Genomic DNA, 55,765 nt, shown 5'->3' on the forward strand with positions numbered 1-55,765 from the left:
GCGTACTAGGGCGGGGCGGGGCCGGGCCGGGGCCTTCGGTGGGCCCGTACCGGATGGGCACCGGGGCCGCCCGGTTTTTCGCGGAGTGTGGCGGTTCCGGGCCGGGAGTAAAGGGCGCTCCGCTGCGCTGCGCGTCGGCTGCGCCGATTCCGCTGCGCTCCACCCTTGACTCCCGTCCCTGCACCGCACGCAGACCTTGACCCGGACGGCCAGGGGTGGGGGCGACGGGGCCGCTGGGATGGGTCATCCCCTCTCGCTGCCGGGTGCGGACCGGTCCAACGTGGGCGGCCGCCACGGTAGCGGCCACGCCCACCGCGCGGCCTCGCCGCTCGGGTCATCACCTTTCGCGGCCGGGTGCGGACCGGCCCAACGTGAGTCGTCCCCACGGTTCGGGGTGGGTCATCGGCTTTCGCTGCCTGGTGCGGACCGGTCCAACGTGGATGGCCGCCACGGTTCGCGGCCATGCCCACCGCGCGGCATCGCCGCTAGGGTCATCACCTTTCGCGGCCGGGTGCGGACCGGCCCAACGTGAGTCGTCCCCACGGTTCGGGGTGGGTCATCGGCTCTCGTTGCCGGGTGCGGTCCGGTCCATCGTGGGTCGCCCCCACCGCAGGCGCGCGGCGGTCCCGCTGCTCGCACCATCTCCTTTCGCTGCCGGGTGCGGATCGGTCCAAGGTGAGTCGGTCTCACGGTTGGGGGCCGGGTGGGGCACCGGGGACGGCTGGGTGTGTGTGCGGCGATCGCCACGGTCGAAGTGCCACCGGACCCGCCCCCCTCCGGCACCTACTTCCGGAAAGTTGCGAACCGTTCCCTCGCGCGCCCCCTCTCACCTCCCGCGCGCCGCCATCCACGTCACGGATCTCGCGCATCTGACACAGCAAACCGGCACAGCAGGGGCGCATTGCGGCTGGCCGGGGGGCGTGCGGCGAATGCGTTCGCAACTTTCCGGAAGTAGGTGCCGGAGGGGGTGGCCCGAGCCGGCCGTCTCCTTCCCGCCCACCACCCCATCTCGCGCGTTCGACGGGGCAAGCCCGCATGCGAGGGGGCGCGTGGGGCTTGGCAGGGGGCGCGCGGTGAATGCGTTCGCAACTTTCCCAAAGTAGGTGCCGGGAGGGGGCGGCCCCGGCCGAGGGCAGCAACAGCACATCGACCATCGCTCCCGCCCACGTTGGACCGGTCCGCACTCGGCAGCGAGAGCGGGTGACCCACCCCGAACCGTGAGGACGACTCACGTTGGGACGGGCCGCACCCGGCAGCGATAGCCGATGACCCGAGCGGCGAGGCCGCGCGTCTGCGGTGGGGGCGACTCACGTTGGACCGGTCCGCACCCGGCAGCGAGAGGGGATGACCCATCCCAGCGGCCCCGTCGCCCCCACCCCTGGCCGTCCGGGTCAAGGTCTGCGTGCGGTGCAGGGGCGGGAGTCAAGGGTGGAGCGCAGCGGAATCGGCGCAGCCGACGCGCAGCGCAGCGGAGCGCCCTTTACTCCCGGCCCGGAACCGCCACACTCCGCTAAAAACCGGGCGGCCCCGGTGCCCATCCGGTACGGGCCCACCGAAGGTACCGTGCGGACCACCGACTTCAGGGGCCCGCGACGTCGGAACGGTCGTTGCAGAGCGCCCAGATCACGAAGACGCCGATCGCGATCGAGATCAGCGCCCAGACCGGCGTGTACGGCAGCCACAGGAACTGCGCCACGATGGCCAGCGCGGCGAGGGCGACGCCGGTCGCCTTGGCCCAGCTCGCACCCTTCAGGATCCCCCAGCCGACCACGGCCACGAGGATGCCGAGCACCAGATGGATCCAGCCCCACGTGGTCAGGTTGAACTTGTAGACGTAGTCCCCGATGCGTTCGTAGACGTCGTCCTTCGCGATGCCTGCGATGCCCTCGAAGATCCCGAGAATGCCGTTCACCATCATCAGGACACCGGCGAACATCGTCCCGCCGGACGCCCACGGGGACTCGACGGCGGCGTGCTTGTGGTGGGGCTCGTGCGACGTACTCATGGTCCACCCCTTCTTCTGTCGGGGACGGGGCTCACAGCGTGTGACGCGCACCGGGGGGCAGCGAGTGGGGCGGGGCCGAACGGGTGACGTGACCAGTTCTGTGATTCAGGTCACCTGTGTGCGTACGGATGACTACGCTGAGCTACATGGTCAAACTTCGCGACCTCGACCCCAGTGCGTCCCCCTTGGACTACTACGGCTCGGAACTGCGCCGCCTGCGCGAGGCGGCGGGCCTCAGCCAGTCGCAGCTGGGTTCGTGCGTCTTCGTCACGGCGTCCCTGATCGGCCAGGTCGAGACGACGAGGAGGGTGCCGACGAGGGACTTCTCCGAGCGGGTGGACGCGGCGCTGGGCACGGACGGTCACTTCTCGCGGCTGGTGGGCCTGGTGCTGCGGAGCCAGTTGCCCTCCTGGTTCCAGGCGTACGCGGAGATGGAGGCGCGGGCGAGCTTCATCTCCACGTACCAGGCCCAGGTGGTGTACGGCTTGTTGCAGACGGAGCCGTATGCCAGGGCAGTGCTCGGAACCGAACGTCCGGAGAACCTCGATGAGCTGGTGGCGGCACGACTTGAGCGCCAGCGCGTACTGGCGAGGGCCACCCCGCCTGCGCTGTGGGTGATCCTCGACGAGGCCGCGCTGTACCGGGAGGTGGGCGGCCGGGACATCATGCGGGACCAGCTCAACCACTTGTTGAGCTTCCATGATCACAGATGGGCGCAGATTCAGGTGCTGCCCTTCTCAACGGGCCAACACTGTGCGACACGCGGGTCCTTCAACCTCCTGACTTTCGATGGCGACCCAGACCTGTTCTATGCCGAGAGCTACGACGTCGCGCACATGACCGCCAATTCGCAAAGTGATCAGGGAGCGTTCGTTCGGTTACGCTCGCTTGCAGGCCGCTGCGCTCTCCGTGGAGGACACGGCGGTGCTGATCGCCCGCGTAATGGAGGAGCGCTATGGAGTTCAACCAGAGTCTGGCGAAGGTGCAGTGGCGTAAGTCGTCCTATAGCGGCAGCGGAGGCGGCGACTGCATCGAGTGCGCCCCCCTCAGTGGCGCCACATGGCGTAAGTCGACGTACAGCGGATCCAGCGGCGGCGAATGCATAGAACTCGCCCAAGCCCAGTGCAACGGAACCGTCGCCATCCGCGACAGCAAGAACCCCCAAGGCCCCGCCTTCACCGTCACGGAAGCCGCGTTCACGCGTTTCGTGGCCGCCACCGTCAGCGGAGATCTGCACGAATCCTCTCGGTGATCACCGAGGTCAGCCGCCGGATGCCCGGCGAACGCACCGGGCAGGGCCGGGACTTGGCCGTGGTGGGCGCCAGACAGAAGTGCAGGTAGTCCTTGTCGCGGTGGAGAGCCGTGAGCCCCGCACCCGGCTCCGTGCAGTACGCGGAGTGCTCACGCTCGTACGCCGTGCAAGGGAGCTTCTCCACCCATGTGTACCGGTCCGCGCCCGGCGCCACCGCCTTGCCCGCGTCGGCGACGAGGCCACCCGAGGCGCGGGCCTGCGCCTCGTAGATCGCGTTGACGCGCCGCACGCGGTCGGGCGTGATCGGGTCGGGGCCCTGGAGGACCCACACGACCCGCACGCGCCCACCCCCCGCGCCCCGGATCTGCGAGGCGAGCCGCCGCGCGTCCGCCGCGTACCGGTCGAAGTACTTCTCGCGCTGCTTGTCGTACGTGATGCCGTCCATGCACGGCGTGTAGCCCCACGCGTTGCCCCAGAACTGGAGGACGACGTAGTCGGGCCGCTGCGCCCGCACGAGGGCGGCGGCCTTGTCCTTGTCGGGGACGAGGGAGTCGTCGCCCGTGCCGTCGAGGTAGTCGCAGAGGGTCGTTCCCGAGTAGGGCGCGCTGCGGTACCGCGCACCGAGGCGGTCCTTGAGCTGCGCGCCCAGGACGTCCTGGTTCTCCATGGCGAGGGAGTCGCCGAGGTAGAGAACCTTGGGCGCGGGCTCGTCCGGGGCATCCGAGGCATCCGGCGCGTCCGGGGCGTCCGGCGCGTCCCTGGCGGCCCGCTGCCGCGTGGTGGGAGACGGCGGCGCCGACGGCTCGGAAGGCGCCGCGCGACCCGTCGCGTCGGGGAGGTCGGCCGGTGCCGCGTCCCCGGACCCGGGGTCCCCGCAGGCGCCGAGCAACAGCAGCCCGGCGAGCACCCCCGCGCTCCACAGACCGCGCTTCCGCTTCCGCATGCGGCAACTCCCGCCCCAGACAGCCGAAATGGCCCTCAGGCAAACACATGGGCGACGGGGAGGGAAGCCCTCCGTGCGCCAAGCAGTGCGGTTACCGGCGCTCCGACCGCGCGAAGCGGTGGGCCAGCGCGTGGAAGGACTCCTTCGGCTCCCAGTGCCAGGGGGACTCGGGGTCGTCGGGGCGCTTGCGGAGCGCCTTGGTGAGGCCGTAACTGGCCACGTCGAGATCGTGACGAGGCGAGTCGGGCCGGTGCGGCAGCTCGGGGCTGACGAACTGGTAGACCAGCGCGGCGTGCAGGTTCATGGACTCGAAGACGTCGAAGACGTCGGAGAGATAGGCGGCCTGCGCGCGCTCACTGCGCTTGAGGTCGCCGGTGACCTCCGGAGGATCCGCCGTGTAGTCGATGGATTCGTACCAGCCCATGCCGCCGTCCTGCGGAGCCCCTTCGTACGTGCAGGAGCCGCACTCCGTGATGGCGACGGGCTTGCCCCAACGGGTGTGCGGGGAGAGGTCCTTGACGTAACTGCGCGTGTTGCCGTGGTAGCCGTAGTAATTCACGCTGACGACGTCGAAGAGGGACCAGTCGACGTCGTCGTCGTGGGCGGCACCGTAGGTGAGGGGCCCTCGGAAGACGCGTCGCCCGGTCTTCGCGGCGAGCCCGACGAAGCGTCGCAGCTCCCGGACCATCCGCTGCGGATCGTAATTTCCCTTGAGGATGTTCTGGACCCGCTCCAGCGCGTCGTCACCCGGCACGATCCCGGGCACGAACAGCACGAACTCGCACCCGACGCTGAGGTACACACGAGCCCCTTGGCGCCGCATGCGTTCGGCGTGCCGGCCGATCTCGGCGAGATGGTCGAGGATGTCCCGCTCGGGCACGTCGGCGAGGCGCGGCTGGAGCCAGACGTGCAGCCCGCGCTCGGCGGCCTCGGAGGCGGTGGCGGCGAGGCGCTCGACGCCGGTGCCGTATACGGAGACGGAGTTGGCGTGCAGCTGATGCCGGACGGCGCGCAGATCACGCCGCATGCGTTCCGCACTCCACGCGGTGGCGGGCCCGCCCCCGTCCCCCACCTCGTAACAGACCCCGCGATACCGCAGCCCCCGCCGGGCGTTCGCCCCGTCGACGGCCGCCGCACCCGTACCGGTGGCGGCGGCGGCCTCCCCGGCCCCCGCCGGCGCCCCGCTGGCGACCGCGGCCCCCACCGCCGCACCCCCCACCAGAAACCGCCCCCGACTGATCCCACCGACGTCGTCCCGCACAGCGCCTCCCGTGATCCCGAACCGGCGGCGGCCCCAACCGCCGCCGTCCGGTGATCCCGAGCATGCCGATGAGCGCGGGGCGCGCTCATCGGACTTTGGTCTACGCGTGGTGGCCGAAGGTCTGCGGGGACGGGTCCTACGGATGACCCGTCAGCGGGCCACGAACCGGGTCGGCGGTCAGCGGGCCACGAACTGGGTCAGGATGGCCTGGACCTCGTAGATGTCGACGCCCTTCGTGAACGTCTTCTGCATCGGCGTCGGATTGCCGGAGACCCAGATCTTCAGCTCCGCGTCGAGGTCGAAGTGGCCGGCCGTCTCCACGGCGAAGTGCGTGATGCTGCGGTACGGCACCGAGTGGTACTCGACCTTCTTGCCGGTGATCCCCTGCTTGTCGACCATGATCAGTCGACGGTCCGTGAACAGCATGGTGTCGCGTATCAGCGTGTACGCGGCGTGCACCTGCTCGCCGTGCCCGAGCAGACGCGCGTACTCGTTCTGCGCCTTCATCGGGTCTACGGTGTGCGCGTTTCCGAACAGTGCCATGTCAGGCCCCCCTTGGTGGATCCACAGCGGATCTCCAGCCCCGCAGGCCGGGTGGAATGCGGGATCTTGACACTGTACGGGTGCGAGTGGGGCCGAGTCGAAGGTCTGTGCGACAGGGCGGGGCGGAGTGGGGCGGGAGCCCGCGCTCAGGCGGGCGGGAGGCGCTCCGGGGGCAGCGCGACGCCCCGCGCGAACGCCTCGGCGTAGGCGCTCTCGCCGAGCGCCCACGTTACGGCGCGCCGCGTCCGCGAGGCCCTCCAGGGAGAGGACGGCGGCGGCACTCCCACGCTCCTCCAGACCGCGGCGGGCGGTGCGGTGGACGCGGCCGGCGCGGTGGACGCGGCCCAGGCCATGCTGGTCACCCTGTGGAACGTCGCCATGGCGGGCGGCGGAGTCTTCGGCGGCATCCCGCGGGCACGGCTTCCCGGTACGCAGGTCGGGGAACCCCGTCCGGGAAACGCGCGTCTCCCACGACAGAGACAGGGGGATGCCGATGATGATCGTGCTGCTGAGCATCGTCATGACGGTCGTGGCCGCCGGGCTGGGAGCGGTCATCTGGGCGGCCCGGGGCGGTCCGCGCTGGGTCCACGGCGTGGCGGAGGCGACGCTGGTCACCACGGAAGTGGTCACCGCCGCGAGGAAGAAGAGCGGCCGGGGCGGCATCAGCAGCGGGAGCAACTCCGGCGACGCGGGCGACTCGGGAGACTGAGGCGGGCCATGGCCGACACGACCGAGTCCGACCCCGTTGCCGAGCGCGCCCCCGACGCCGAGCCGGACCCCGTTGCCGAGCGCGCCCCCGACGCCGAGCCGGACCCCGTTGCCGAGCGCGCCCCCGACGCCGAGCCGGACCCCGACGCCGACCCCGCCCCCGATGCCGAGCCGGACCCCGACGTCGAGCCGGACCCCGATGCCGAGCCGGACCCCGATGCCGACCCCGATGCCGATGCCGAGCCCGCCCTCGACGCCGACCCCGAGCCCGACCCCGAGCCCACGACGGCGACCGAAGCCCAGTGGCTCGCGACCCAACGCCCGTCCCGCATCCGCGAGGTGCAGGCCGGGCGGCTCGCGTGGACCCGGGTCGACCTGCTCGACGTCGAGGAGGGCGGCGCCCGCGCGCTGCGGGACGCCCTCGAAGTCTTTGGCGTCCAGGTCACCTACGTACCGGTGGGCCAGCCCCGCCACCTCGTCGCGGCCCTGGGCGGCTCCGGTCGCGCCACCGCCACCGCCACCGTCACCGTCACCGTCACCGGCCCCGCCCCCGTCGCCCCCTACGTGATCATCGCCTGCCACGGCGACGAAGGCCGCATCCTCATCCCCGAACTCGCCCCGGAGATGGCCCGGTTCCAGCCGTTCAACGGCGCGATGGGGCCGGCCGAGGTGCGCGCCCACGTCAGCCTCCCCGGCAGCGTCGTCATCCTCACCGGCTGCGACACCGGCGACCCGGAGCTCGTCGACGCGTTCCTCGACGCGGGCGCGAGCGCCTGCGTAGCCCCCAGGGGAGCCCCCTTCGGCTACGCGAGCCTCTTCGCGCCGCTGTTCCTCTTCTACGAGCTGACCGAGCTCCGTACGTTGGAGGAAGCCGTGGCCCACCTCCGCGCACACGACGACGAGCTCTCCATGTGGCACATCCGCACCCGCTGACCGCCAGCTCCGAGGACGGGCCGACTAGAAGTCGACTAGAAGCCGACGAGACGCCGACTAGAAGTCGACTAGAAGTCGTCCGCGCCGTTGCGCAGCTCGTACGTCCAGTAGCCGGTCAGCGCCTTCGCCGGGTCGACCGCGATGCCGCCGCTGCCCGGGGCCCTGACGGCAGCCATGCCGCCGCCGCCCTGGAGCGTCACCTGGAAGGCCGAGACGGGCTCGTTGTTCTCGTCGACGCCGCCGTCCGACACCCTGACCAGCGCGTACGCGGGGGCGCCCGCCTTCAGGACGACGGGGGACGCGGGCTTGCTCTTGGCGACGGCCGGCACGTCCTGCTTGTGGCTCTCCAGGAACTGGATCTCCGGGAAGCCGGTCATCTTGCAGCTGTGGCCCGACGTGTTCTTCGCGGTCAGGACGATGTGGGTGTAGGGCGGGCCGCCGTGGCGCGCGGCGCTGATGGCGACGTCCTTGGTGGTGCAGACGGGCGCGTCGGCCGCGGCGGCCCGCTTCCCGCCGGGCTTGGCGGCGATGGTGGCGCCCGCGGCCTCGACGTCGTGGGACGCGCCGACGGAGACCGTGGTCTCACCGCCCGCCACCGTCGCCCCCGCGGGCTCCGCGGCCTTCGTGTCGGAGCCGCTCCCGCAGGCGGTGAGGGAGAGGGCGAGCACGGCGGCGCCGGTCGCGGCGAGAACGGTGGAGCGGCCGAGAACGGCGGCGCGGCTGCGGAACGTACGCATGGGAATTCCCCCGGGAGTGATGGTGCAGCGGGGCGCTACGGCTCTCCGGTCTCCGAGCACAGCGTCTCTGAGAACCAGCGCCCCACCTGCTGACTTGCTGACACACACCACTCTGACCGGCACCGCTCACGTTCCACTGCCGTACCGCTCACGTCCCGCTGCCGTGCCCCTGCGGACCCCGGTCGGTGGGATCGGTCAGCGTCGGATCCGCCTCCCCGTCGATCACCTCGCGCGCCACGTCGTTCAGCAGTCGCCGCTGGGACCGCGCGTGCGACCGCAGCGCGTCGAAGGCGTCGTCCATCGTCAGCGACCTGCGCGTCGCGAGCACGCCCTTCGCCTGCTCGATGAGGACGCGGCTGGTCAGGGCCCGCTCCAGCTGGCTGGTGAGCGTCCGGCCCTGCTCGGCCTCCTGCGCGCGGTGCAGCGTGACAGCGGTGAAGTCCGCGAGGGACCGGCCAAGCGCCCGCGCCTCGGGTGAGGGGACGTCCCCTTGGTCGGAGAAGAGGACGAGCGCCCCGAGCGTGCGGGTGGGCACCTGCAGAGGGAGAGCGCTGACGTGGGTGTGGCCCAGCGCCAGGGCGCCCGGGGTGTAGCGGGGCCAGCGGTGCCTCGTCGGGGCACCGGCGAGGGGCAGGGGCGCCATGAGGTGCGCGTCGGTGCCGGGCGGGCAGTGGCCGGGGCCCTCCTGCCAGGAGAGCGCCTCGCGCTCCAGGCGGGTCACATCGGGATCGGAACCGCTCGCCTGCGCCTTCTCCCGCCCGCCCGGCGTGTACACCACGGACGCCGCGCGCACCCGGAGCAGGGTCGGGCTGCGGTACGCCAGAATCGCGAGGGTTTCGGGTACGTCCGGTGAGCCTTCCGTCGCGCTGCCGGCCAGGGCCACGAACACGTCGGCCAGCTGCTGTTGGGGCGTCATGCCGAGCTCCTCATGAAATTTAGAGATACGGGTCTCGGTTCAGGATCCGCCGGGCGATGGCAGCGGTCGTCGTCTCGTCGGCGAATGCCCGGGCCTTGATCAGTGCCAGTGCGTCGGCGATGCCGCAGCCGACCCGCACGGAGAGGACGCCCGCCGCCTGCTGGACGGTCTCCCTGTGGTCGGTGCCTCCGTACAGCTCCGGGTCGGCGTCCGGCCCGAGCAGCACGATGCGGGTGAGGGCGGCCGTGACCTCGGCCAGGTCCGTGGAGCCCAGGAGGCCCGTGCGCGGGTCGAACACCGCGAGGGAACCGAAGCAGCCGCCCTGCGTCTCCAGGGGGACGGCGAGCACCGACGTGAAGCCCATGGAGGTGAGCGCGGGGCCGTACCCGGGCCAGCGCCGCTCGATCTGCCCACCCGCCGAATGGACCGGGCGACGCTCGTACGCCGCGTCGCGGCACGGGCCCTCGCCGAGGACGAACTCCAAGTCCTGGGCCGTCAGGGCGGATTCGTCGGACACCGCGACCGCCAGCTGGTTCTGGGCGGAGTCGACCAGGGTGATCGCGGCGCTGTTCGTGCCCAGCGCGTCCGCCACGCCGGTCATGAAGCGGGGCCGGGTCCCTCTGCCCCGGACCCACGCCGACGTGCGGTCCGCGAAGGCGCCGTGCAGGGCGGCGGAGGAGCGGTGGCAGGCCGCCGTCCGCCGGTGCGTGTCGGCGATCTGCGCGTGCAGCTCGGCGCCGTCGGGATCGGGATCGGACGACGCGAGACGTTCGTGCCGTGCGGCCGCGGCCGCGGCCCGCTCCGCCCGCTCGAGCGCCCGGTCGGCACGCCCTTGTGCGGTCGCGGCCAGACCGAGGGCTTCGTCGTACCCCTGCGGCTCCATATCCGAAGCGTACGCCCGCGGCGTCAGTCGGAGGAGGGAATGCGGCTCTCTTCCATCATGAGGACCACACCGCCGTTGTGCCCGTCGAACGGGGAGCAGAAGATGTCACACGTGATGGGCCTCCCGATCCGGCTCAGGGCGTGCACGGGCATCGGCCCGGTGCGCTGACGGCTCTGGAGACACTGCTGCACCAGGGGCCTCAGCTCTTCCGTCGGCAGCCCGAAGTCCAGGTCGAAGAAGACCTGGTCGACGACTTCGTCGCTGCGCAGACCCCACAGGTCGACGGCGCCCCGGTTCCAGCTCTTGACCCTCAGCTTGCTGTCCAGCACCACCACGCCCGCCGCGATGCTCGTGAGCACGGCCTCCAGGAACGCCCTGGCCTCGTCGAGCTCCTCGGTGCGGATGCGCATCTCGTCATTCATGGTCTCCAGTTCCTCGTTGCCGGACTGGAGTTCCTCGTTCGTGGTCTCCAGCTCCTCGTTCGTGGACTGGAGCTCTTCGTTGGTGGTCTCCAACTCCTCGATGCTGGACTGGAGTTCCTCGTTGGTCGTCTCCAACTCCTCGTTAGTCGACTGGAGTTCCTCGTACGCCGTCTCCAGGTCCTCGCGTACGCGCTTGACCTCGGCCTTCAGCTTTGTGGCCACGGTGACGTCGGTGAAGGAGATCATGGTCGCCACGTGCAGGCCGTTGGGCCCGGAGAGCGGCTGGATGAGGATGTCGAGGTATTGGATCTCCTCGCCGGCCCGCCGCTCCACCCGGTTGACCCGCAGGGTCCGGCGCTCGTGCGTGGCCTGGTCGATGAGGGAGCGCAGCTCGACCGGCCGGTAGGAGATCTCCAGGTCCTGGAAGGGACGGCCCACGTCGTTGGAGCTCAGCCCGAACTGGATCCTCGCCTGACTGTTGATCACCACGACGGCGCCGTCGCCGTCGATCGCGATCCACGGGATCGGCCCGGCGTCGAGGACCAGGTCACGCAGCTGCCGGGTGCGCGCCACGGAGTGCAGTTCGAGGCCCGAACTGCTCCTGATCTTCAGGGGCGCGGGCTGATAGGGCAGACCCGCCTCGCCTGTACGCCGACGGAAGACGCGTTGCCGCATGTCCGCCACCTCGAAACGCTCGGCGTCGTTCAGGAGCATCTCGGCCTTGCCGAGGAAGAGGAACCCGCCCTGGCGCAGGGCGAAGTGGAAACGGTCGACGATCTGCGTCTGCGCCTCGACGTTGAAGTACATCAGCGTGTTCCGGCAGATCAGCAGGTCGAGCCGGGAGATCGGGGCGTCACGGGTGATGTCGTGCCGCCCGAAGATCACCCGGCGGCGCAGATCGGCGCGGAAGCTGAGCTGCGCGCCGTTCGGCTCGAAGTACTTGTCCCGCAGCTCCGGGGAGAGCGGCTCCAGCGACTTCAGCGGATACAGCCCCGACCTGGCCTCGCGCAGCGCCTCCTCGTCCACGTCCGTGGCGTAGATCTTGACGCGGCGCAGACACTCCTCCAGGCCCAGCGCCTCCGCGAACATGATGGCCAGCGAGTACGCCTCCTCGCCGCTGGAGCAGCCGGCGCTCCACACCCGGATCTCCTGGTCGGGCGTAAGGTCCGCGATCAGTTCGGGGACGACCTCGCGCTGCAGGAAGGTCCAGGCTTCCGGGTCCCGGAAGAAAGAGGTGACGTTGATCAGGATCGTGTTGAACAGAGCGCTGAATTCGTCGGCGCTCGTCTCCAGGAGGTCCTGGTAGTCCTGGTACGAGTCGATGCCGACGTCGTACATCCGCTTGTGGATACGGCGTCCCAGGGTGGAACGCTTGTAACCGGTGAAGTCGAACCCGCGCGCCTCCCTGATGAAGAGCAGCAGCTCCTCGAGGGCTTCGTTGGTCTCGCCTTTCGACGAATCCGGCCGTCCCTCCTGACGCCCCTCGGGCCGTCCCTCCTGACGCCCTTCTCCACGGCCCTCCTGCCGACCCTCGGGGCGAGGCTCTTTGCGGGATTCCTTCCGAGGCTCGTGGCGCGGTTCTTTGCGAGATTCGTTCATCACTGCCCCGTGGCGTCGAGAAGTCCGCGGACGACCGCCGCGATCTCCTCAAGAGGTAGCACGAAATCCACCACGCCCGTATTCAAGGCCGCCTGGGGCATACCGGAGAAGTCCGCGGTCCGCGGATCCTCGACGATCACGGTCCCGCCCCGCGAATGCACGGCTTCCACGCCCATCGCCCCGTCCACGCCGGTCCCGGTCAGCACGCATGCGATGGCACGCGGCCCGTAGAACGCGGCGACCGATTCGAAGAGGAGGTCGGCGGAGGGGCGTACGAAGTGGACCAGCTCGGCGTCGGAGAGCGTCAGGTCCCCGTCCGCGCCGATGAGCAGGTGGCGCCCGGGTGGCGCGATGTGGACGGTGCCGGGGACCGGCTTCTCCCCGGCCTCCGCGAGTTTGACCGGGAGATCCGTACGCCGGTTGAGGACGTCGGCGATCACGGTCCGGTGCCTCGGGTCGAGGTGCTGGACCACGAGCACCGGCACGGGCAACTCCGGACCCAGCGCCCCCAGGAGTTCGCTCAGCCCCTGGATGCCGCCCGCGGACGACGCGACGGCGACGACGGCGTACGGACCCGTGAAGGCCCGGCCGACGGCGGGGTGGTCGGCGTCGGGCCGGTGGGCGTCGGTCCGGTGGGCGTTGGGCTGGGAGGCCGTCACGTACCGAGCCTATCGGAGTCCGGCCCGCCGGGAGAGGGATGAAAGTCGCCGATGAATATGACGGGAGGTGCGCGATGACGTGCTGTGCCGTGCTGTGCCGTGCCGCCTGTCCCGTGCCGCCTGTGCCGTGTGCTTGTGCCGTGCGCTTGTGCCCTGCTCTCATGCCGTGCCTTCGGCTACCCGGCGAGGAAGGTGATCCGGCCCGGGGCGGGCGGGTCGAGGGGAGCGTCCGGCGCGGAGTTGTTCTCCAGGTAGTGCACCAGCGCGTCGAGGTCGGTCACCGAGCCACCGTCGCGCTCCGTCCCCTCGGTGAAGGTGGAGAAGCCGTTGCCCCCGTTGGCGAGGAAGTCGTTGACGGTCACCCGGTACTTCCTGTCGGCCCGCACCCGCTCCCCCGTCACCTGCACGGTCTCGGTCAGCAGCCGCGCCGCACCGGAGCGCCCCATGTCGACCGAGTACTTCAGCGCGGAGGACAGCTGCAGGAACCGCGGCTCGTCGGCATTGGCACCGGAGAACTGCTCCTTGAGTACGGCGAGCAGCTGCTCCCCGGTGAGCGTCATGGTCACCAGCGGCGTCCCGAAGGGCTGCGTACGGAACGCGTCGGCGAAGGTCACGGCACCGTCGCCCTTGCGGACGAGATCGGCACGCATGCCTCCCGGGTTGAGGAGGGCCAGCTCGGCACGCTCCCCGCGGGTGGCCTCCACCTGCGCGTCGGCGAGCAGGCTGCCGAGGGGTGTCTCCTTCTCCTTCGACCCCCGGCCCGGCAGGTCGGCGGAGATGTGCCCGACGGTCCGGTCGGCGACCTTCGCGGACCGCGCGCGCCACGTCTCGACGAGCTTGCGCATCGCGGGCTGCTTCGCGCTGTCGGCGGGCACGACGCGGTTCCGGGCGGTCACGGACTTGCGTACGACATCACCGTCCGCACCGAGACGGAACCGCAGATCGGTGAAGGACCGCCCAAAGGAATCGGCCTGCGTCACGGAGCGGGGCGCGCCGGCGGGATCGGTGACCGTGCACTCGTACGAGTCGTGCGAATGCCCGCTGACGATGAGGTCGACGGCGCTCGGCGTCCGCTCGGCGATGCCCTTGATCCGCCCCCGGAGCCGGGACCCGGGCCCGTCGGCGTCGCAGTCACCGCGCCCGGCGACACCGTTGGCGGCCTCGCCTTCGTGCACGAGCAGCACCTGGGCATCGACCCCGGCGCGCCGCAGCTCCTCCGAATACCGCTTCACGACAGGAACCTCGTCATGAAACTCGAGATCACGCACTTGGGAGGCGTTGACGGCCTGAGGGGCGTCTTTGGTGACGACCCCGATAAACCCGATGCGCTGCCCACCGGCCAGCGTCTTGACCGCGTACGGCTTGAGCAACGGCTCACCGTCCCCCGCACGGGTCACATTGGCCGCGAGATACGGAAAGTCGGCCCCGTCGTACTTCCCCCCGGGCGCGCACCCGTCCTCCGGATGACACCCACCCCGAGCCATCCGCTCCAGTTCCCTGGGCCCCTCGTCGAATTCATGATTCCCGACGGAACTGACATCGAGCCCGAGCCGCTCCAGAGCCTGAACGGTCGGCTCGTCGTGGAACAGCGCGGACAACAGGGGACTCCCCCCGATCATGTCCCCGGCCGCCACGGTCAACGACCTCCGCTGCCCGCCCCGAGCCTTGCCGACAAGCCCCGCCAACTGCGCCATCCCCCCGGCCTGCACACTCTCTTTCCCTCCCCGGCGCTGCACCCGCCCGGCGGCCCCTTCGACGGGATCGAGGTTCCCGTGCAGATCATTGAGCGCGATGAGCTGGACGGGGACGCCGGCGCGGGGCGCGGGGGCACCGGTGCGAGGCGCGGAGGCGGCACTCGACGAGCCCGGCACGCAGAGCGCCACACCCGCGGCGACTGCGACACAGGCGAGTGCGGTGCGCTTGAAGGCGGTGTGCCGGGAGGGGCCGGCGACGACGGAGGACGCGGGAACACCCGAAGCGGATTGAGTCACGCTGCGAAGCTACGAACTCCCGATTCGAACACCTGCGGGACACGCCAGGGGTTACGGGTTGTCCCCCGTACGCCCGATGCGAGATCGCTACTCGGGTGGCTGCTCGGGCTCGTGATCGGCCCAGGCCAGCGGGAGGACCGGGCCGAGTGGCCACACCATGTCCCTGTCCCTGTCGGGCCGGTACGCCCGATCCTCCAACGCGCGCTTCTTGTGCCAGTCAACCTGTTCGCGATGCAGGGCCGGGCGGGACAGCCGGCCGATGGAGGGGAAGCAGGCTCCGATGACGGGCACTCCATCAGCACGCGCACGGCTGATCGTCACGCCATGACTCTTGTACGGAGCGACCGACGGGCTCCCGTACGTGCTCCGGGTGATACACGAGCCGCCCCTCGAACCGGCTGCGCACCAGCACACCGAGCCCCGCCGGCACGGGAACGTCGCAGACTCGGCACGGCTCTTCCCACTGATTCGCCCGCATGGCAGAAACATCCGCATGAGGGTCCTCACCGGTGTGACCCAGGCACTGCTACGGGCCTGGCGTGAATCTCCGCAGGGCCGAGGCCACAGCGGTAGGCTCCAGAACCGAAAGCGAGGGCCGACGGAGGTTCAGAGTATGAGCACCCCTGCTACCGACTCACCCGGCGTCCCTCCGATGCCGGAGAGAACGCCCAAGGCGCTCCGCGAAGCCATCGCCCAGCATGCTCCGCAGCTGCTCGCCGACTTCGACGCGCATTGGAAGCGGGCGATCGCCGACACGTACGACCTCGGACCCGTACCGGCGTTCATGGCTCGCTGGTGGGGCGAGTACGCCATAGCCCGCGACCCGCACCTCGACGCGCACCTGACGGATCTCGAAGCGCGCGCCACCGAAGCCACCGACCTCGCCGAGGCGAGGAAGCTCGTGGAAGAGGCGTCCAACATCCGCCACATGGCTGCGCGCGCGGAGCCCGGCCGGTGAGTGATGACGCGTTCATGGGACCGCCGTGGCAGATGGACTGGACCCTCAAGGCCCAGGCCGCACGCGACGCTCTGCCCGAGCACGTCCGGAAGATCGTCGACGCCGCTCGCGCCGAACTGGTGACGGCGAAGGACCCATACTTCCGAGGCGTCGACGCCGACGCCGAGCTGCCCGACATCATGCGAGTCGAACCGGCACGGTCCACCAGCCCGGCGGGCCCGCATGTCCTGTTCTTCGACGACTATCACGGTTGGCTGCGGTACATCTTCATGCGCCGTGTGGACGACCCTCAGATCGTCGTTGAGGAGATCTTCTGGCAGTGAAGGTGGCGTCGGCCGCGTCGAGGACGGCGCCGTGTACGCAGCCATCTGTGCACTTCCATGCCTCTCCGTTCACCCCGGCACGGGCCCGGCGTCGAGGTGCGGAGTCCCGCGCTCGTGCAGCGCGACGAGTTCGGCCAAGTCGTTGGCGACCATGACCTGCGCGAGGCGTCCGGCGACCCTCACCACGTCCGGCCACGCGGACGCGGCGAGGTACTCCTCATCGGTGTCGCCGGGGGCCTCGGCCGTCGCAGCGTCGAGAGCGGAACCGAGTTGCCGCATGAGGTCGACCTCTTCCGGTGACCTCAGGCTGGTGCCGAGAAAGCTCTCCGGGGCGTCGGCGTCGCAGAAGTCGTCGTAGAGCGTGTGGAAGACGTGGTCCAGGTTCTCGAACGTGGACGGGTCCAGCCACACGTCGCGCTGCCACGGAGGATTGGCCAAGGCCAGGACAGCCGGCACGAGATGGACCCGGAAATTCGCCGTGCGCTGTCCCTCATCACCGCTCACGGCCTTGAGGCCAGGGACGCCCCCGCCCGCCCCTCCACACGAAGGCCCCCTCCGTCCGGCCGGCCAGCGAGCCGTCCCGCCAAGAATCCGTGATGTCGGCCCACCTGCCGAGGCGGGCGTTACGCGCTCCGTGCTCGGCTGCCTGGTCGTAGTGGAGCGTGAACCGATAGACCCGTCCGTCCCCGGAGATGACCTGCCCGTCCTCGTGATCGGGCCCTTCCTGCAGGAGGTCGACAACGACCGTCAGGTCCGGATCGAGCCCTTGCTCCTTCAGAAGCTCCCGCAACCGGACCCAGAGGTCGTAGGCGCTGTTCCGCAGAAGGTCCGTGTACTGCACGACGATGCTAGACACCATGGTCCCCATGATCGGTCACCGGTGCGGACCGCCATGACACGGTGGGGTCCGTGAAATCGGCAGACGCTGTACCTTCCGTGCATGGCCGACCTCGCCTCGTTGATTCAGCTGCTCGGCGCCGGCAGCGTCGGTGCCGTCGTGACGCAGTACGTGTCGGCCGGGCCGGAGCGCCGCCGGGCACGCGCCACGGCGCGCGAGGCCATGGCGACACTCGAACAGGCGCACTGGGCCCACGGTGGGGGCAGCGAATGGCCCCAACTCCGCACAGCGGTGCACGCCTTCGAGTCGGCCGCCATGGCTGCGGGGGTGCCGCGCGCGGTCTCGGGCTGGTACGTCAAGACGCGCGTGGCGATCTACCTGGAAAGCCACCGGGAGTGGGAGCGCAACCCGGACCCGGAGTTCGGCGGAGGCGTGTCCACCACGTACATGGACGCGTTCTCCGGCGCCACCGAACTGGTCTACCAGGCCCTGTGGCACCCCCAGCGCTCCCGGATCACGTGGCGCCACCGCCTGAAAAGATCCAAGCACCGCACGAGAGCGACCGTCGCGAACGCCCCCACAATCCTCCGTGACATCGAGGACCGCCCGGCAGCCCTCTGACCCGCGGTGCCGTCGTACGACGCCGACGATGCACACGTAGGCGGTGCATACGGAGGCGATGCACACGGAGGCGATGCTCACGGAGAGCCTGCTGGCACTCAGGTCAGGCAGAGCTGACCTGGACTTAGCCGGGCCGCTCGAGACCCTCAGGCCACGGATACCTCGAAGTCCGCGACGGCCTTCCGCAACGGTTTCGGAAGGATCACGTGCCACTTGCGGATCCGCAGGTCCGTGCCGGTGATACTGCCCCTCCAAAGAAGCTACGCCGAACGCTGATTCACGGGGTCGGGACAGCAGCCCGCCCTGCGAGGGCCGCCCGGCTATTCTCCGTCCGTGGACGACGATCACGGGCAACTCCTCGCGGACAGATACCGATTGACCGATCTGCTCGGTCAAGGCGGGATGGGCGCGGTCTGGCGTGCCTACGACGAGCAGTTGGGGCGGCACGTGGCGGTGAAAGAGCTGCGCCTGCCCGAGCATCTGGGGGCCGAGGAGCGGGCCAATTGGATCGCCCGGCTGGAACGCGAGGCACGGGCGGCCGCGCGGCTGAAGCATCCAGGCATCGTGACCGTCTACGACCGGCTTACCGGCGCGGACGGGCGGCCGTGGATCGTCATGGAGTTGGTGACCGGGGGGTCACTGGACGACCTGCTGCACCGGCAGGGTCCCCTGTCCCCGCAGCACGTTGCCGACATCGGGCGACAGGTGGCCGCCGCGCTGAGCGCCGCGCACCTGAGGGGAATCACCCATCGGGACATCAAGCCCGCCAACATCCTGCTCGAGGACGGGAGGGCCGTCCTGACCGACTTCGGGATCGCTGCCCTGGAGGGTGACGTCACCCTCACGGCCACCGGCATGATCATGGGTACACCCGCATTCATGGCCCCGGAGCAGGTGCGGGGCCTTCCGGCCACCGCCGCGTCCGACCTCTGGTCACTGGGGGCCACTCTCTATACCGCCGTGGAAGGGCACCCGCCCTTCGCGGGGACGGCCCCGAGCGCCGTGCTGGTCGCCGTCGTGACCGAGGACCCTGTCCCTGCCGTGCAGGCCGGGCCCCTCACTCCCATGCTGGAGGGCCTGCTTCGCAAGGAACCGGCCGGGCGTCTGACCATGCAGCAGTTGCAGGCCCAGTTGGAGCGTGCGACCGGGACACCACCGCCGCCCAACGCGTCGCCCGCAGACCAGGCCCATTGGCCCACGGCTCCCGCGCAGCCCCCCGCCATACCGCCCGCGGGTCCGGCGCGTCGACCCACGGCACCTGCCGGAACGCCCGTAGCGGCCCGCCGCCGGATATTCCGTTGGGTCGCGTGGATCAGTGCGGCAGTGCTGGCCTCGGTGGCGGCCGCGATACTGATCCCCGATCAGGAGAATGGGGCCTATCAGGACAATCTCCGGGCAGTTGAAGCCATGGGCCATCCGCCGGACTTCACCGTGAAATCCAAGACCCGTGTCGACGGCGACCGGGCGCGAGTCGTCTATGTGGGGGCACCCGTTACCGGTGCGCCGAGCCTCGGCCAAAGAGGAGTGATCGGGGCATGGCTCCAGACGGTACCGGGGGTCTCGACAGTCGGGATGTCCGGCGTAGACGCCTCGTGCATGACCAAGGAATACGGCTGCATCTTGGCCGTCGACCTCAAGGACGGCTACACCGAGCCATCCATCCTCGACGCCCAGATCCACAAGCAGGACGGAAAGTTGGCCCTTCAGGTCACGGTCGGGCCCTTCGATTAAGTGATCGGGAGACTCGGAGATCCGCGCCCGGATGCCCTCGCCCGCTGAAGTGCGGATGCTGCGGCTGGCCTCCGGTGTGGCCTGTCGGGGGGTGCGGTCAGGTGTCCGTGCGTCGCGTGTCGCCCGGGACCGTTCGGATCCAGGTACGGAATTTCCAGCAGGCCAGCGCGGGGGCCGTCAGCATGGCGAGCATCCATAGGCCCACGCTTGCGGGGGAGATCAGGTAGTACTCCCAGCGGGGCGGGAGCAGGGTGGGGAGCGTGATCAGGAGGATCAGGGTCAGCCACGTGGCCAGTGTGGTCAGTATGGCCTTGGAGATCATGACGAGTGCGCGCATCAGGTGCCCTTCGCTCCGCCGCCTCCCGCCGCCGGGTGCGTCGAGCGGCGCCGGGCAGCAAAGAACCCCCGGGCCGGTGGCCTGGGGGTTCCGGTAAGAGCGGGTGACGAGAATCGAACTCGCACTCTCAGCTTGGGAAGCTGATGTTCTACCACTAAACTACACCCGCGAAAGACGCCGTATGAACCGGTGTCGTAACGTCGCACACTCTACCTCATCCCGGGCCCCCGGCGCTCTCGCCGCGGGGCCCGAGTGCTGCCCGGGAGGGGGATGCGCCGTGCGTTCGCAGGGAGTTGGGGCGTACCGTGGCTCGCGGTCGTGCCGCCTGGATGAGCGTCCCTTTCATACCGTAATGTGGCCTTTCGTCGTCGGCTCGGAGGCGAGCGTGAGACGAGTTGGTACGGGTGGTACGGGTACGTACGAGCTCACCTACGACTGGGGAAGGGACTCGAGGACTTGATGGAGCGCACCGTCGTCCGATGTGCCGAAGGGCACGTGTTCAGCACCGCTTCGTTCCCGATGCAGCAGGCGGACCGGCTCGGTCCTGGCCGGCTCATCCGCTGCCCGCGCTGTGCCCGGCTCCGGCACGCCGTGCCGGTGACCTTGCAGAGGCGGTAGCCGCCACGCGGTAGCGAGCACGCGGTAGCTGGCGAGAGCAGTAACGAGCGAGATACCGGGCGCGCGGAACCCCTGTCCGATTGGGGAGGGCCCGCGCGCTCTGCGTATCCTCGGTGCGTGCTTCTCTCAGACAAGGACATCCGGACCGAGATCGACTCCGGACGGGTGCGGATCGACCCGTACGACGAATCCATGGTGCAGCCCTCGAGCATCGATGTGCGGCTGGACCGCTACTTCCGGGTGTTCGAGAATCACCGCTACCCCCACATCGACCCCTCCGTCGAGCAGGCCGACCTGACGCGGCTCGTGGAGCCCGAGGGTGATGAGCCGTTCATCCTCCACCCCGGGGAGTTCGTGCTCGCCTCCACGTATGAGGTGATCTCCCTGCCCGACGATCTCGCGAGCCGGCTGGAGGGCAAGTCCAGCCTCGGGCGGCTCGGGCTCGTCACGCACTCCACCGCCGGGTTCATCGACCCGGGCTTCAGCGGGCACGTGACCCTTGAGCTCTCGAATCTGGCGACGCTGCCGATCAAGCTCTGGCCCGGCATGAAGATCGGGCAGCTCTGCATGTTCCGGCTCACCTCGCCCGCCGAGGCGCCCTACGGCTCGGAGCGGTACGGGTCGCGCTACCAGGGACAGCGCGGGCCCACCGCCTCCCGTTCCTTCCTCAACTTCCATCGGACCCAGGTGTGACATCCAGCATGAGTGACGTGCGCGAGAACCTTACGTACGACAAGTTCGGCGGCGCTGTGCGCGAGCTCGCGCAGACGATCGCCGACGACGGTTACCAGCCCGACGTGATCATCTCCATCGCTCGCGGTGGCGTCTTCGTCGCGGGCGGCCTCGCGTACGCACTCGACTGCAAGAACATCCACCTCGTGAACGTGGAGTTCTACACGGGGGTCGGGACGACCCTCGAGATGCCCGTCATGCTCGCGCCCGTCCCCAACGTCATCGACTTCACCGACAAGAAGGTGCTGATCGCCGACGACGTCGCCGACACCGGCAAGACGCTGAAGCTCGTCCACGACTTCTGCCTCGACCACGTCGCCGAGGTGCGGTCCGCCGTCATCTATGAGAAGTCGCACTCCCTCGTGAAGTGCGAGTACGTGTGGAAGCGCACCGACGAGTGGATCAACTTCCCGTGGAGCGTCGAGCCGCCCGTCGTGAAGCGTGCGGGGCAGGTTCTCGACGCGTGACGTGAGTACGTACCCACGTACGTGAAAAAGGGCCCGGTGACCTTCGTCGCCGGGCCCTTCCTCGTGCTCGCGCAGTGCTCGCGTACTTCTAGAACGTGCCCAACTTGATGATCGACAGGATCGCCAGCAGCTGGATCGTCGACGCGCCCAGCGCCTTCGGCCACGGCAGGTCGTGGGACTTGCTGACCATCGTCGTGAGCAGCGCGCCCGCCGCGATCCACGTCGCCCAGCCGAGCAGCTGGACGAAGGGCTGGCCGCCACCGAGGAACATCGCCACGATCACGCGGGGCGCGTCCGTCAGCGACATGATCAGCATGGAGAGGCCGACCGTCGGCTGCCACGCGCCGTTGCCGCCGAGCTGGCGGGCGAGGGTGTGCGTGACCACGCCCAGGATGAACGCGCTGATGGTGATCGCGACGCCGGTGGTGAGGACGAACGGGACCGCCGACGACAGCGTCGCGTTGATCGCGTCCTCGCGGGCCTCGTCGAAGCCGAAGATCGCCAGCGTGCCGTAGAGGAACGTGACGATGAGGGCGGGGGCCCACATCGCGTAGTCCCGCATCTGGAAGAAGGTGGGACCCGGGCGCAGTACGACGCCTCGGAGCAGGTCCTTCCAGTGCAGGCGCGGGCCCACGGGGGCGGCGCTCGCCTGGCCCGCGCGGTACGTGTCGCCCTGGGTGTACGGGTCCTCGCCGATGGAGAAGGCCTGCGTGTGCCCGGGGTTGTTCGCCGCGTACGGGTCGTAGCCGCCCTGCGGGACACCGTGGCCCTGGCCGCGGTCGTCGGGGCCGCCGAAGTACTCCGGCTCGCCGTGGTTGCCGGCGCCGCCGCCCGCCTGGGGCCACTGCTGGTTGCCGCCACCGCCACCGCCGTACGGTCGACCGCCGCCACCGTGCGGTGCGCCACCACCGTGCGGTGCGCCGCCCCCGTACTGCGGGGCCGACGGCGCAGGCGGGTAGCCGTACGGCTGCTGCCCTCCCTGCTGCGGGGCCTGCTGTCCGTACGGCTGCTGCCGCGGTTGTTGGTGCGGTTGCGGTTGTTGTTGCGGTCGCGGGGCGCGGTTGTCCCGGCCGCGTCCGATCCTGAATCCAGCCACGAATCGAACGTACCTGGTCTACGGGGGTGGGGTCGTCCCTCCTCGGGAGGAGACGCGCTTTGCGGCCGACCTGTGACAACCCCTAGGGGTGTCCCTTACGCCGGGGCCGGGCCCTGATCCCGCCCTACCGCGCCAACGCCTCCCCGTACGCGTACGGGTGCGAAGAGGCCGGGAGACCCAGCGACTTGGGAGTGACGACCGACGCGCCCGTCGTCCCGGTCCCGGAGGAGAGGTGGGGGAGGTTCCACACGCCGCCCGCCGACGCGTTCTCGCCGGGTGCGGCGGCCGAGAGGTCCGGGCTGCCGTCGCCGTTGTGGTCGGCGAAGCCGAGCGCCGCGCCGAACAGGTCACCCGCCTCGGCGCCGCCCGGGACGCCGGGGGAGTTCTGCTGGTACGAGACCGCGCCGACCGCCCTCCCGTCCTCGGTGAGGATGCCGTTCGCGCCGCCCCTCAGGACGGTGATGGCGCCCGCGCGCGCCGCGCTGCCGATGGCCTCGCCCGGTGCGCCCGCGATCAGGTCGTCCTTGCCGTCGCCGTCGATGTCCGCGGCGGCGAGCGCGTTGCCGAAGTCGTCACCCTTCTCAGCGACACCCGGAACCCCCGGGGTGTCCTGGTTGAGGGTCTGGCCCTCCCACACGAGGCCGGTGCCGTCCCCGTAGTGGATGTGGATGCCGCCGCCCTTGGCGATCTCCTCGGGGCCGCACGGGTCGTCGATGTTCTCGTCGGCGATCTCACGGCAGTTGCCGAGGGCGAGGTCGTCGTGGCCGTCGCCGTTGAAGTCGCCCGCGGCGAGGGCGTTCGCGGCGCTGTTGTCGCTGCTCCAGCTCAGGGCGAACCGCGTCTCTTCCTTCAGGTAGCGGAAGAGCTGGACGTGGGACCGGGTGTAGGGCTGGTTCTGTGTGTAGAAGGCGACGGCCGGCTCGGGGTGGCCGTCGGAGTCGAAGTCGCCGGTCGTCATGACGGGGGCGCGGCCGCCCATGCGGTCGCCCATGAGCGGGTCGGTCCGTGCGGCGAGGGGGTTGTAGTTGACGACGACCTGGTCCTTGCCGCCGATCGCCAGGTCGACGTCCGTGTCGCCGGTGAAGTCGGCGGCGGTCAGCGCGTTTCCGTACGCGTCGCCGGTCTTCGCGCCGCGGGCCGCCGTGTTGGCCAGCGCGAAGCCGTCGCCCGTGCCGTAGAGGACGGTGACGGAACCCGCGTCCGTCTTGCCGTCGATGTCCTCGCCGGGGGCGCCGATGACCAGGTCGGCGTACTTGTCGTCGTCTATGTACGCCGTGGTGACGGCGGCGCCGAAGCGGTCGCCCGTCTCCGGCGTGCCGGGTACCTCGACCGTGGCCTGCGTGATGCGCCGCACGTTACTCGACCCCGGGCCGCCCTCGCCGCCGAAGACGACGCTCACGTATCCCGCCTTCGCCTTGCCGTCGACGGTGCCGCTGGGCACGCCCACGGCGAGGTCCGCGTATCCGTCGCCGTCGAAGTCGCTCTTCAGCGGGGGCGACGGGGCCGCCGGGGGCTGGTCGGCCCCGGTCCCCGCCCCGGTCCCGGCCGCGGTCCCGGCCGCGGTCCCGGCCGCGGTGGCAGAGGTCGTGAAGGGAAGGGTCAGGCCGGTCGCGGCCAGGACGGTCGCCGCGGCCAACGCCAGGGTGTGGGTACGTGCGCGCATGGGGGCTCCGAGGGGAGGAGAGGGGGAGGGGGTAGGGGGAGGGGGTAGGGGAGAGGGGGGTGCGGGCCCGCACTGGGGGTGCGGGCCCGGTGATGAGCGGTCCGGTCGGGAGTGGGGAGCCCCGAAAGGCTCAGTCGGCGAAGTTCAGGCCGAGCCGCGGCGTGCCCGCCCCCGAGATGCCCACGGTCGACGTGTAGACGCCCGTCGAGCCCGCGAGGGAACCGTCGCTCTTGCTGGTCAGCGGGTAGAACGCGCCGTTGCCACCGTTCTCGCCGTACGCGCCGACCGTGACGTCGCCCCGCCCGTCGCCGTTCAGGTCGTCGACGTGGATGTCCGAGCCGAAGTAGTCGTTCTTCTCGTTGGAGTTGGGCACGCCCGGCGTGTTCTGGTCGAGGAAGACCGCGCCGCCCGTGGAGAGGCCCGAGCCGTCCGCCTTGCCGTAGATGACGGTGGCGGAGCCCGCGTCCGTGACACCCGCGAGGTCCTCGCCGGGGGAGCCCACGACCAGGTCGAGGTGACCGTCCCCGTTGATGTCGCCGAGGTCGAGCTCACCGCCGAACGAGTCGCCCTTCTCGCCCGCGCCCGGCACGCCCGAGGTGTCCTGGGTGAAGACCTGCGTGTCGCCGTACGGCCCGTTGGCCGAGCCGTGCACCACGTACACCGAGCCGCCCTTGTTCGCGCCGGCGATCTCGTCGTCCCACTCCAGGCCGATGACGACGTCGCCGTAGCCGTCGCCGTCCGTGTCGCCGACGTCGGTGATGATGCCGCCGGGCAGCCGCTGCTGGTTGGTGGTCTTGAGGCCGTCGGCGGTGCCGGGCACCCACAGGTTGGCGTTGTAGCTGTCGCCGGTGGAGTAGCCGTCGACGATGAGGTCTTCCCTCTTGTCGCCGTTCACGTCACCGGAGTGCAGGTTGAAGGGCCCGGCGCCCTCACCGCTCTGGATGGCGGGCTTGACCGTGTAGTGGCCGCTGCCGGTGCCGCTGGTACGGGAGATCTTGCCGTTCAGCACGTCGATGGTGGCCGCGCCGGACCGGGCGCCGATGGCGAGGTCGGTGCTGCCGTCGCCGTCGAAGTCACCGGCCTCGATGGGCCCGCCGAAGTAGTCGTGGCCGCTGGGACGGGGGTCCTTCACCGTCGTACCGCCGGAGAGCCCGTTCGGGGAGCCCCACAGGATCTGCGCGGTGCCGCCGTCCGTGTCGCTGCCGACGTCCTCACCGGGTGCGGCGACCGCGAGGTCGTCGTAGCCGTCGCGGTCGAAGTCGCCGTACGCGGTGTCGTAGCCGAAGGAGTCGCCCGCCTCGGCGGAGCCGGGGACACCCACGCTGTTCTGGCTGAAGGTCTTGTGGCGCAGGGTGCTTCCGCCGTACGTGACGACGACCTGGCCGGCCCGGTCCTTGCCGCCGACGTTGGCGTAGGGCGCGGAGGAGGCGAGGTCGGCGACGCCGTCGCCGTTGAAGTCGGCCTCGTGCGAGGGCAGCGGCTCGGCCGGTGCGGCGGAGGCGGTCGCTCCCGTGGCGGCGAGCAGTCCGCCGGTCAGCGCGGCCGTGGCGGCCGTCGCGGCGGCGAGCCGCGTACGTCTGGAGCGGCCGGTGGTGGAGGTGCGCTTGTGCTTGGCCATGCGGTTCTCCTGCAGCGTGCGGGGATGCCTGGCGGGCATCCGCAGTCGATGGGGTGCGACGGGCGTGTTCGCCGGGCGTTGGCCCTGGCGTCACGCCGCGGTCGGCTAAGGAGAGACCGTTGGCTGGGTGCAAGGGTTGTACGGAGGTGCTGAGTTGCGGCACCGGTCAGCCGAGGGACGGACCGGGACGAAGGTCCCAGCCCGTCCGGCGTTTGAGGACGAACTCGGCGAAGCCGGTGATTCGACGGTGCCGGAGTCCGGTCGTGCCGGAGGGGCGACGGTGCCGGAGTCCGACGGTGCCGGAGTCCGGCCGTGCCGAAGGGGCGACGGCGCCCACCTACCGCCCGAGAACCATCCCGTACTCCCGCGCACCCGCGAGCCCCAGCTTCCCCGGCGTCACGGACGTGACCGCCGGACGCGGGCCGTCCTTCGGGGACGGGGCGTACCAGACGCCGCCCTTCTGTCCGTCCTCGCCGGGCGCGCCCACCGCGACGTCGGGGCGGGAGTCGCCGTTGTAGTCGCCGGCCGCGACGGACTCACCGAGGTGGTCGTCCGCCTCCGCCGTGCCCGCGACGCCCGCGGTGTTCTGGCTGAAGGCGGGGCCCGTGAAGGGCTTGCCCGCGCCGGCCGAGGCGAGGGTCCAGTACGTGCCCGCGTTCCGGACCGTCCCGACGGCCTCCGCGTCGGCGCCGACGATCAGCTCGTCGCCACCGGCCCCGTCGAGGTTGCCGGCGGCGAGGTGCGCGCCGAAGTTGTCGTCGGCCTCCGCCGTGCCGCCGACCTCGGGCGAGGCCTGGGTGGTGCACGCGGTGCCGCCGTCGCCGGGGGCGCCGTCCTTCTTGCCGTAGACGGTGAGGATCGCGCCGCCGAGCCGGTCCTCGCAGTGGGTCTGCTCGGTCTCGGGGTTGGGCTGTACGTTGCCGATGGCCAGGTCGATCGTGCCGTCGCCGTCGAAGTCGCCGGTGGCGAGCGAGGTGTCCGTGCGGTCGCCCGTGTCCCACGTCTCCTTCCACTCGCCCGTCGCGCGGTTCATGACCGTCGTACCGCTGATCTCCATGCCCCGATAGGAGAGGGCGAGTTCGTCCCCGCCGTCGCCGTCGAAGTCACCGCTCGCCAGGGCGGTGGAGCCGGCGAAGTGCCAGCCGGTGACCCGGGAGACCTTGGAGGGCGAGCCCGCGGTGAACGGTCCCGGCCGTGTCACCACGGAGCTGGACTCGTCGAAGTGGGAGTTGAAGGCGATGTCCTTGTCACCGTCCTTGTCGAAGTCGCCGACGGCGAGTTGCGCTCCGTAGAAGGAACTGTCGTAGTCGCCGTTGGCGGCGGTGAAGCCACCCTTGAAGCCGCCCGCGCCGCCCCAGACGACGGCGACGGTCCCTGCGCTCAGGCCGACGGAGGTGTCCTCCTCGGGCGCGCCGACGACCAGGTCGCTGTAGCCGTCGCCGTTCATGTCGTCCGACGCGACGGCGAACCCGAACGCGTCGCCCGCCTCCGCGGTGCCCGGTACGCCGGCCGTGGACTGGCTGACGGTCGTCGAACCGTGCTTGCCGAGACCCGACGCGCCGCCCCAGACGACGTTGACGTAGCCGGCCTTGGCCTTGCCGTCCACGGTCGCGCTGGGCACGCCGACCGCGAGGTCCACGTAGCCGTCGCCGTTGTAGTCGCCGCGGATCTTCGAGGGAGCGGAGGGGGCGGAGGGAGCGGAGGCGGCGGCGGGGGTGGCGGCGGCGTTGCCCGCGGTCAGACCGGTGACGCCGAGGGCGGTGGCGGCGCAGAGGGCGGCCGCCGTGAGGAGGTGGTTACGGGCGTACGTGGGCATGGAGGGATCTCCAACGTGTGTAGGTGTTAAGGGAGTTGGTCTGGAGGCGAGGTGGGGGGGCAGGCGGGTCAGCGCAGTGCGCGCCCGAACCCCGCCCCCGTGCCGTCGACCCCGAAGTCCGAGCCGTTGAACGAGGCCGCGTAGGACGAGGTCAGGCCCGTCGACGTGCCGCGCAGGAGCCACACGGCGCCGACGTCCCGCGTCGTGCCGATGTCCTCGCCGAGCGCGCCCGTGGCCAGGTCGGCCCTGCCGTTCTTGTTGATGTCCTTGAGGCGTACGGACGTACCGAAGCGGTCGCCCTCCTCGGCGACGCCGGGCACGCCCGCCGTCTCCTGGTGCCAGGCGCGGCCCGAATCGAGAGCGCCACGGGTCGACTTGAGGAGGGTCACGCTGCCACTGGCCGCAACCCCGTCGACCGTCTCGCCGGGCGCGCCCACCGCGAGGTCCGCGAGGCCGTCGCCGGTGACGTCGCCCGCGGAGACGGCCGCGCCGAAGCCGTCGCCCGCCTCGTCGGCACCCGGGACGCCCGCGCTGTCCTGGTTGTACGTCACCGGGGCGCCGAACTTTCTGTCGCCGCCGCGCCGCACGGTGACCGAGCCGCCCTTGCCGCCCGCCGCGTCGCGGGAGTTGCCGGTGATCAGGTCGTCGTAGCCGTCGCCGTCGACGTCGCCCGCGGTGGCCGTGTCGCGCGTCGCCGTCGGGTCGCCGCCCTCGGCGAGGACCTCGGCGAGGTAGCCGTAGTCGCCGAGGCCGCCGTTCATGTGCGCGGTCCAGGCGCCGCCGTCCGCGCGCTCGCCGTACAGGACGAAGCCGACGCCGTCCTTGTACTTGAAGTTGCCGGAGACCATGCCGTCCAGGCGGACGCCCTCGGGCAGGAAGTCGACCTCCAGGCCGTGCACGCGCCCGTCCTCGCCGTAGTAGTACCAGTTGTCGCCACTGATCACGGCGAGCTGGGGCGTCCCGTCGTCGTCCAGGTCGGTCCAGACGGCGGCCTCGCCGAAGCGTCCCGAGGTGTCGGAGGGGGAGTTCAGGGCGCGTCCGCCGGAGGTGAAGGGGTCCTTGCCGCCGTGGACGACGGAGACCGAGCCGGAGGGCTTGCCCGTGACCTGCTCGCCGGGTGCGCCGACGATCAGGTCGGCGAAGCCGTCGCGGTTCACATCGCCGCTGGTCACGCTCTCGCCGAACTCGTCACCCGGCTCGGTGACGCCGGGCACGCCCGCGGTGTCCTGCGTGACGGTGACGGACCGGCGCTCGGACACTCCGCTCGCCGAACCGAAGGTCACGGTGACGGAGTTGGAGTCGGGAGAACCGACCGCGAGGTCGCGGTAGCCGTCGCCGTTGAAGTCGTCCTTCAGGGCGGAGGCGGCGCTCGCCGTACCGGCCATGGGCAGCGCGAGGCCGGCCGCCGCGAGGGCCGCGACGGTGGCGGTGACGGCCAGGTTTCTTACGCGCACGAGGGTCTCCCGGAAGTGAGCCTTGGGGGAGCCTTTGGGTATGGCTTCCGGGGGGTGTGACTCGTGAGGCGTACGAAGGGTTGTGTGCCGGGAGTGGCGTGGTAGCCGTCAGATGAACGGCAGTTGGCCCTTCCGCCGAACGGCAGTTGGCCCTCTCTCCGAACGGCAGTTGGCCCTCTCTCCGAACGGCCGTTGGCCCTTCCTCCGAACGGCGGTTGGTCACTCCTCGCTCAGCGCCAGGAAATCCGCCGTGGAGAACGTGACCAGCGGTTCGCGCGCCACGAGGTCCCCCTTGCGGCCCGGGTACACGGCCACGATGTCCTGACTGTCCCCCCGGTACGTCCGCACGACCAGGTCGGCCCGCTTGTCGCCGTCGAAGTCCGCGACCTGGAGCACCTCGGTCGTGCCCTTGCCCGGCGGCCGGACGAGCGCGGTGGCGTTGGGCGACAGGTCCGACGTACGTCCACGGAAGACCCGCACGTCACCCGCGCCGCCCCCCGACCCGCTGGCCGCGCCGCTGACCACCAGCTCGCTCAGGCCGTCACCGTCGAGGTCACCCGTGTCCACGGCCATGTTCCTGGCTTCCAGGGAGCCGCGCAGGGCGCCCGGCACGTCGTAGCGCAGGGCGACGCCCTTGGGTCCGGCGACGGCCGCGTCCATCCCCTTCCCCTCGCCGAAGCGGCCGAAGGCGATGTCCTTGCCCGCGGGGAGGAGCACGCCGGTCTCGTCGGGGCCCTGCGGGCCGCCCATGACGAGGGCGCTCGCGGCGGCGCCCTTCGCGTCGGCTGCCTTGCGGACGAGCACGTCGTCGTAGCCGTCGCCGTCGACGTCCGTGGCCCGGCCGGTCACCAGGTTGTTGCCGGGCGCGGTGACGGGTTTGCCCGCCGCGCGCGGGGCGCCGCTCCGCTTGAACGGGCCGCGCAGGAACGTGAGACGGGCGCCGCTCGCGTGCAGCACGAGGTCGTTGGCGCCGTCCCCGTCGAAGTCACCGCAGACGGGCTGGTCCGGCCAGTCGTTGCCGAAACGTGCCTGCGCGGGCACCTTCAGCTTCACGGCCTTGCCGGTCAGGCCGGTGGGCGAGCCGAAGAGGATTTGCAACGGCACGGGCGGCTGCCCCTGCCCGTCGTACGGCGGATCCGTAGACACGACGAGGTCACTGAAGCCGTCCTCGTCGAGGTCGCAGGAGGCCTCGGAGTCGAAGGCGGCCGGCAGCTGGCCCTTCGTACGTGCACCGTTGGCGTGCGCGCTCACGAGTTGCCGGGCACCGGGGGCGAGCCCGCGCTTTTCTTGCGTCCCTCCGTACACGATCCCGATGCCCGCGTCGTCGCTGTGGTCGGGGTGTACGAGGTCGTCGAGTACGAGGTCACGGGCGCCGTCCCCGTTGAAGTCGTCCTCGACGCTGCCGCCCTTGCCGCCCTTGCGTCCCTTGCCTCGCGGAATGGGCTGCTGTGCCGCGCCCTTGCCCGCCATGCTCACGGGCTTGTGCGAGGCGTCACCGGGTCCGGCGCCGTCGTCGTGGCCGCCGCAGCCCGAGAGGAGGAGCGCGCAGCTCACGGCGGTGGCGACCCCGGTGGACCCGCCGCGCCACATGCCCCGTCTCGCGCCCCGTACCCCGGCACTCCGCATGCCCCTCACCCATCCCGAACGCCACAGCCGACAACAACCAGCCCATGATGCTCCCGCTCCCCTCGCGGGAGGAGTCCGAGGCGGTCCCGTTTCCATCACATCGGGGCCGGGTCCAGGGCGGGGTTGGCCGGGGCCTTCGGTGGGCCGGTGTCTTCGATGGTTACCGGGGCCGCCCGGTTTTTAGCGGAGTGTGGCGGTTCCGGGCCGGGAGTAAAGGGCGCTCCCTGCGGTCGCGTCGGCTGCGCCGATTCCGCTGCGCTCCACCCTTGACTCCCGCCCCTGCACCGCACGTGAACCTTGACCCGGACGGCCAGGGGTGGGGGCGACGGGGCCGCTGGGATGGGTCATCCCCTCTCGCTGCCGGGTGCGGACCGGTCCAACGTGGGCGGGAGCGATGGTCGATGTGCTGTTGCTGCCCTCGGCCGGGGCCGCCCCCTCCCGGCACCTACTTTGGGAAAGTTGCGAACGCGTTCACCGCGCGCCCCCCTGCCAAGCCCCATGCGCCCCCTCGCATGCGGGCTTGCCCCGTCGAACGCGCGAGATGGGGTGGTGGGCGGGAAGGGGACGGCCGGCTCGGGCCGCCTCCTCCGGCACCTACTTTCGGAAAGTTGCGAATGGACTCACCGCGCGCCCCCCACTCAAGCCCGACACGCCCCCCGGCGTGCGGGTTTGCCTTGCCAGGTCCGCGAGATGGGTGGTGGCTGCGACGGCGCACGGGAGGTGGGAGGGGGGCGCGCGCCCGGTCACTTCACAACTTTCCGAAAGTAGGTGCCGGAGGGGAGGCGGGACCGGTCGCGGACTCAACCGTAGTGATAGCGGTGGCGGGCTCGGCCGTGCTGATCGCCGCGCCCCCGTCCTGCCTGCCGCCTGAAGCGAGAAGACCCCGCCCCCTCCGCAGGGAGGGAACGGGGCCTTCGGAAGGCTCACCGCACGCCGGCCGGGTTACGGCAGTCGCTACTTCACCGGCTCGGGCTCCGGCTCGTCCGCCGACTCCGCCTCGCCCGCCGGGTCGACCGGCGTCCGCACCGAGTCGAGCAGGAGCTGCGCGACGTCCACGACCTGGAGGGACTCCTTGGCCTGGCCGTCGTTCTTCTTGCCGTTGACCGAGTCGGTCAGCATGACCAGGCAGAACGGGCACGCGGTGGAGACGATGTCGGGGTTGAGGGACAGCGCCTCGTCGACCCGCTCCGTGTTGATGCGCTTGCCGATCCGCTCCTCCATCCACATGCGCGCACCACCGGCACCGCAGCAGAAGCCGCGCTCCTTGTGGCGGTGCATCTCCTCGTTGCGCAGCCCGGGGACCTTGCCGATGATCTCGCGCGGGGGCGTGTAGATCTTGTTGTGGCGGCCCAGGTAGCACGGGTCGTGGTACGTGATGAGGCCCTCGACCGGCGTCACCGGGATCAGCTTGCCCTCGTCGACGAGGTGCTGGAGGAGCTGGGTGTGGTGGATGACTTCGTAGTCACCGCCGAGCTGCGGGTACTCGTTGCCGAGCGTGTTGAGGCAGTGCGGACAGGTGGCGACGATCTTCTTCGCCGACTTCGGCTTCTTCGTCGACTCGTCCACGTTGCCCTCGTCGTCGAAGGACTCGCCGAACGCCATGTTCAGCGTGGCGACGTTCTCCTGGCCGAGCTGCTGGAACAGCGGCTCGTTGCCGAGGCGGCGCGCGGAGTCACCGGTGCACTTCTCGTCGCCGCCCATGATCGCGAACTTGACGCCCGCGATGTGGAGGAGTTCCGCGAAGGCCTTCGTGGTCTTCTTGGCGCGGTCCTCCAGGGCGCCGGCGCAGCCGACCCAGTACAGGTACTCGACCTCGGTGAGGTCCTCGATGTCCTTGCCGACGACCGGCACCTCGAAGTCGACTTCCTTCGTCCACTCCAGGCGCTGCTTCTTGGCGAGGCCCCAGGGGTTGCCCTTCTTCTCCAGGTTCTTGAGCATCGTGCCCGCCTCGGACGGGAACGCGCTCTCGATCATCACCTGGTAGCGGCGCATGTCGACGATGTGGTCGATGTGCTCGATGTCGACCGGGCACTGCTCGACGCAGGCGCCGCACGTGGTGCAGGACCACAGGACGTCGGGGTCGATGACGCCGTTCTCTTCGTGCGTGCCGATGAGCGGGCGCTCGGCCTCCGCGAGGGCGGCGGCGGGAACGTCCTTCAGCTGCTCCTCGGTCGCCTTCTCCTCGCCCTCCATGGTCTTGCCGCCGCCCGCGAGCAGGTACGGCGCCTTGGCGTGCGCGTGGTCCCGGAGGGACATGATGAGGAGCTTCGGGGAGAGCGGCTTGCCCGTGTTCCAGGCGGGGCACTGCGACTGGCAGCGGCCGCACTCGGTGCAGGTGGAGAAGTCGAGGATGCCCTTCCAGCTGAACTGCTCGACCTGCGAGACGCCGAAGACGTCGTCCTCGCCGGGGTCCTCCCAGTCGATCGGCTTGCCGCCGGACGTCATGGGCTGCAGCTCGCCGAGCGCCGTGCCGCCGTCGGCCTCGCGCTTGAACCAGATGTTGGGGAAGGCGAGGAAGCGGTGCCAGGCCACGCCCATGTTGGTGTTCAGGGCGACCACGATCATCCAGATGAAGGAGGTCGCGATCTTCAGCCCGGCGAAGAAGTACGTGAGGTTCTGGAGGGTGGAGAGGTCCATCCCCGCGAACCAGGAGACGAACGGGTACGAGATGAAGAACGACGCCTCGTAGCTGTCGACGTGGTGCTGGGCACCCTCGAGGGCGTGCAGCGTGAAGATGCAGACGCCGACGATGAGGATGACGGTCTCGACGAAGTACGCCTGGCCGGTCTTGGAACCCGCGAAGCGGGACTTGCGCCCCGGCCTGTCGGGGCGGTTCAGCTGCCGGATGACGATCAGCGTGAGGATGCCGAGCACGGTCATCGTGCCGATGAACTCGACGAACATGTTGTACGGCGCCCAGTCGCCGATGATCGGCAGCATCCAGTCGGCCTTGAAGAGCTGGCCGATGGCGTTGACGATCGTCAGCAGCAGCGAGAAGAAGCCCACCGCCACGAACCAGTGCGCGAAGCCGACGATGCCCCACTTGTTCATGCGCGTGTGGCCGAGGAATTCCTTGACCACGGTGACGGTGCGCTGGAAGGGATTGTCGGTCCTGAGCCCGGCGGGCACGGGCTGGCCGAGTCGCACGAACTTGTAGATCTGCACGATGGCACGGCCGAACAGCGCGACGCCGACCGCGATTAGGACCAGCGACACGATGATCGCGGCGAGTTGCATTTGGGGGCTCCTCGGGCCTGCGAGGCGAACTATTACTAAGCGGTAACTTATGCAGTCCGTCTGAGACTACCCACTTACTCCGCCGCACTGTAGCCAGCAAGGCGGTGATCTGCGTCGCTCAGGCAACCCTGAGCAGGTGGCGTCGCCGGGCGCGGTGGCCGCCCCCAAGGGGCGCGGGGAACTGCGCGACCAGCCACGACGCGCCCGCAGAGGAGATGGCCACCCCCGGTAGGGGCCCCTACTTGCGCCTAAGTGCCGGATAAGACTTGAGTGGCCCAGACTCACATCTGTTGACGCCGGCGCAGCGCTCATGCATGCTTGAGTCAGATCCACTCAAGAAGTACATCTGGAGGAACCGAAATGGCACGTGCGGTCGGCATCGACCTGGGCACGACTAACTCCGTCGTCAGCGTTCTCGAAGGCGGCGAGCCCACCGTCATCACCAACGCCGAAGGCGCCAGGACCACGCCGTCCGTCGTCGCTTTCGCGAAGAACGGCGAGGTGCTCGTCGGCGAGGTCGCCAAGCGCCAGGCGGTCACGAACGTCGACAGGACCATCCGGTCGGTCAAGCGCCACATGGGCACCGACTGGAAGGTGGACATCGACGACAAGGGATTCAACCCCCAGCAGATCTCGGCGTTCATCCTGCAGAAGCTGAAGCGCGACGCGGAGTCGTACCTGGGCGAGAAGGTGGCCGACGCGGTCATCACCGTCCCGGCGTACTTCAACGACTCCGAGCGCCAGGCCACCAAGGAGGCCGGTGAGATCGCGGGCCTGAACGTCCTGCGCATCGTCAACGAGCCCACCGCCGCCGCTCTTGCCTACGGCCTCGACAAGGACGACCAGACCATTCTGGTCTTCGACCTCGGTGGCGGCACCTTCGACGTCTCGCTCCTCGAGATCGGCGACGGCGTCGTCGAGGTGAAGGCCACGAACGGCGACAACCACCTCGGTGGTGACGACTGGGACCAGCGCGTCGTCGACTACCTGGTCAAGCAGTTCAACAACGGCCACGGCGTGGACCTCTCCAAGGACAAGATGGCGCTCCAGCGCCTGCGCGAGGCGGCCGAGAAGGCCAAGATCGAGCTGTCCTCCTCCACGGAGACCACGATCAACCTGCCCTACATCACGGCGTCCGCCGAGGGCCCGCTGCACCTGGACGAGAAGCTCACGCGCGCCCAGTTCCAGCAGCTCACGTCCGACCTCCTGGAGCGCTGCAAGACGCCGTTCCACAACGTCATCAAGGACGCGGGCATCCAGCTCTCCGAGATCGACCACGTCGTTCTCGTCGGTGGCTCCACCCGCATGCCCGCCGTCGCCGAGCTCGTCAAGGAGCTCACCGGCGGCAAGGACGCCAACAAGGGTGTGAACCCGGACGAGGTCGTCGCCATCGGCGCCTCGCTCCAGGCCGGTGTCCTCAAGGGTGAGGTCAAGGACGTCCTGCTCCTCGACGTGACCCCGCTGTCCCTCGGCATCGAGACCAAGGGCGGCATCATGACCAAGCTCATCGAGCGGAACACCACGATTCCGACGAAGCGCTCCGAGATCTTCACGACGGCCGAGGACAACCAGCCGTCGGTCCAGATCCAGGTCTACCAGGGCGAGCGCGAGATCGCGGCGTACAACAAGAAGCTCGGCATGTTCGAGCTGACGGGCCTGCCGCCGGCCCCGCGCGGCGTCCCGCAGATCGAGGTCTCCTTCGACATCGACGCCAACGGCATCATGCACGTGACCGCGAAGGACCTGGGCACGGGCAAGGAGCAGAAGATGACCGTCACCGGTGGCTCCTCGCTGCCGAAGGACGAGGTCAACCGGATGCGCGAAGAGGCCGAGAAGTACGCGGACGAGGACCACGCCCGCCGCGAGGCCGCCGAGTCCCGCAACCAGGGCGAGCAGCTCGTCTACCAGACCGAGAAGTTCCTCAAGGACAACGAGGAAAAGGTCCCCGGTGACGTGAAGACCGAGGTCGAGGAAGCCGTCAACGAGCTGAAGGAGAAGCTCAAGGGCGAGGACACGGCCGAGATCCGCACCGCCACCGAGAAGGTCGCCGCCGTCTCGCAGAAGCTGGGCCAGGCCATGTACGCCGACGCCCAGGGCGCGCAGGCCGCGGGCGGTCCCGAGGGCGCTGCCCCCGGTGCCGACCAGGCCAAGGAGGACGACGGAGTCGTCGACGCCGAGATCGTCGACGACGAGAAGGACCAGAAGGGCGGCGCCGCCTGATGACCGAGGAGACCCCGGGCTTCGGCGAGAACGCCGAGAAGCCTGACGTCCCCTCCGGCGCCACCCCTGATGACGCGGCGCCGAAGGCCGCCGAGCCCTCCACCGAGGAGGGCCCGGCGGCCCCGGCCGGGGACGCAGCAGCGAGCAAGACGTCCGCGCAGGACGCGCAGGACGTGAGCCTGACCGCCCAGCTGGACCAGGTGCGCACCGCGCTCAACGAGCGCACCGCGGACCTCCAGCGGCTGCAGGCCGAGTACCAGAACTACCGCCGTCGTGTGGAGCGGGACAAGGTGACGGTGAAGGAGATCGCCTCGGCGAACCTCCTCTCCGAGCTCCTCCCCACCCTCGACGACATCGGCCGCGCCCGTGAGCACGGCGAGCTGGTCGGCGGCTTCAAGTCGGTCGCCGAGTCGCTCGAGACGGTCGTCGCCAAGCTGGGCCTTCAGCAGTTCGGCAAGGAGGGCGAGCCCTTCGACCCGACGATCCACGAAGCGCTGATGCACAGCTACGCGCCGGACGTCACCGAGACGACCTGCGTCGCGATCCTGCAGCCCGGGTATCGCATCGGCGAGCGCACCATCCGCCCCGCGCGGGTGGCCGTCGCCGAGCCCCAGCCCGGCGCGCAGACGGTCAAGGGCGAGGGTGCCGCAGAGGGCGCGGACTCCGCTCCCGACGCGGCGGCGGACGAGAAGGAGACCGGTGGCCCGGACGAGGGCTGACGGTCACGACATGAGTGAGGAGGGACGTCGGGGATGAGCACCAAGGACTTCATCGAGAAGGACTACTACAAGGTCCTCGGCGTCCCCAAGGACGCCACCGAAGCCGAGATCAAGAAGGCGTACCGGAAGCTCGCACGCGAGAACCACCCGGACGCCAACACCGGCAACACCAAGGCGGAGGAGCGCTTCAAGGAGATCTCCGAGGCGAACGACATCCTCGGCGACCCCAAGAAGCGCAAGGAGTACGACGAAGCGCGTGCTCTCTTCGGCTCCGGCGGATTCCGGCAGGGCCCCGGAGGCGGCGGCGGTTCGTTCAACTTCGACCTGGGCGACCTCTTCGGAGGCGGCGGTCCGGGTGGCGGTGGAGCGGCCGGCGGCGGCTTCGGGGGCGGCCTCGGTGACGTCTTCGGGGGCCTGTTCAACCGGGGCGGCGGCCCCGGCGGCGGCACGCGCACGCAGCCGAGGCGCGGCCAGGACATCGAGTCCGAGGTCACGCTGAGTTTCACGGAGGCGGTGGACGGCGCGACGGTGCCGCTCCGCATGTCCTCCCAGGCGCCCTGCAAGGCGTGCTCGGGCACCGGCGACAAGAACGGCACACCGCGCGTGTGCCCGACCTGCGTCGGCACCGGCCAGGTCTCGCGGGGCGGCGGCGGAGGGTTCTCCCTCACCGACCCGTGCATGGACTGCAAGGGGCGCGGGCTCATCGCCCAGAACCCCTGCGACGTGTGCAAGGGCTCGGGGCGCGCCAAGTCGTCGCGCACGATGCAGGTGCGCATCCCGGCGGGCGTCAGCGACGGCCAGCGGATCAGGCTGCGCGGCAAGGGAAGCCCCGGTGAACAGGGCGGCCCGGCCGGTGACCTGTACGTGGTCGTCCACGTCGACGCCCACCCGGTGTTCGGCCGCAAGGGCGACAACCTCACGGTCACCGTCCCGGTGACCTATCCGGAGGCGACGCTCGGCGGCGAGGTGAAGGTGCCCACCCTGGGCGGCCCGCCCGTCACCCTGAAACTGCCCGCGGGCACGCCGAACGGCCGTACCATGCGGGCCCGGGGCAAGGGCGCGGTCCGCAAGGACGGCACCCGGGGCGACCTGCTCGTGACGGTGGAGGTGTCGGTTCCGACCTCCCTGTCGGAGTCGGCGAAGGACGCCCTGGAGTCCTACCGCAAGGCGACTGCGGGCGACGACCCGCGGGCAGAACTGTTCCAGGCCGCGAAGGGAGCGTGACCCCATGGACAGGGTCGGCCGTCGTCGTAATCCGTACCAGCTGACCGATGAAACGCCGGTGTACGTCATCTCGGTGGCGGCCCAGCTGAGCGGTCTCCACCCGCAGACCCTGCGGCAGTACGACCGTCTCGGTCTGGTCTCCCCGGACCGCACCGCGGGCCGCGGCCGACGCTACTCCGCCCGCGACATCGAACTGCTGCGCACCGTGCAGCAGTTGTCGCAGGAAGAGGGCATCAACCTCGCCGGCATCAAGCGCATCATCGAGCTGGAGAACCAGGTCGCCGCGTTGCAGGCGCGCGTCGCGGAGCTCTCCGCGGCGGTGGACGGCGCCGCGGCGGCCATGCAGCAGCGCGAAGCGGCGGTGCACGCCTCGTACCGCCGCGACCTCGTCCCCTACCAGGACGTGCAGCAGGCGAGCGCGCTCGTGGTGTGGCGACCGAAGAGATCGACGGAACAGTAGGTTCCGTACGCTGATTTCGTACCCTGATACAGGGCCGGGAGGTGACAACCTCCCGGCCCTGTATCGCTGTCTGCGGGGCTACGTTTTGGGCTACGGGGAGTGGAGCCGGTCATGGCCATGGTGGGGCTGTTCTGGATCGCCGAGGGCGACGTGTACGTGGGCGCGAAGCCGTCCGGGCTCGCCCCGGGGGTGCGCCTGACCACGGAGGGCGTGCTGGCCGTCGGCGACAAGCAGTCCGGCATGTGGCCGTGGGAGGACGTGCGCGCGCTGACCATCGACGACGTCCCGGTGAAGTCCCTGAAGCGGCACGTGGGCGTGGCGGTCGACATGGTGCTCACGGTGGGCCTCGGCGGCGGCGACGAGGCCCCGACGATGACGGTCCGCGTCACGGACGCGACGGATAGGGAAACCGAGCTGACGGCGTACACGGCGGCGGCGGTCGGCTACTCGCGGACGGAGTACGACCTCTCCCGCACCCTCCTGGCCCGCCTCACCGAGGGCGCGGGTTCCCTCCTGACGACGCTGACCGCGATGTCGGACTGGGGGCGGCGGTACGAGGGCGGCTCGCCCCGGGCCTCGGAGAGGGAGGCGTTGCTGCGGGAGTGGGTGGGGGGCTGAGGACGTGGGGTGAGGGCGTGCGGGCTGCGGGCCCGGTGCGTCAGCCCTGTTGGTTCAGGATGCCCGACTGAGCGATGAGGAAGCCCAGTTGGGCCCTGCTGTGGCTGCCGAGGGTGGCGGCCAGTTTGGCGATGTGGACGCGGGCGGTACGGATGTTCATGCCGAGCCGGTCGGCGATCTCGGCGTCCGTGAGCCCTTCGACGAGCAGTCCGGCGATGGCCCGCTGACGTGTGGTGATGCCGCCCTCGGAGGGCTGCGGCGCGGCCTGCGGCCACATGGGGGTGGCCAGGCGCCACAGGCGCCAGAAGGTGGTGGCGAAGTACTCGACGAGCGCCGGGTGGCGCAGTTCGAGGGCGATGCTGCGGTCCTTGCTCGCCGGGACGAACGCGACGGTCCTGTCGAAGACGAAGAGCCGGTCGGTGACCTCGTCGAGGGTGCGCGCCTCGATGTCGCCGTCGAGCTGTTCGAAGTAGGCGAGCACGGGCAAAGAATGGCGTGTTGTGTGCTGGTACAGGGTCCGCATACGGCATCCGCGGGTCAGGAGCGCCTGGTCCCGTGGGAAGACTTCGGCCAGGGTCTCCGGCGGCCGGGTGCCGCCGGGCTGGACGGCGAGGAACTCGTCCCTGACGTCCTTCATGGCGCGGTCGATGGCGGAGTTGATGCGGCTGATCCCGTCGAGGACGGTGATGGAGGGCCCCGCGGCGGCGCCTTCGGGGGCGAGGAGGGAGCCGGCGCACAGGTCGTGCGGGGCGGGGAGGGAGCCGGGGCGCAGCCACTGCCGGTCGTCGAGGTCGGGGCGGAGGAGCCCCAGTTCCACGAGGCAGGGAACGGCTGCTGCCTCGCTGCGGTGGATCCGCCCTTCGCTCACGGCCCGGGCGTAGACGGACAGTCCTGCTTCACAGAGTTCCTCGACTGCGTGCAGTAAGCGCTTCGTGGCCATGCGAGCCCCCTCCTGCCTGGTTGAAGCGTCGCGATTCTATGCAGGCCGGGAGTGACCGGGCCGAATCCCGTAGGTGAAGTGACTGCTTCTGGACGGGGGGTCAGTGCGCCTGATCGAGGATTCCGGACTGGCCGATGAGGTAGCCGAGTTGGGCGCGGCTGTTGCTGCCGAGGGTGCCGGCGAGTTTGGCGATGTGGACGCGGGCCGTGCGGATGTTCATGCCGAGGCGTTCGGCGATCTCGGTGTCGCTGAGGCCTTCGACGAGGAAGCCGGCGATGGCGCGCTGGCGGGCGGGGACGCCGGCCTCGACCCGTTGGGGCCCGGTCTGCGGCGGCCACAGGGGGGTGGCCAGGCGCCACAGGCGCCAGAAGGTGGTGGCGAAGTACTCCACGAGGGCCGGGTGGTGCAGTTCGAGGGCGATGCTGTCGTCGTGGCCGGGCGCGAGGAAGGCGGTGGTCCGGTCGAAGACGAAGACGCGTTCGGTGACCTCCTCGAGGGTGCGGGCCTCGATGTCACCGGTCAGCCGAGCGACGTAGTCGAGTTCGGCGGGGGACTCCCTGGCCAGGTGGACGCGGAGCATCCGCAGTCGGACGCCGCGGGAGAGGATTTTCTGCTGACGGTTGCCGATGTGGGCGAGGGCCGCGGCCGGCCGTGCGCCGCCCGGCTGGATGACGAGCACTTCGTGGTCGGCCTCGGCGACGGCGTTCTCCAGGGCGGCCTCGATCCGGCGGCCGCCCAGCAGGACGCTGAGGGCGGGGCTCTCCCCGTCGGGCGGGGAGACGTTGCCGAGCTCGAGGAACGTTTCGAACAGCGCGGTGAGGTCGTCCTCGCGGCGGCGGTGGCGGGCGATCCGGTCCTCGATGGGGCGCAGGAGCAGGGGGAGGGCCGCGGCCGGTGCGGTCGGGTGCAGCCACGTCATGTCGTCCGGGCCGGGGTGGAGGAGGCCGAAGTCGATGAGGCAGGGTGCCGGTACGGCGTCGCTGCCGCGGACCCTGCCCTCGCGCAGGGCGCGGGCGTAGAGGGCCGCCCCCGGCTCGCAGAGGTCCTCCGCTCCGTGCGGTATGTGCTCCACGGACACGCTGCACTCCTCCCTGCCGGTCGGTTCGAAGGGCCGGTGATTCTATGTGTGGTCGTCCCGGTTGAGTACGCCGGACTTGCCGATGAGGTAGCCGAGCTGGGCGCGGCTGTGGCTGCCCAGGGTGGCGGCGAGTTTGGCGATGTGGGCGCGTGCGGTGCGTACGTTCATGCCGAGGCGTTCGGCGATCTCGGCGTCCGTGAGGCCCTCGACGAGCAGCCCCCCGATGGCGCGCTGCCGGTTGGTGATGCCGTTGTCCGACGGGAGCCGTGCCGGTTGCGGGAACAGGGGGGTGGCCGGGCGCCAGAGGCGCTCGAAGATGGTGACGAGGTAGTCGATGAGGACGGGGTGGCGGAGTTCCAGTGCCTTGCTGCGGTCCTTGTTCGCCGGGACGAACGCCACGGTGCGGTCGAAGATGAAGAGGCGCTCGGTCACCTCGTCCAGGGTGCGGACCTCCGCGTCTCCCCGCAGCTGTTCGTAGTAGGCGAGGACGGGGAGCGAGTGGCGGCTCGTGTGCTGGTACAGCGTCCGCATCCGGCCGCCCCGGGAGAGCAGGCCCTGCGCGATCGGGTGCGACTGGGCCAGGTCCCGGGCGAGCCGTGCGCCGCCGGGCTGTATGACGAGTGACTCCTGGCTGGACGCGTTCAGCGCGTCGGCGATGGCCTGCCGGATGCGGGGGAATCCGTTCAGGACGGTGACGGAGGGGTCCGTGACCGGTGGCCGGCCGTCGCGGGCGATCGCCAGGAGCGGTTCGAACTGCTCGGCCAGGCGCACCTCGCGGCGGACCTCGCGGGCGACGTGTTCCTGGATGGCCTCGCGGAGCCGGGGGAGGGCGACGGCGGGCGGGGTGGGGTGGAGCCGGTCCGGGTTCTCCGGTGCGGGGCGCAGCAGTCCGAAGCGGACCAGGCAGGGCGCGTGTTCGGTGTCCTCGCGCGGTACGTGGCCCTCTCGCAGGGCGCGCGCGTACAGCTCAGATCCCGTCCCGCACAGCTCGTCCGGGCCGTGGGCATGGGGGTCGGGGGTCACTTCGGGTGGTCCTGTTCGAGGATCCCCGACTGGGCGATCAGATACCCGAGCTGGGCGCGGCTGCCGCTGCCGAGGGCGGCGGCGATCTTGGCGATGTGGGCGCGGCAGGTACGGACGTTCATCCCGAGGCGCCGGGCTATCGCCTCGTCGACGTGGCCCTCCACGAGGAGTTTGGCTATGGAGCGCTGGACTCCGGTGATGCCGTCGGTGGGCGGGTCGTAGGGCGCCTCGTCCAGGAGGGGAGACGCGCGGCGCCAGAGTTGTTCGAAGACCTTGGCCAGGTAGGCGACCAGTCCGCTGTGGCGGAGCTCGAGGGCCACTTGGCGGTCGTCCTGCGCGGGAATGAACGCGACGGAACGGTCGAAGATCATCAGCCGTTCTATGAGCTCCTCGAGCGTGCGCACCTCCACTTTGCCCTGCCTCATGTACTCGGCGTAGGCGATGGTGCCTTGGCTGTGCCGGGCGGTGTGCTGGTACAAGGTGCGCATGGTGATGCCGCGCTCGATGATGCCCTGACTGCGTTGCACCGCTTCGGTCAGAACCGCCTCGCTCCGGCCGCCGCCCGGCTGGACCGTGAGGATTTCGGACTGGCACTCGGCCGTGGCGACGTCGATGGCCGCGTTGATCCGGGTGGCGCCTTCCAGGACAGTGATGGCGTGGTCGGCCGGCCGGTCCAGAGCGCTGATGGCCATGAATGGCTCAAAGGCGTCGGTCAGTTCAATGGCGAGCGATCTGCGTTTCAGGATCTCGCGCTCGATGGGGTGGAGCCGCTGCGCGAGCACGGCGGTGGGTGAAGCCGGCCGCAGCCACTCGGGATCTTCGGGATCGGGGTGCAGGAGAGCGAACTCCATAAGGCAGGGTGCGGGCTCCGTTTCGCTGCGACGGACCCGTCCGGAGCGCAGGGCGCTGGCGTAAAGGCGCTTGCCATCCGCGCAGAGTTCAACCACGGAGTGCGGATGTGTCCCGATTGTGCTTTTTGTTGTCATGCCTCCACCCCCCAGGGTCCTGAACGTGCAGGAACATGATGCATCTCTTCTGTGGTGTTCGGATGGCTGAATGAGCCATCGTCTTGGAAGGCCGGGGGAGAGTCGCGATGGAAGTGAGGACGAAGCCCGCTATGTGCAAGGGAAAGCTTCGCTCGGTACTTGTCGGTACCTTCTCCGTTGGTTTGGCCATCAGTGCGTTCAGTGGCCTTGGTCTTGGTTCAGGAGCCGGGAACGCGAACGCGGCCGTCGCCGAGCCGGGGGCGGTGACGCAGGACATCGTCTGGTCCGCCCCGAAGACGGGCGACATCGTCTGGACCTCGGTTTCGGCGAGCGACATCGTCTGGGGCGCCAAAACGGCTGAAAACAATGCCGCGGCCTCGGTGGCAGAGGGGACGGTCGGAGCATGAGCACTCCCCCCGACGACCGTACTTTCCGCCGTGAGATGGCCACCGCCTATCGATCCGGGTGGCACTTCATCGACCTTGTGACCGCGATCCCCCACCGCGGCGACTCGTTGATGGTGACCCTGCTCGGTGAGCCGATCGTCGTCACGCGTGACGACGAGGAGGAGATCCGGGCCTACCGGTGCCTGCGGCGGCCCCGCGGTGCGCCGCAGCCCGTGCGGTGTGCCATTCGGTACGGGATGGTCTTCGTCAACCTCGACCGGCGCGACCACCAGATGGTCGGGCAGCAGGAACAGCAGGGCCCGGACGCCGTGAGCGTCCCGGACAACATCACAGCCACCCCCCGCAGTGCCTGACGCGATTCCCCCGTCGTTGTAAATCGCGCAGGTACTTCCCCCAGCAGCGGCGCCACCGTGGACCTGAACACGGTGGCGCCGCTGTGGTGTGTCGGAAGGCGCGGCCGGGGTACTCAGACCTTGCCCAGCGCCGCCGTCAGGCTGATCTCGATCAGGACCCGGTCTGGGTTCGGGGACGGGCGCCGCCCGTAGCGCTCCTCGTAGCGGAGTTCCGCCTCCGCTATCGCCGCCGGTTCCGTACGGATCTCCGCGAGCCCCTCCAGCGTCGCCCAGCGCCTGCCCTCGAACTGGCAGACCGCCACCCGCGCCCCGGGGCCCTCCGTGCCCGCCGCCGCGAGGACGTGCGCGACCTTGCGGCTCGTCTTGCGGGCGAGGACCCGGGCGACCCTCGCCTCCGGGTCGTACGTCACGCCGACCGGCACCACGTGCGGCGTGCCGTCCGGGCGCAGGGTCGTCAACGTGCAGACGCGTCGTTCCCGCCAGAAGCTGAGGTAGGACTCGGGAGGGACGGACAGGTCGATGCGCCGGCTCGCGGGGGTCATGGGTGCCATGGGTACGGAACCTAGCCGCCCCGGGGCCGCCCGGACTTCCCGGGGCCCCTTGAGTGGAATAGACTCAACTTTGTGTACGTTGGGTAAGTCAGACCCCGGAGGACGGAGTCGTAGTCGGACCCCGTAAGGAGGAGAGAGGCACGTGGACGCCGAGCTGACCAACAGGAGCCGGGACGCGATCAACGCGGCCACCAGCCGTGCGGTCAAGGACGGTCACCCCGACCTGACCCCCGCGCATCTGCTGCTCGCGCTGCTGGAGGGCGAGGACAACGAGAACATCGTCGACCTGCTCGCCGCGGTCGACGCCGACCAGGCCGCCGTCCGCGCGGACACCGAGCGGGCGCTCGCCGCGCTGCCCAGCGTGACGGGGTCCACTGTCGCGCCGCCGCAGCCCGACCGCGATCTGCTGGCCGTCGTCGCGGACGCCGGGCAGCGCGCCAAGGAGCTCGGGGACGACTACCTCTCCACCGAGCACCTGCTCATCGGCATCGCTGCCAAGGGCGGCAGGGCGGGTGACGTACTCACCGAGCACGGAGCCGGCAGCAGGAAGCTGCTGGACGCATTCGAGAAGACCAGGGGAGGGCGCCGGGTGACGACACCCGACCCCGAGGGCCAGTACAAGGCCTTGGAGAAATTCGGCACCGATTTCACCGCCGCGGCCCGCGAGGGCAGGCTCGACCCCGTCATCGGGCGGGACCAGGAGATCCGGCGCGTCGTGCAGGTGCTGTCGCGGCGTACGAAGAACAACCCCGTACTGATCGGCGAGCCCGGCGTCGGCAAGACCGCCGTCGTCGAGGGCCTGGCCCAGCGCATCGTGAAGGGGGACGTCCCCGAGTCGCTGAAGAACAAGCGGCTCGTCTCCCTCGACCTGGGCGCCATGGTCGCCGGCGCGAAGTACCGCGGTGAGTTCGAGGAGCGCCTCAAGACCGTCCTCTCCGAGATCAAGGAGAGCGACGGGCAGATCATCACCTTCATCGACGAGCTGCACACCGTCGTGGGCGCCGGGGCCGGCGGGGATTCCGCCATGGACGCGGGCAACATGCTCAAGCCCATGCTCGCCCGCGGTGAGCTGCGCATGGTCGGCGCCACCACCCTCGACGAGTACCGCGAGCGGATCGAGAAGGACCCGGCCCTGGAGCGCCGCTTCCAGCAGGTGCTCGTCGCCGAGCCGAGCGTCGAGGACTCCATCGCGATCCTCCGCGGGCTCAAGGGCCGGTACGAGGCCCACCACAAGGTCCAGATCGCCGACAGCGCGCTCGTCGCCGCCGCGACGCTCTCCGACCGGTACATCACCTCGCGCTTCCTGCCCGACAAGGCCATCGACCTCGTCGACGAGGCCGCGTCCAGGCTCCGCATGGAGATCGACTCCTCGCCCGTCGAGATCGACGAGCTCCAGCGCGCCGTGGACCGGCTGAAGATGGAGGAGCTCGCGCTCAGCAAGGAGACGGACGCCGCGAGCAAGCAGCGTCTGGAGAAGCTGCGGCGCGACCTCGCCGACAAGGAGGAGGAGCTGCGCGGCCTCACCGCACGCTGGGAGAAGGAGAAGCAGTCCCTCAACCGCGTCGGTGAGCTGAAGGAGAAGCTCGACGAACTGCGCGGCCAGGCCGAGCGCGCCCAGCGCGACGGCGACTTCGACACCGCGAGCAAGCTCCTCTACGGCGAGATCCCCACCCTGGAACGCGACCTCGAAGCCGCCTCCGAGGCCGAGGAGGAGGCCGCCGCCCAGGCCAAGGACACCATGGTCAAGGAGGAGGTCGGCCCGGACGACATCGCCGACGTCGTGGGCGCCTGGACCGGCATTCCCGCCGGGCGGCTCCTGGAGGGCGAGACGCAGAAGCTGCTGCGCATGGAGGACGAGCTCGGCAAGCGGCTCATCGGGCAGGGCGAGGCCGTACGGGCCGTCTCCGACGCGGTGCGGCGCACGCGCGCGGGGATCGCCGACCCCGACCGGCCCACGGGCTCCTTCCTCTTCCTCGGCCCGACCGGCGTCGGCAAGACGGAGCTGGCCAAGGCCCTCGCGGACTTCCTCTTCGACGACGAGCGGGCCATGGTCCGCATCGACATGAGCGAGTACGGCGAGAAGCACAGCGTCGCCCGCCTCGTCGGCGCGCCTCCCGGGTACGTCGGGTACGAGGAGGGCGGCCAGCTCACCGAGGCGGTCCGGCGGCGTCCGTACAGCGTCGTACTGCTCGACGAGGTCGAGAAGGCGCACCCGGAGGTCTTCGACGTCCTGCTCCAGGTCCTCGACGACGGGCGGCTCACCGACGGGCAGGGGCGGACGGTCGACTTCCGCAACACGATCCTGGTCCTCACGTCCAACCTGGGCAGTCAGTACCTGGTCGAGCCGCTCACCTCGGAGGAGGAGAAGAAGCAGCAGGTCCTCGAGGTGGTGAGGGCCTCGTTCAAGCCGGAGTTCCTCAACCGGCTCGACGACCTCGTCGTCTTCTCCGCGCTCACCAAGGACGAGCTGGCGCACATCGCCGAACTGCAGATCAACCGCCTCGCCAAGCGGCTCGCGGAGCGGCGGCTCACGCTGGACGTCACGCCCGAGGCGCTGGCCTGGCTGGCGGACGAGGGCAACGACCCGGCGTACGGGGCGCGGCCGTTGCGGCGCCTCATCCAGACGTCCATCGGCGACCGGCTCGCCAAGGAGATCCTGGCGGGCGAGGTCAAGGACGGCGACACGGTGCGGGTCGACCGCTTCGAGGAGGGGTTGATCGTGGGCCCCGCGACGGGTTCCCCCACGGGGAAGACGCTGTAACGGCATCCCGTCTGCCCGGGGCGCACGGTTCTCCGTCTGCGGGCAGTGGTCCGTCCTCGCGCAGTTCCCCGCGCCCCTAGGGGCGTCCCTGCGGGAGCGCCCCTTCAGGGGCGCGGGGAACTGCGCGACCGGCCACGGCTTGTCCGCAGACGGCGAACGGCGGAAACCCGGCAGGCGAGGAGCCGGGCTTGCCCCCGGGGGCCCATCCTGAGAGAGGATGGGCCCATCCATACGAAGGGACACAGCACGTGAGCATCGACCCGTCCTCGATTCCGAATTTCGGGGGCCAGCCCGAACCGCAGCAGGGCGCAGGACCGGCGGGCCCCGTCGTCCCCGACCAGGACCTGGTCAAGCAGCTCCTGGACCAGATGGAGCTCAAGCACGTCGTCGACGACGAGGGTGACCTCGCGGCGCCGTGGGAGGAGTTCCGCACGTACTTCATGTTCCGCGGCGAGGGCGACCAGCAGGTCTTCTCGGTGCGGACGTTCTACGACCGGCCGCACCAGATCGAGGAGAAGCAGCAGCTTCTCGAGTCGATCGACGACTGGAACCGCCGGACGCTGTGGCCGAAGGTCTACAGCCACACGCACGACGACGGCACGGTCCGCCTCATCGGCGAGGCCCAGATGCTGATCGGCACCGGCGTCTCGCTGGAGCACTTCGTGTCGTCGACCGTCAGCTGGGTGCGCGCCGCGATCGAGTTCGACCGCTGGCTCGTCGAGCAGCTGGGCCTGGAGTCCGAGGTCGACTCCGCCGAGGCCGACGAGAAGTCGGAGGGCGACGAGGCCTGAGGGTCCGTACGCGCGACGGAGCCCGGCGGGGGTGTGCAACCATCCCCGCCGGGCTCCGTCGTCGTTCCCGGCGTCAGCCCGCCAAGGACTTGAGCCGCGTCACCGCCTCCTCCAGGACAGCGGTCTTCTTGCAGAAGGCGAACCGTACGAACGGCGCGCCCGCGTCCCGGTGGTCGTAGAAGACCGCGTTCGGGATGGCGACGACGCCGGCCCGCTCCGGCAGCGCCCGGCAGAAGGCGAAGCCGTCGCTCCCGCCGAGGCCGAGCGGGGTGATGTCGGTCGTGACGAAGTACGTGCCGGCCGGCCGGTAGACGTCGAAGCCCGCCGCCGTCAGGCCGTCGCTCAGCAGGTCCCGCTTGGCCCGCAGGTCGGCGCGGAAGTCGTCGAAGTAGGAGTCGGGCAGGGCGAGCGCTTCGGCCACCGCGTACTGGAACGGGCCCGAGGAGACGTACGTGAGGAACTGCTTCGCCGAGCGGACCGCGGAGACCAGCTCGGGCGACGCGGTGACCCAGCCGACCTTCCAGCCCGTGAACGAGAACGTCTTGCCCGCGGAGCCGATGCTGACCGTGCGCTCGCGCATGCCGGGGAACGTGGCGAGCGGGATGTGCTCGGCGTCGTCGAAGACGAGGTGCTCGTAGACCTCGTCGGTGACGACGAGGAGGTCGCGCTCGACCGCGAGGTGCGCGATCTCCGTGAGCTCGGCTCGGGTGAGGACCGTGCCGGTCGGGTTGTGCGGGGTGTTCAGGAGGATCAGACGGGTGCGGTCGGTGACCGCGTCGCGCAGCTCGTCCAGGTCCAGGCGGAAGCGGCCCTCATCGGGGCGCAGCGTGACCGGGACGCGCGTGCCGCCCGCGAGGGCGATCGAGGCGGCGTACGAGTCGTAGTAGGGCTCCAGGGCGATGACCTCGTCGCCGGGCTCGACGAGCGCGAGCAGCGACGCCGCGATGGCCTCGGTGGCGCCCGCCGTCACGAGGACCTCGCGGTCGGGGTCGTACGAGAGCGCGTACCGGGCCAGTTGGTGCTCGGCGATCGCCGTGCGGAGCTCCGGGACGCCGGGCCCCGGCGGGTACTGGTTGCCGCGGCCGTCGCGCAGCGCCCGTACCGCCGCTTCCCGGACGGACTCGGGGCCGTCGGTGTCCGGGAAGCCCTGGCCCAGGTTGATCGCGCCCGTGGAGACCGCGAGGGCGGACATCTCGGCGAAAATCGTCGTACCGAACTCGGCGAGGCGGCGATTGAGCAGCGGGCGCCCGCTCCCGGAAGTGGAGGTCATGGCCGCCATCCTGCGCCGAACCTCTGGAGTTCCTCAACTCTGCTTTGCGCCGGTGCGAGCAGGGGCATCCCCCTGTCACGCACGGAGCACGGCCCACGGGGGACCTGCTTCGGGGGAACGGAAGGAGTGTGGGGGCCATGATCGTGGCTTTCGTCTTCGTGGCGGTGCTCGTGTTCGCCCTGGCCGCGGCGATCGGTTATGGGGGAAGCGGCCGGCGCTCCAGGCGGTCGCGGTGGAGCGGCTCGGGGGCGGCGTCCGGTTCGGCGGGCGGCGGCAGCTGGTGGGCCGGGGGCGGCGGGCACGACGGCGGTTCCTCGTGTGGCGGCGGCTCCTCGTGCGGAGGCGGGTCCTCCTGCGGGGGCGGTGGCTCCTCGTGCGGAGGCGGCGGGGGCGGATGCGGCGGAGGCAGCTGACACGGGGCAGCTGGTCCACCGGTTCCACGGAAACGCCCGGCGGGGCGCTCAAACCCCGCCGGGCGTTTCTGTGTTGTGCCGTGTGGCTGTACTGAACAGTTGAACTGTGTAGCCCTCATGGGGATGGAAACCACACGAAGTTGGGTAAAAGTGCAGTGGCAGTGTCGCCGACCATGATTCCCTCTTAAACGTCAGCACCGCCCTCGGACGTCCGGTACAGGTTTCGCGGACCGGCGCAGGTTTCCTCTACCGGCGCAGGTTTCACGGACAGCAATCTGGAAACCCGTAAGACGTTCTCGTGGGCACGAGCCGGCATACCGACCGCCCGGAGCCTCTTCCGGGTGCGCCGGCCCCACCTCCATTGCGTGTTAGCGGAGCCGACCCATGCTCACGACCCTGAAGACTGGCTATACCGACACGCGCGCCGCGGATCTCGCCTGGGCCCTGGGGCGCGAGCCGTTGCCCGCGCTCGCCACCCTCGACCTCGAACTCGACGACGCGAGAATGCAGTTGAGGCTCCTCGGAGCCTCGCACCAGGTCCTCCTGGAGGAGGAGCGGGGCGGCTGTTCCGAAACGGTGGCCTGCATCCCCGGCAGCAGCACACCGCTGCCGCTCGGCGTCTCCAAGCGCGTCGGCGAATGGGAGTACGAATTCGCCGCGCGCGTCGAGACCCTGTCGCACGGTCAGTTCGCGGGCCGCGCACAGGAATTGCTCGCTCTCGTCGCCGAGCACCCGCACGGCCTCGCGGGAGTCTTCCCCGGCAGCCCGCACGCGTTCACCGCGCTCCTCGCGCAGCGGCACGAAGGGGCCCTGATGTGGCGTACGTGGCACGCGTACCCGCAGGAGGGCCAACTCGTCGCGACCCGCACACGGGTAGGGGTGCGCACCCCCGTTTACACTCATGTGGGGGACCCGGTGTGAGCGTGCGGTGACGTAGCGTTCCAGGCGTGATCGAGTCGACGGTGCGCCTGCCGGTCTCGCCCCGGACGGGACGCTTCTTCGTCCTTGCGGGCGTGTTCGTCTGTGCTGCCTGCGGCCTCGTCTACGAACTGGAACTCGTCGCCCTCGCCGCGTACTTGATCGGTGACTCGGTCACCCAGGCGTCCGTCGTGCTCTCGGTGATGGTCTTCGCCATGGGGATCGGCTCGCTGCTCGCCAAGCGGCTCAGGCACCGCGCGTCCGCCTGGTTCGGCCTCCTCGAATCGGCGCTCGCGCTGGTCGGCGGGTGCAGCGCCATGGTCCTTTACGCGGCGTTCGCGTGGTCCGGCGGCCGCGGCGAGCTGTGGGCGGGCGGCTCGCGGTACCTGCTCGTCGCGTTCTCCCTCGCCATCGGCATCCTCATCGGCGCCGAGGTGCCGCTCCTCATGGTGCTCATCCAGCGCATCCGCAGGCAGGACGCGGGCGGCGCGGTCGCCGACCTGTTCGCCGCGGACTACGTGGGGGCGCTGGTCGGCGGGATCGCCTTCCCCTTCCTGCTCCTGCCGCTGTTCGGGCAGCTGACGGGCGCCCTGTTCACCGGCTCCGTCAACGCCGTCGCGGGCGGCGCGCTCGTGTTCGGCCTCTTCCGGCAGGACCTGAGCGTGCGCGCCCGCTGGGTGCTCCTCACCGTGAACGTCGTCGTCCTCTCCCTGCTCGCCTCCGCCGCCGTGCTCGTCGACGACTTCGAGCGGGCCGCCCGGCGCGCCGTGTACGGCACCGACGTGCGGGTCGCCGTGCAGACCGACGTCCAGGAAGTCGTCCTCACCGGCGGACGGCTCGGCTCCCTCGACCTCTTCCTCGACGGCCGCCTGCGCATCAGCGGACGCGACGAGGCGCGCTACCACCGGGGTCTCGTCGCCCCCGCGATGCGCGGGCCCCACGCGCGCGTGCTGATCCTCGGCGGCGGCGACGGCCTCGCGGCGCGCGAGGTCCTGCGCCACCCGGGCGTGCGCCGCGTCGACGTCGTCGAGCTCGACACGGGCGTCGTCGACCTCGCACGGCACGACCCGGCCCTCAGCGAGCTGAACGCCCACGCCTACCGCGACCCGCGCGTCCGCGTCATCCACGCCGACGCGTTCCGCTGGCTGCGTCTCACCCGCGCGCGGTACGACGTGGTGATCTCCGACCTGCCCGACCCCGGCATCACGCCCAGCACGAAGCTGTACTCCCAGGAGTTCTACGGCCTGGCCACCCGCGTCCTCGCCGACGGCGGCCGCCTCGCCGTCCACGCGGGACCCCTGTCGACCCGGCCCCGTGTCTTCTGGACGGTCGAGGCGACGCTGCGCGCGGCGGGGCTGCGGACCGTGGCGTACCGCGTGGGCGGCAGGCAGTCCGGGTTCGCCCCCGGGCCCGACCGCACGGCGGGCGGGCCGACGGCGCCCCGCGACTGGGGTTTCGTGCTGGCCTCGCGGACTCACCCGGTCCTGCGCAGGGCGGCGGCGTCGGCGGTGGTGCGCGCCGGGGGGCCCGCGGCGGAGCTGACGCGGCAGCGCGGTCTCGCGCCGTCCACCCTGATGCATCCGCGTTACGCGAACTGACGTACACCGACCGGCGAACTGTCGCACATGGTGGCGGACACGTGGGTAGGCTCAACTGCCATGGAGCATGAGGTGTTCGTTCCGGTTTCTGCAGAGCGGCTCCGGCAGGTCCTGGCCGACCCCGAGAGGGTCGCCGGGGCGGTGCCCGGGCTCCAGCGCGACGTGGGGGGCGAGGGGGAGACGGCGGGGCCGCTCTCCGGGCGCCTCAAAGTGCGCGTCGACGGGCACTCCATCACCTATCGGGGCTCGGCGCGGACCGACGCCCGCAAGGACGGGACGTACGCGCTGGAGGCCGAGGGCGTGGAAGTGCGCGGCTCGGGCTCCGTGAAGTTCACGCTGACCGTGCGGCTCGAACCGGCCGCCGAGGGCACGAACCTCGTGTTCGGCGGTAGCGCGACCGCCGACGGGCGGATCACGGAGGGTTCTCCACAGGCTGTGGAATCCGCGGTGCGCCGGCTCATCGAGCGGTTCGCCGAGGCGCTCGGAGCGGGGGCGCCGCCCGACACGGCGCCCGAGGAGCCGCAGGCGCCCGCGACCCACACGGTGACCGTGTTCCAGACGGAGGTGCCGCCGCCGTCCCTGGACCCGCTGAGCGACGCAGACGCCGACGACGACCTCGACGGCGTCGACGACGTGGACGACCTCGACGACGACGGCATCAGCCTCGACGACACCAACGTCCTGGACGACGCGGACGGCATCGAGGACCTGGAGACCATCGAGGATCTCGAGGACCTGGAGACCATCGGCGTACCGCCCGCCGAGGCCGCGCACGCCCGCCGCACCATGATCGGCCGCAGCGCGGAGGAGGTCGACCACGCCCCGCCCCGCGGCCGGTACGCACCGGCGCCCGCCCCCGAGTCCCTCGCCGCCAACGCCACGCTCCGCTGGGCCGCGCCCGCCGCCGCCCTCGCGCTCGCCTCGGCGATCGTCGTCGGCAGGGCCCTGCGCCGCCGCCGCTGAGACCTGTCGGACGTTCCACGTCATAGGGTCGGCCCTGTGAGTACCGAAGACGTGACCCTCACCGCGGGCGACGCGGAAGTGACGGTGCAGCCGGGCAACGGCTGCCGCATCGGAAGTCTGCGCGTCGGCGGCGTCGAGCTGCTGCGCCAGGGGAAGAAGTACGGCTGCTTCCCGATGGTGCCCTGGTGCGGCCGGATCGCGGACGGGCGGTTCCGCGACGGCGCCGCCGTCCACCAGATGCCGCTGAACTCCCCGCCCCACGCCATCCACGGCTTCGCGCGCGACGCCGAGTGGCGCACGGCACGGACGTCGAAGACCGAGGCGGCCTTCACGTACGACCTGACCGACCCCTGGCCCTACCCGGGCCGCGTCACCCAGATCGTGGAGCTCACCGAGGACGGCCTGACGCTCCGCATGGGCGTCGAGACGTACGGCGACTCGTTCCCCGCGCAGGCCGGCTGGCACCCCTGGTTCAACCGGGTCCTCGAGGACGGCGGCGAGCCCGTCCGCATCGACTTCGACGCCGCCTGGCAGGAGGAGCGCGGCGACGACCACCTGCCCACGGGCCGCCGCGTCGACGTACGGCCAGGACCCTGGGACGACTGCTTCGGCATGCCCGACGGCGTCGACGTGACCCTGACCTGGCCCGGACGGCTCGAAGTGAACGTCAAGAGCCGCGAGCCGTGGGTCGTCGTCTACGACGAGCAGGACGCCGCGGTCTGCGTGGAGCCGCAGACGGGCCCGCCCAACGGCCTCAACACCGACCCGCGCCTGGTCACCCCCATCGAGCCCCTGGAGACGGCGACCACGTGGACCTGGCGACGCCTTTAAGCTTCTGGGCATGACTGACGTACGCGGCGAGCTGCTGCAGCAGATCAAGGACAAGGCCGTCGTGCACGGCAAGGTGACGCTCTCCTCCGGCCTGGAGGCCGACTACTACATCGACCTCCGCCGGATCACCCTCGACGGCGAGGCCGCGCCGCTGGTCGGCCAGGTCCTGCTGGACCTCACCGCCGACCTGGACTTCGACGCCGTGGGCGGTCTGACCATGGGCGCCGATCCGGTGGCCGGCGCGATGCTGCACGCGTCCGCCGCCCGCGGCAAGCGCCTGGACGCGTTCGTCGTGCGCAAGGCCGCCAAGGCGCACGGCATGCAGCGCCGCGTCGAGGGCCCCGACATCAAGGGCCGCCGCGTCCTGGTCGTCGAGGACACCTCCACCACCGGCGGCTCGCCGCTGACCGCCGTCGAAGCCGTCCGCGAGGCGGGCGCCGAGGTCGTCGGCGTCGCCACGATCGTGGACCGGGCCACCGGCGCGGGCGAGAAGATCACCGAGGGAGCGGGCGTGCCCTACCTCTTCGCGTACTCGAAGGACGACCTCGGCCTGGACTGAGGGCCACGTCTGGAAAGATGGGGGCGACGATGACGTCGCCCCCACAGGTCAGGGCCAAGCACACACCCGCACATCACAAGGAGCGGACACATGCCCATCGCAACCCCCGAGGTCTACGCCGAGATGCTCGACCGGGCGAAGGCAGGCAAGTTCGCCTACCCGGCGATCAACGTGACGTCCTCGCAGACCCTGCACGCGGCCCTGCGCGGCTTCGCCGAGGCCGAGAGCGACGGCATCATCCAGATCTCCACCGGTGGCGCGGAGTTCCTGGGCGGCCAGCACAACAAGGACATGGTGACCGGCGCGGTCGCGCTCGCCGAGTTCGCGCACATCGTCGCCGCGAAGTACGACGTCACGATCGCGCTGCACACGGACCACTGCCCCAAGGACAAGCTGGACACGTACGTCCGCCCGCTGATCGACGTCTCCGCCGAGCGCGTCAAGGCCGGCCGGAACCCGCTGTTCCAGTCCCACATGTGGGACGGTTCCGCCGAGACCCTCGCCGACAACCTGGCCATCGGCCAGGAGCTGCTCGCCAAGGCCGCCGCCGCGAAGATCATCCTCGAGGTCGAGATCACCCCGACCGGCGGTGAGGAGGACGGCGTCACGCACGAGATCAACGACGAGCTGTACACGACGGTCGACGACGCGCTGCGTACGGCGGAGGCCCTCGGTCTCGGCGAGAAGGGGCGCTACCTGCTCGCCGCGTCCTTCGGCAATGTCCACGGTGTCTACAAGCCGGGCAACGTCGTCCTGCGCCCCGAGCTCCTCAAGGACCTCCAGGAGGGTGTCGGCGCGAAGTACGGCAAGCAGTCGCCCTTCGACTTCGTGTTCCACGGCGGCTCCGGCTCGACCGCCGAGGAGATCGCCACGGCGCTGGAGAACGGCGTCGTGAAGATGAACCTCGACACGGACACGCAGTACGCGTTCACGCGTCCGGTCGCGGACCACATGTTCCGCAACTACGACGGCGTCCTGAAGGTCGACGGCGAGGTCGGCTCGAAGAAGACGTACGACCCGCGCACCTGGGGCAAGGCCGCCGAGGCGGGCATGGCCAAGCGGGTCACCGAGGCGTGCGGGAACCTGCGCTCCACG

53 protein-coding genes, 1 tRNA gene and 2 pseudogenes (2 of these 56 only partly in view) are annotated in these 55,765 nt (G+C 70.5%); 28 read left to right on the top strand and 28 right to left on the bottom strand.

Features of this window, described 5'->3' with window-relative positions:
* A protein-coding gene (locus tag AC07DO_RS12730) for a LysR family transcriptional regulator (protein WP_479059124.1) crosses the window boundary here: on the top strand, positions 1–9 show its end. It extends 900 nt beyond the left edge of the window; only the last 9 of its 909 coding nucleotides appear in the window; its start codon lies off the left edge, out of view; its stop codon occupies positions 7–9.
* Positions 10–1,579: 1,570 nt separating this feature from the next.
* Here AC07DO_RS12730 and AC07DO_RS12735 read toward each other — a convergent pair.
* On the bottom strand, positions 1,580–2,005 hold the full coding sequence (locus tag AC07DO_RS12735) for a DUF7144 family membrane protein (RefSeq protein WP_479059126.1): 426 nt from the start codon (positions 2,003–2,005) through the stop codon (positions 1,580–1,582).
* Positions 2,006–2,151: 146 nt separating this feature from the next.
* Here AC07DO_RS12735 and AC07DO_RS12740 point away from each other — a divergent pair.
* Positions 2,152–3,001: pseudogene (locus AC07DO_RS12740) on the top strand (helix-turn-helix domain-containing protein).
* A complete protein-coding gene (locus tag AC07DO_RS12745; protein WP_479059128.1) occupies positions 2,961–3,257 on the top strand; it encodes a DUF397 domain-containing protein in 297 nt (98 codons plus the stop codon). Before AC07DO_RS12740 ends, AC07DO_RS12745 begins: the two are co-directional and overlap by 41 nt.
* Here AC07DO_RS12745 and AC07DO_RS12750 read toward each other — a convergent pair.
* The 3 genes from AC07DO_RS12750 to AC07DO_RS12760 form a co-directional block, all read right to left on the bottom strand.
* Positions 3,226–4,200 carry an SGNH/GDSL hydrolase family protein gene (locus AC07DO_RS12750; RefSeq protein WP_479059130.1) on the bottom strand — a complete coding sequence of 325 codons (975 nt, stop codon included), beginning with the start codon at positions 4,198–4,200 and terminating at the stop codon, positions 3,226–3,228. The two genes, AC07DO_RS12745 and AC07DO_RS12750, sit on opposite strands and share 32 nt — an antisense overlap.
* A 91-nt stretch (positions 4,201–4,291) precedes the next feature.
* Positions 4,292–5,404, bottom strand: a complete 1,113-nt coding sequence (locus AC07DO_RS12755; protein ID WP_479059132.1) for an abortive phage infection protein — start codon at positions 5,402–5,404, stop codon at positions 4,292–4,294.
* 234 nt (positions 5,405–5,638) lie between these two features.
* A complete protein-coding gene (locus tag AC07DO_RS12760) occupies positions 5,639–6,004 on the bottom strand; it encodes a PH domain-containing protein (protein WP_268772424.1) in 366 nt (121 codons plus the stop codon).
* Positions 6,005–6,247: 243 nt separating this feature from the next.
* Here AC07DO_RS12760 and AC07DO_RS12765 point away from each other — a divergent pair.
* The 3 genes and pseudogenes from AC07DO_RS12765 to AC07DO_RS12775 all read left to right on the top strand — a co-directional run.
* Positions 6,248–6,412, top strand: a pseudogene (locus AC07DO_RS12765) (MFS transporter); the annotation flags it as partial.
* Between the two features lie 79 nt (positions 6,413–6,491).
* A complete protein-coding gene (locus AC07DO_RS12770; RefSeq protein WP_479059134.1) occupies positions 6,492–6,713 on the top strand; it encodes a hypothetical protein in 222 nt (73 codons plus the stop codon).
* A gap of 8 nt (positions 6,714–6,721) precedes the next feature.
* Entirely contained in the window at positions 6,722–7,645 is a 924-nt protein-coding gene (locus AC07DO_RS12775; protein ID WP_479059136.1) for a hypothetical protein, read from the top strand.
* Positions 7,646–7,713: 68 nt separating this feature from the next.
* Here the strand turns inward: AC07DO_RS12775 and AC07DO_RS12780 are convergent, their stop codons facing one another.
* The 7 genes from AC07DO_RS12780 to AC07DO_RS12810 all read right to left on the bottom strand — a co-directional run bounded on the left by AC07DO_RS12780 (position 7,714) and on the right by AC07DO_RS12810 (position 15,173).
* The gene (locus AC07DO_RS12780; RefSeq protein ID WP_479059138.1) at positions 7,714–8,382 is read right to left on the bottom strand and encodes a DUF4232 domain-containing protein; all 669 of its coding nucleotides are present in this window, start codon (positions 8,380–8,382) and stop codon (positions 7,714–7,716) included.
* Positions 8,383–8,530: 148 nt separating this feature from the next.
* Positions 8,531–9,298, bottom strand: coding sequence for an ANTAR domain-containing response regulator (locus AC07DO_RS12785; protein WP_479059139.1), 768 nt, complete (start codon positions 9,296–9,298; stop codon positions 8,531–8,533).
* A gap of 19 nt (positions 9,299–9,317) precedes the next feature.
* A complete protein-coding gene (locus tag AC07DO_RS12790; protein ID WP_479059141.1) occupies positions 9,318–10,181 on the bottom strand; it encodes a GAF domain-containing protein in 864 nt (287 codons plus the stop codon).
* A 23-nt stretch (positions 10,182–10,204) separates the two neighbouring features.
* A complete protein-coding gene (locus AC07DO_RS12795) occupies positions 10,205–12,202 on the bottom strand; it encodes a CheR family methyltransferase (RefSeq protein ID WP_479059143.1) in 1,998 nt (665 codons plus the stop codon).
* Entirely contained in the window at positions 12,202–12,861 is a 660-nt protein-coding gene (locus AC07DO_RS12800; RefSeq protein WP_479059144.1) for a chemotaxis protein CheB, read from the bottom strand. The genes AC07DO_RS12795 and AC07DO_RS12800 overlap by 1 nt, the downstream gene beginning before the upstream one ends.
* A 176-nt stretch (positions 12,862–13,037) precedes the next feature.
* Positions 13,038–14,852, bottom strand: coding sequence for a bifunctional metallophosphatase/5'-nucleotidase (locus AC07DO_RS12805; protein WP_479059146.1), 1,815 nt, complete (start codon positions 14,850–14,852; stop codon positions 13,038–13,040).
* A gap of 87 nt (positions 14,853–14,939) precedes the next feature.
* Positions 14,940–15,173, bottom strand: coding sequence for a hypothetical protein (locus AC07DO_RS12810; RefSeq protein WP_479059148.1), 234 nt, complete (start codon positions 15,171–15,173; stop codon positions 14,940–14,942).
* Between the two features lie 292 nt (positions 15,174–15,465).
* Between AC07DO_RS12810 and AC07DO_RS12815 the strand changes: the two genes are divergently transcribed.
* On the top strand, positions 15,466–15,810 hold the full coding sequence (locus tag AC07DO_RS12815) for a DUF6247 family protein (RefSeq protein ID WP_479059150.1): 345 nt from the start codon (positions 15,466–15,468) through the stop codon (positions 15,808–15,810).
* Complete coding sequence (locus AC07DO_RS12820; RefSeq protein ID WP_479059152.1) at positions 15,807–16,133, top strand: hypothetical protein; 327 nt, start codon at positions 15,807–15,809, stop codon at positions 16,131–16,133. Before AC07DO_RS12815 ends, AC07DO_RS12820 begins: the two co-directional genes overlap by 4 nt.
* A gap of 69 nt (positions 16,134–16,202) precedes the next feature.
* Here AC07DO_RS12820 and AC07DO_RS12825 read toward each other — a convergent pair whose 3' ends face one another.
* Positions 16,203–16,637 (bottom strand): SCO4402 family protein, encoded by a 435-nt coding sequence (locus AC07DO_RS12825; protein ID WP_479059154.1) that lies wholly within the window; start codon positions 16,635–16,637, stop codon positions 16,203–16,205.
* Entirely contained in the window at positions 16,627–16,992 is a 366-nt protein-coding gene (locus tag AC07DO_RS12830) for a hypothetical protein (protein ID WP_479059155.1), read from the bottom strand. Before AC07DO_RS12830 ends, AC07DO_RS12825 begins: the two co-directional genes overlap by 11 nt.
* 81 nt (positions 16,993–17,073) lie before the next feature.
* Here AC07DO_RS12830 and AC07DO_RS12835 point away from each other — a divergent pair, with 81 nt between their 5' ends.
* On the top strand, positions 17,074–17,592 hold the full coding sequence (locus AC07DO_RS12835; RefSeq protein ID WP_479059157.1) for a hypothetical protein: 519 nt from the start codon (positions 17,074–17,076) through the stop codon (positions 17,590–17,592).
* A gap of 333 nt (positions 17,593–17,925) precedes the next feature.
* Complete coding sequence (locus tag AC07DO_RS12840; RefSeq protein ID WP_479059158.1) at positions 17,926–19,323, top strand: serine/threonine-protein kinase; 1,398 nt, start codon at positions 17,926–17,928, stop codon at positions 19,321–19,323.
* 97 nt (positions 19,324–19,420) lie between these two features.
* Here the strand turns inward: AC07DO_RS12840 and AC07DO_RS12845 are convergent, their stop codons facing one another.
* Together AC07DO_RS12845 and AC07DO_RS12850 are read right to left on the bottom strand one after the other, a co-directional pair.
* Positions 19,421–19,660 (bottom strand): hypothetical protein, encoded by a 240-nt coding sequence (locus tag AC07DO_RS12845; RefSeq protein ID WP_479059160.1) that lies wholly within the window; start codon positions 19,658–19,660, stop codon positions 19,421–19,423.
* Between the two features lie 98 nt (positions 19,661–19,758).
* Positions 19,759–19,829, bottom strand: a tRNA-Gly gene (locus AC07DO_RS12850).
* A 566-nt stretch (positions 19,830–20,395) separates the two neighbouring features.
* On the opposite strand from AC07DO_RS12850, the gene dcd reads away from it, so the two are divergent.
* Together dcd and AC07DO_RS12860 are read left to right on the top strand one after the other, a co-directional pair.
* A complete protein-coding gene (gene dcd / locus AC07DO_RS12855) occupies positions 20,396–20,971 on the top strand; it encodes a dCTP deaminase (protein WP_479059161.1) in 576 nt (191 codons plus the stop codon).
* 8 nt (positions 20,972–20,979) lie between these two features.
* Positions 20,980–21,477 (top strand): phosphoribosyltransferase, encoded by a 498-nt coding sequence (locus tag AC07DO_RS12860; RefSeq protein WP_365362084.1) that lies wholly within the window; start codon positions 20,980–20,982, stop codon positions 21,475–21,477.
* 88 nt (positions 21,478–21,565) lie between these two features.
* Here AC07DO_RS12860 and AC07DO_RS12865 read toward each other — a convergent pair whose 3' ends face one another.
* The 7 genes from AC07DO_RS12865 to AC07DO_RS12895 all read right to left on the bottom strand — a co-directional run bounded on the left by AC07DO_RS12865 (position 21,566) and on the right by AC07DO_RS12895 (position 33,987).
* Entirely contained in the window at positions 21,566–22,573 is a 1,008-nt protein-coding gene (locus AC07DO_RS12865) for a Yip1 family protein (RefSeq protein WP_479059162.1), read from the bottom strand.
* A gap of 124 nt (positions 22,574–22,697) precedes the next feature.
* Positions 22,698–24,236: an FG-GAP-like repeat-containing protein gene (locus tag AC07DO_RS12870; RefSeq protein ID WP_479059163.1), complete on the bottom strand. Its 1,539-nt coding sequence runs from the start codon at positions 24,234–24,236 to the stop codon at positions 22,698–22,700.
* Between the two features lie 130 nt (positions 24,237–24,366).
* Positions 24,367–25,854 (bottom strand): VCBS repeat-containing protein, encoded by a 1,488-nt coding sequence (locus tag AC07DO_RS12875; RefSeq protein WP_479059165.1) that lies wholly within the window; start codon positions 25,852–25,854, stop codon positions 24,367–24,369.
* 337 nt (positions 25,855–26,191) lie between these two features.
* Positions 26,192–27,670 (bottom strand): FG-GAP and VCBS repeat-containing protein, encoded by a 1,479-nt coding sequence (locus AC07DO_RS12880; RefSeq protein WP_479059167.1) that lies wholly within the window; start codon positions 27,668–27,670, stop codon positions 26,192–26,194.
* Between the two features lie 68 nt (positions 27,671–27,738).
* Complete coding sequence (locus AC07DO_RS12885) at positions 27,739–29,124, bottom strand: FG-GAP-like repeat-containing protein (RefSeq protein ID WP_479059169.1); 1,386 nt, start codon at positions 29,122–29,124, stop codon at positions 27,739–27,741.
* Positions 29,125–29,343: 219 nt separating this feature from the next.
* Positions 29,344–30,750, bottom strand: a complete 1,407-nt coding sequence (locus tag AC07DO_RS12890; RefSeq protein WP_479059171.1) for an FG-GAP repeat domain-containing protein — start codon at positions 30,748–30,750, stop codon at positions 29,344–29,346.
* 954 nt (positions 30,751–31,704) lie between these two features.
* Positions 31,705–33,987 (bottom strand): (Fe-S)-binding protein, encoded by a 2,283-nt coding sequence (locus tag AC07DO_RS12895; protein WP_479059172.1) that lies wholly within the window; start codon positions 33,985–33,987, stop codon positions 31,705–31,707.
* Between the two features lie 360 nt (positions 33,988–34,347).
* On the opposite strand from AC07DO_RS12895, the gene dnaK reads away from it, so the two are divergent.
* The 5 genes from dnaK to AC07DO_RS12920 all read left to right on the top strand — a co-directional run bounded on the left by dnaK (position 34,348) and on the right by AC07DO_RS12920 (position 39,228).
* A complete protein-coding gene (gene dnaK / locus AC07DO_RS12900; protein WP_404750971.1) occupies positions 34,348–36,207 on the top strand; it encodes a molecular chaperone DnaK in 1,860 nt (619 codons plus the stop codon).
* On the top strand, positions 36,207–36,926 hold the full coding sequence (gene grpE / locus AC07DO_RS12905; RefSeq protein WP_479059174.1) for a nucleotide exchange factor GrpE: 720 nt from the start codon (positions 36,207–36,209) through the stop codon (positions 36,924–36,926). Before dnaK ends, grpE begins: the two co-directional genes overlap by 1 nt.
* Positions 36,927–36,959: 33 nt before the next feature.
* Entirely contained in the window at positions 36,960–38,150 is a 1,191-nt protein-coding gene (dnaJ, locus tag AC07DO_RS12910) for a molecular chaperone DnaJ (RefSeq protein ID WP_479059176.1), read from the top strand.
* 4 nt (positions 38,151–38,154) lie between these two features.
* Complete coding sequence (locus tag AC07DO_RS12915; protein WP_365360037.1) at positions 38,155–38,610, top strand: heat shock protein transcriptional repressor HspR; 456 nt, start codon at positions 38,155–38,157, stop codon at positions 38,608–38,610.
* Between the two features lie 111 nt (positions 38,611–38,721).
* A complete protein-coding gene (locus tag AC07DO_RS12920; RefSeq protein ID WP_479059178.1) occupies positions 38,722–39,228 on the top strand; it encodes a hypothetical protein in 507 nt (168 codons plus the stop codon).
* 40 nt (positions 39,229–39,268) lie between these two features.
* On the opposite strand, the gene AC07DO_RS12925 is transcribed toward AC07DO_RS12920, so the two are convergent.
* The 4 genes from AC07DO_RS12925 to AC07DO_RS12940 form a co-directional block, all read right to left on the bottom strand.
* On the bottom strand, positions 39,269–40,168 hold the full coding sequence (locus AC07DO_RS12925; protein WP_479059180.1) for a helix-turn-helix transcriptional regulator: 900 nt from the start codon (positions 40,166–40,168) through the stop codon (positions 39,269–39,271).
* Between the two features lie 100 nt (positions 40,169–40,268).
* Positions 40,269–41,246, bottom strand: a complete 978-nt coding sequence (locus AC07DO_RS12930) for a helix-turn-helix transcriptional regulator (RefSeq protein ID WP_479059182.1) — start codon at positions 41,244–41,246, stop codon at positions 40,269–40,271.
* A 42-nt stretch (positions 41,247–41,288) separates the two neighbouring features.
* Positions 41,289–42,269 carry a helix-turn-helix transcriptional regulator gene (locus AC07DO_RS12935; RefSeq protein ID WP_479059183.1) on the bottom strand — a complete coding sequence of 327 codons (981 nt, stop codon included), beginning with the start codon at positions 42,267–42,269 and terminating at the stop codon, positions 41,289–41,291.
* Positions 42,266–43,255 carry a helix-turn-helix transcriptional regulator gene (locus AC07DO_RS12940; protein ID WP_479059184.1) on the bottom strand — a complete coding sequence of 330 codons (990 nt, stop codon included), beginning with the start codon at positions 43,253–43,255 and terminating at the stop codon, positions 42,266–42,268. The genes AC07DO_RS12935 and AC07DO_RS12940 overlap by 4 nt, the downstream gene beginning before the upstream one ends.
* Before the next feature lie 107 nt (positions 43,256–43,362).
* Between AC07DO_RS12940 and AC07DO_RS12945 the strand changes: the two genes are divergently transcribed.
* Entirely contained in the window at positions 43,363–43,662 is a 300-nt protein-coding gene (locus tag AC07DO_RS12945; RefSeq protein ID WP_479059185.1) for a hypothetical protein, read from the top strand.
* Positions 43,659–44,015 (top strand): Rieske (2Fe-2S) protein, encoded by a 357-nt coding sequence (locus tag AC07DO_RS12950; RefSeq protein WP_150217279.1) that lies wholly within the window; start codon positions 43,659–43,661, stop codon positions 44,013–44,015. The genes AC07DO_RS12945 and AC07DO_RS12950 overlap by 4 nt, the downstream gene beginning before the upstream one ends.
* A gap of 113 nt (positions 44,016–44,128) precedes the next feature.
* Here AC07DO_RS12950 and AC07DO_RS12955 read toward each other — a convergent pair whose 3' ends face one another.
* Positions 44,129–44,566 carry a pyridoxamine 5'-phosphate oxidase family protein gene (locus tag AC07DO_RS12955; RefSeq protein WP_479059187.1) on the bottom strand — a complete coding sequence of 146 codons (438 nt, stop codon included), beginning with the start codon at positions 44,564–44,566 and terminating at the stop codon, positions 44,129–44,131.
* A gap of 142 nt (positions 44,567–44,708) precedes the next feature.
* On the opposite strand from AC07DO_RS12955, the gene clpB reads away from it, so the two are divergent.
* Together clpB and AC07DO_RS12965 are read left to right on the top strand one after the other, a co-directional pair.
* Positions 44,709–47,327: an ATP-dependent chaperone ClpB gene (gene clpB / locus AC07DO_RS12960; protein WP_479059189.1), complete on the top strand. Its 2,619-nt coding sequence runs from the start codon at positions 44,709–44,711 to the stop codon at positions 47,325–47,327.
* Positions 47,328–47,575: 248 nt separating this feature from the next.
* Positions 47,576–48,118 carry a YbjN domain-containing protein gene (locus AC07DO_RS12965; RefSeq protein ID WP_479059190.1) on the top strand — a complete coding sequence of 181 codons (543 nt, stop codon included), beginning with the start codon at positions 47,576–47,578 and terminating at the stop codon, positions 48,116–48,118.
* A gap of 73 nt (positions 48,119–48,191) precedes the next feature.
* On the opposite strand, the gene AC07DO_RS12970 is transcribed toward AC07DO_RS12965, so the two are convergent.
* Positions 48,192–49,397 carry a pyridoxal phosphate-dependent aminotransferase gene (locus AC07DO_RS12970; RefSeq protein ID WP_479059192.1) on the bottom strand — a complete coding sequence of 402 codons (1,206 nt, stop codon included), beginning with the start codon at positions 49,395–49,397 and terminating at the stop codon, positions 48,192–48,194.
* A gap of 128 nt (positions 49,398–49,525) precedes the next feature.
* On the opposite strand from AC07DO_RS12970, the gene AC07DO_RS12975 reads away from it, so the two are divergent.
* From AC07DO_RS12975 to fbaA, 7 genes are all read left to right on the top strand, one after another.
* Positions 49,526–49,801, top strand: a complete 276-nt coding sequence (locus AC07DO_RS12975) for a hypothetical protein (RefSeq protein WP_479059194.1) — start codon at positions 49,526–49,528, stop codon at positions 49,799–49,801.
* 384 nt (positions 49,802–50,185) lie between these two features.
* Positions 50,186–50,722: a DUF2617 family protein gene (locus tag AC07DO_RS12980; protein ID WP_479059195.1), complete on the top strand. Its 537-nt coding sequence runs from the start codon at positions 50,186–50,188 to the stop codon at positions 50,720–50,722.
* Positions 50,723–50,748: 26 nt separating this feature from the next.
* Positions 50,749–52,317 carry a polyamine aminopropyltransferase gene (locus AC07DO_RS12985; RefSeq protein ID WP_479059197.1) on the top strand — a complete coding sequence of 523 codons (1,569 nt, stop codon included), beginning with the start codon at positions 50,749–50,751 and terminating at the stop codon, positions 52,315–52,317.
* A 60-nt stretch (positions 52,318–52,377) separates the two neighbouring features.
* Positions 52,378–53,280 carry an SRPBCC family protein gene (locus tag AC07DO_RS12990; RefSeq protein WP_479059198.1) on the top strand — a complete coding sequence of 301 codons (903 nt, stop codon included), beginning with the start codon at positions 52,378–52,380 and terminating at the stop codon, positions 53,278–53,280.
* A 36-nt stretch (positions 53,281–53,316) separates the two neighbouring features.
* Complete coding sequence (locus AC07DO_RS12995) at positions 53,317–54,111, top strand: aldose epimerase family protein (protein WP_479059200.1); 795 nt, start codon at positions 53,317–53,319, stop codon at positions 54,109–54,111.
* Positions 54,112–54,121: 10 nt separating this feature from the next.
* Positions 54,122–54,670 (top strand): orotate phosphoribosyltransferase, encoded by a 549-nt coding sequence (gene pyrE, locus AC07DO_RS13000; RefSeq protein ID WP_062774598.1) that lies wholly within the window; start codon positions 54,122–54,124, stop codon positions 54,668–54,670.
* 90 nt (positions 54,671–54,760) lie between these two features.
* Positions 54,761–55,765, top strand: partial view of a class II fructose-bisphosphate aldolase gene (gene fbaA, locus AC07DO_RS13005; RefSeq protein ID WP_479059201.1) — the 5' portion only. Its footprint extends 18 nt past the window's final position; the window shows 1,005 of its 1,023 coding nt (coding positions 1–1,005); it begins with the start codon at positions 54,761–54,763; its stop codon lies off the right edge, out of view.

The sequence above is a fragment of the Streptomyces sp. NPDC045678 genome (assembly GCF_056432085.1).

What these genes read in the sequence shown, in the direction of transcription:
- AC07DO_RS12780 (WP_479059138.1), bottom strand. Translation starts at nt 8,382, where the DNA reads ATGCGTACGTTCCGCAGCCGCGCCGCCGTTCTCGGCCGCTCCACCGTT.
- AC07DO_RS12835 (WP_479059157.1), top strand. Translation starts at nt 17,074, where the DNA reads ATGGCCGACCTCGCCTCGTTGATTCAGCTGCTCGGCGCCGGCAGCGTC.
- AC07DO_RS12880 (WP_479059167.1), bottom strand. Translation starts at nt 27,670, where the DNA reads ATGCCCACGTACGCCCGTAACCACCTCCTCACGGCGGCCGCCCTCTGC.
- pyrE (WP_062774598.1), top strand. Translation starts at nt 54,122, where the DNA reads ATGACTGACGTACGCGGCGAGCTGCTGCAGCAGATCAAGGACAAGGCC.
- AC07DO_RS12745 (WP_479059128.1), top strand. Translation starts at nt 2,961, where the DNA reads ATGGAGTTCAACCAGAGTCTGGCGAAGGTGCAGTGGCGTAAGTCGTCC.
- grpE (WP_479059174.1), top strand. Translation starts at nt 36,207, where the DNA reads ATGACCGAGGAGACCCCGGGCTTCGGCGAGAACGCCGAGAAGCCTGAC.
- AC07DO_RS12795 (WP_479059143.1), bottom strand. Translation starts at nt 12,202, where the DNA reads ATGAACGAATCTCGCAAAGAACCGCGCCACGAGCCTCGGAAGGAATCC.
- AC07DO_RS12895 (WP_479059172.1), bottom strand. Translation starts at nt 33,987, where the DNA reads ATGCAACTCGCCGCGATCATCGTGTCGCTGGTCCTAATCGCGGTCGGC.
- AC07DO_RS12875 (WP_479059165.1), bottom strand. Translation starts at nt 25,854, where the DNA reads ATGGCCAAGCACAAGCGCACCTCCACCACCGGCCGCTCCAGACGTACG.
- AC07DO_RS12870 (WP_479059163.1), bottom strand. Translation starts at nt 24,236, where the DNA reads ATGCGCGCACGTACCCACACCCTGGCGTTGGCCGCGGCGACCGTCCTG.
- AC07DO_RS12775 (WP_479059136.1), top strand. Translation starts at nt 6,722, where the DNA reads ATGGCCGACACGACCGAGTCCGACCCCGTTGCCGAGCGCGCCCCCGAC.
- AC07DO_RS12830 (WP_479059155.1), bottom strand. Translation starts at nt 16,992, where the DNA reads ATGGTGTCTAGCATCGTCGTGCAGTACACGGACCTTCTGCGGAACAGC.
- AC07DO_RS12950 (WP_150217279.1), top strand. Translation starts at nt 43,659, where the DNA reads ATGAGCACTCCCCCCGACGACCGTACTTTCCGCCGTGAGATGGCCACC.
- AC07DO_RS12975 (WP_479059194.1), top strand. Translation starts at nt 49,526, where the DNA reads ATGATCGTGGCTTTCGTCTTCGTGGCGGTGCTCGTGTTCGCCCTGGCC.
- AC07DO_RS12770 (WP_479059134.1), top strand. Translation starts at nt 6,492, where the DNA reads ATGCCGATGATGATCGTGCTGCTGAGCATCGTCATGACGGTCGTGGCC.
- AC07DO_RS12790 (WP_479059141.1), bottom strand. Translation starts at nt 10,181, where the DNA reads ATGGAGCCGCAGGGGTACGACGAAGCCCTCGGTCTGGCCGCGACCGCA.
- AC07DO_RS12940 (WP_479059184.1), bottom strand. Translation starts at nt 43,255, where the DNA reads ATGACAACAAAAAGCACAATCGGGACACATCCGCACTCCGTGGTTGAA.
- AC07DO_RS12845 (WP_479059160.1), bottom strand. Translation starts at nt 19,660, where the DNA reads ATGCGCGCACTCGTCATGATCTCCAAGGCCATACTGACCACACTGGCC.
- AC07DO_RS12925 (WP_479059180.1), bottom strand. Translation starts at nt 40,168, where the DNA reads ATGGCCACGAAGCGCTTACTGCACGCAGTCGAGGAACTCTGTGAAGCA.
- AC07DO_RS12785 (WP_479059139.1), bottom strand. Translation starts at nt 9,298, where the DNA reads ATGACGCCCCAACAGCAGCTGGCCGACGTGTTCGTGGCCCTGGCCGGC.
- AC07DO_RS12760 (WP_268772424.1), bottom strand. Translation starts at nt 6,004, where the DNA reads ATGGCACTGTTCGGAAACGCGCACACCGTAGACCCGATGAAGGCGCAG.
- AC07DO_RS12990 (WP_479059198.1), top strand. Translation starts at nt 52,378, where the DNA reads ATGGAGCATGAGGTGTTCGTTCCGGTTTCTGCAGAGCGGCTCCGGCAG.
- AC07DO_RS12915 (WP_365360037.1), top strand. Translation starts at nt 38,155, where the DNA reads ATGGACAGGGTCGGCCGTCGTCGTAATCCGTACCAGCTGACCGATGAA.
- AC07DO_RS12980 (WP_479059195.1), top strand. Translation starts at nt 50,186, where the DNA reads ATGCTCACGACCCTGAAGACTGGCTATACCGACACGCGCGCCGCGGAT.
- AC07DO_RS12970 (WP_479059192.1), bottom strand. Translation starts at nt 49,397, where the DNA reads ATGGCGGCCATGACCTCCACTTCCGGGAGCGGGCGCCCGCTGCTCAAT.
- AC07DO_RS12920 (WP_479059178.1), top strand. Translation starts at nt 38,722, where the DNA reads ATGGCCATGGTGGGGCTGTTCTGGATCGCCGAGGGCGACGTGTACGTG.
- dnaJ (WP_479059176.1), top strand. Translation starts at nt 36,960, where the DNA reads ATGAGCACCAAGGACTTCATCGAGAAGGACTACTACAAGGTCCTCGGC.
- AC07DO_RS12945 (WP_479059185.1), top strand. Translation starts at nt 43,363, where the DNA reads ATGGAAGTGAGGACGAAGCCCGCTATGTGCAAGGGAAAGCTTCGCTCG.
- AC07DO_RS12890 (WP_479059171.1), bottom strand. Translation starts at nt 30,750, where the DNA reads ATGCGGAGTGCCGGGGTACGGGGCGCGAGACGGGGCATGTGGCGCGGC.
- AC07DO_RS12735 (WP_479059126.1), bottom strand. Translation starts at nt 2,005, where the DNA reads ATGAGTACGTCGCACGAGCCCCACCACAAGCACGCCGCCGTCGAGTCC.
- AC07DO_RS12955 (WP_479059187.1), bottom strand. Translation starts at nt 44,566, where the DNA reads ATGGCACCCATGACCCCCGCGAGCCGGCGCATCGACCTGTCCGTCCCT.
- AC07DO_RS12750 (WP_479059130.1), bottom strand. Translation starts at nt 4,200, where the DNA reads ATGCGGAAGCGGAAGCGCGGTCTGTGGAGCGCGGGGGTGCTCGCCGGG.
- AC07DO_RS12860 (WP_365362084.1), top strand. Translation starts at nt 20,980, where the DNA reads ATGAGTGACGTGCGCGAGAACCTTACGTACGACAAGTTCGGCGGCGCT.
- dnaK (WP_404750971.1), top strand. Translation starts at nt 34,348, where the DNA reads ATGGCACGTGCGGTCGGCATCGACCTGGGCACGACTAACTCCGTCGTC.
- AC07DO_RS12815 (WP_479059150.1), top strand. Translation starts at nt 15,466, where the DNA reads ATGAGCACCCCTGCTACCGACTCACCCGGCGTCCCTCCGATGCCGGAG.